Origin of the sequence: Comamonas guangdongensis (genome assembly GCF_041079535.1) — a bacterium.
In the GTDB taxonomy this organism is placed as follows: domain Bacteria; phylum Pseudomonadota; class Gammaproteobacteria; order Burkholderiales; family Burkholderiaceae_C; genus Comamonas; species Comamonas guangdongensis.
Genome location: NZ_JBFYGN010000007.1, coordinates 167,668 through 223,203 on the forward strand (window position 1 = coordinate 167,668; position 55,536 = coordinate 223,203).

The 55,536-nt window shown below is 65.4% G+C and carries 52 protein-coding genes and 3 pseudogenes (2 of these 55 cut by a window edge); 17 read left to right on the top strand and 38 right to left on the bottom strand.

Annotated elements, in window-relative coordinates; genetic code table 11:
* Positions 1-86, top strand: the 3' end of a protein-coding gene (locus tag AB6724_RS08470; RefSeq protein WP_369338135.1) for an ABC transporter ATP-binding protein. It extends 616 nt beyond the left edge of the window; only the last 86 of its 702 coding nucleotides appear in the window; the start codon falls outside the window, past its left edge; it ends in the stop codon at positions 84-86.
* Between the two features lie 41 nt (positions 87-127).
* On the opposite strand, the gene AB6724_RS08475 is transcribed toward AB6724_RS08470, so the two are convergent.
* From AB6724_RS08475 to AB6724_RS08495, 5 genes are all read right to left on the bottom strand, one after another.
* Entirely contained in the window at positions 128-598 is a 471-nt protein-coding gene (locus AB6724_RS08475) for a PaaI family thioesterase (protein ID WP_369338070.1), read from the bottom strand.
* A 21-nt stretch (positions 599-619) separates the two neighbouring features.
* Complete coding sequence (locus AB6724_RS08480; protein ID WP_369338071.1) at positions 620-1,081, bottom strand: GFA family protein; 462 nt, start codon at positions 1,079-1,081, stop codon at positions 620-622.
* A gap of 97 nt (positions 1,082-1,178) precedes the next feature.
* Positions 1,179-2,699 carry a succinyl-CoA:acetate CoA-transferase ScpC gene (gene scpC / locus AB6724_RS08485; RefSeq protein ID WP_369338072.1) on the bottom strand — a complete coding sequence of 507 codons (1,521 nt, stop codon included), beginning with the start codon at positions 2,697-2,699 and terminating at the stop codon, positions 1,179-1,181.
* A gap of 232 nt (positions 2,700-2,931) precedes the next feature.
* The gene (locus AB6724_RS08490; protein ID WP_369338073.1) at positions 2,932-4,248 is read right to left on the bottom strand and encodes a solute carrier family 23 protein; all 1,317 of its coding nucleotides are present in this window, start codon (positions 4,246-4,248) and stop codon (positions 2,932-2,934) included.
* A gap of 119 nt (positions 4,249-4,367) precedes the next feature.
* A complete protein-coding gene (locus tag AB6724_RS08495; protein ID WP_369338074.1) occupies positions 4,368-6,287 on the bottom strand; it encodes a B12-binding domain-containing radical SAM protein in 1,920 nt (639 codons plus the stop codon).
* A 142-nt stretch (positions 6,288-6,429) separates the two neighbouring features.
* Here AB6724_RS08495 and AB6724_RS08500 point away from each other — a divergent pair, with 142 nt between their 5' ends.
* Together AB6724_RS08500 and AB6724_RS08505 are read left to right on the top strand one after the other, a co-directional pair.
* Positions 6,430-8,508: an acetoacetate--CoA ligase gene (locus AB6724_RS08500; protein ID WP_369338075.1), complete on the top strand. Its 2,079-nt coding sequence runs from the start codon at positions 6,430-6,432 to the stop codon at positions 8,506-8,508.
* A 104-nt stretch (positions 8,509-8,612) separates the two neighbouring features.
* Positions 8,613-10,139: a diguanylate cyclase gene (locus AB6724_RS08505; RefSeq protein ID WP_369338076.1), complete on the top strand. Its 1,527-nt coding sequence runs from the start codon at positions 8,613-8,615 to the stop codon at positions 10,137-10,139.
* On the opposite strand, the gene AB6724_RS08510 is transcribed toward AB6724_RS08505, so the two are convergent.
* Entirely contained in the window at positions 10,136-10,885 is a 750-nt protein-coding gene (locus AB6724_RS08510) for an enoyl-CoA hydratase/isomerase family protein (protein WP_369338077.1), read from the bottom strand. The two genes, AB6724_RS08505 and AB6724_RS08510, sit on opposite strands and share 4 nt — an antisense overlap.
* Before the next feature lie 149 nt (positions 10,886-11,034).
* Here AB6724_RS08510 and minC point away from each other — a divergent pair, with 149 nt between their 5' ends.
* From minC to minE, 3 genes are read left to right on the top strand one after another with little or no spacing between them, the layout of a single operon-like run.
* On the top strand, positions 11,035-11,781 hold the full coding sequence (gene minC, locus AB6724_RS08515; protein ID WP_369338078.1) for a septum site-determining protein MinC: 747 nt from the start codon (positions 11,035-11,037) through the stop codon (positions 11,779-11,781).
* 58 nt (positions 11,782-11,839) lie between these two features.
* Positions 11,840-12,652 (top strand): septum site-determining protein MinD, encoded by an 813-nt coding sequence (minD, locus tag AB6724_RS08520; RefSeq protein ID WP_369338079.1) that lies wholly within the window; start codon positions 11,840-11,842, stop codon positions 12,650-12,652.
* Positions 12,653-12,657: 5 nt separating this feature from the next.
* Positions 12,658-12,933 carry a cell division topological specificity factor MinE gene (gene minE / locus AB6724_RS08525; protein ID WP_369338080.1) on the top strand — a complete coding sequence of 92 codons (276 nt, stop codon included), beginning with the start codon at positions 12,658-12,660 and terminating at the stop codon, positions 12,931-12,933.
* Between the two features lie 167 nt (positions 12,934-13,100).
* Here minE and gorA read toward each other — a convergent pair whose 3' ends face one another.
* The 16 genes from gorA to AB6724_RS08605 all read right to left on the bottom strand — a co-directional run bounded on the left by gorA (position 13,101) and on the right by AB6724_RS08605 (position 27,871).
* On the bottom strand, positions 13,101-14,465 hold the full coding sequence (gorA, locus tag AB6724_RS08530) for a glutathione-disulfide reductase (protein WP_369338081.1): 1,365 nt from the start codon (positions 14,463-14,465) through the stop codon (positions 13,101-13,103).
* A gap of 145 nt (positions 14,466-14,610) precedes the next feature.
* Positions 14,611-15,132, bottom strand: coding sequence for a flavin reductase family protein (locus AB6724_RS08535; protein ID WP_369338082.1), 522 nt, complete (start codon positions 15,130-15,132; stop codon positions 14,611-14,613).
* A 207-nt stretch (positions 15,133-15,339) separates the two neighbouring features.
* On the bottom strand, positions 15,340-15,972 hold the full coding sequence (locus AB6724_RS08540; RefSeq protein WP_369338083.1) for a 3'-5' exonuclease: 633 nt from the start codon (positions 15,970-15,972) through the stop codon (positions 15,340-15,342).
* A gap of 27 nt (positions 15,973-15,999) precedes the next feature.
* On the bottom strand, positions 16,000-16,455 hold the full coding sequence (hpaR, locus tag AB6724_RS08545) for a homoprotocatechuate degradation operon regulator HpaR (protein ID WP_369338084.1): 456 nt from the start codon (positions 16,453-16,455) through the stop codon (positions 16,000-16,002).
* A 101-nt stretch (positions 16,456-16,556) separates the two neighbouring features.
* The gene (locus AB6724_RS08550) at positions 16,557-17,375 is read right to left on the bottom strand and encodes an aldolase/citrate lyase family protein (protein ID WP_369338085.1); all 819 of its coding nucleotides are present in this window, start codon (positions 17,373-17,375) and stop codon (positions 16,557-16,559) included.
* Between the two features lie 29 nt (positions 17,376-17,404).
* The gene (locus AB6724_RS08555; RefSeq protein ID WP_369338086.1) at positions 17,405-18,859 is read right to left on the bottom strand and encodes an NAD-dependent succinate-semialdehyde dehydrogenase; all 1,455 of its coding nucleotides are present in this window, start codon (positions 18,857-18,859) and stop codon (positions 17,405-17,407) included.
* A gap of 14 nt (positions 18,860-18,873) precedes the next feature.
* Positions 18,874-19,707, bottom strand: a complete 834-nt coding sequence (gene hpaH / locus AB6724_RS08560; protein ID WP_369338087.1) for a 2-oxo-hept-4-ene-1,7-dioate hydratase — start codon at positions 19,705-19,707, stop codon at positions 18,874-18,876.
* A 2-nt stretch (positions 19,708-19,709) separates the two neighbouring features.
* Positions 19,710-20,144: a 5-carboxymethyl-2-hydroxymuconate isomerase gene (locus AB6724_RS08565; RefSeq protein ID WP_369338088.1), complete on the bottom strand. Its 435-nt coding sequence runs from the start codon at positions 20,142-20,144 to the stop codon at positions 19,710-19,712.
* A 25-nt stretch (positions 20,145-20,169) separates the two neighbouring features.
* Positions 20,170-21,096: a 3,4-dihydroxyphenylacetate 2,3-dioxygenase gene (gene hpaD, locus AB6724_RS08570; protein ID WP_369338089.1), complete on the bottom strand. Its 927-nt coding sequence runs from the start codon at positions 21,094-21,096 to the stop codon at positions 20,170-20,172.
* 137 nt (positions 21,097-21,233) lie between these two features.
* Complete coding sequence (locus AB6724_RS08575) at positions 21,234-22,208, bottom strand: tripartite tricarboxylate transporter substrate binding protein (RefSeq protein WP_369338090.1); 975 nt, start codon at positions 22,206-22,208, stop codon at positions 21,234-21,236.
* A gap of 77 nt (positions 22,209-22,285) precedes the next feature.
* Positions 22,286-23,743 carry a 5-carboxymethyl-2-hydroxymuconate semialdehyde dehydrogenase gene (gene hpaE / locus AB6724_RS08580; protein WP_369338091.1) on the bottom strand — a complete coding sequence of 486 codons (1,458 nt, stop codon included), beginning with the start codon at positions 23,741-23,743 and terminating at the stop codon, positions 22,286-22,288.
* Between the two features lie 27 nt (positions 23,744-23,770).
* Entirely contained in the window at positions 23,771-24,535 is a 765-nt protein-coding gene (locus tag AB6724_RS08585; protein WP_369338092.1) for a fumarylacetoacetate hydrolase family protein, read from the bottom strand.
* Positions 24,532-25,209, bottom strand: a complete 678-nt coding sequence (locus tag AB6724_RS08590) for a fumarylacetoacetate hydrolase family protein (RefSeq protein WP_369338093.1) — start codon at positions 25,207-25,209, stop codon at positions 24,532-24,534. The genes AB6724_RS08585 and AB6724_RS08590 overlap by 4 nt, the downstream gene beginning before the upstream one ends.
* 299 nt (positions 25,210-25,508) lie before the next feature.
* Positions 25,509-25,931 (bottom strand): universal stress protein, encoded by a 423-nt coding sequence (locus AB6724_RS08595; protein ID WP_369338094.1) that lies wholly within the window; start codon positions 25,929-25,931, stop codon positions 25,509-25,511.
* Positions 25,932-25,960: 29 nt separating this feature from the next.
* Positions 25,961-26,842, bottom strand: coding sequence for a metallophosphoesterase (locus AB6724_RS08600; protein WP_369338095.1), 882 nt, complete (start codon positions 26,840-26,842; stop codon positions 25,961-25,963).
* Positions 26,843-26,890: 48 nt separating this feature from the next.
* Positions 26,891-27,871 carry a LysR family transcriptional regulator gene (locus AB6724_RS08605; RefSeq protein WP_369338096.1) on the bottom strand — a complete coding sequence of 327 codons (981 nt, stop codon included), beginning with the start codon at positions 27,869-27,871 and terminating at the stop codon, positions 26,891-26,893.
* A 136-nt stretch (positions 27,872-28,007) separates the two neighbouring features.
* On the opposite strand from AB6724_RS08605, the gene AB6724_RS08610 reads away from it, so the two are divergent.
* Positions 28,008-28,430 (top strand): hypothetical protein, encoded by a 423-nt coding sequence (locus AB6724_RS08610; RefSeq protein WP_369338097.1) that lies wholly within the window; start codon positions 28,008-28,010, stop codon positions 28,428-28,430.
* Between the two features lie 172 nt (positions 28,431-28,602).
* Here AB6724_RS08610 and AB6724_RS08615 read toward each other — a convergent pair whose 3' ends face one another.
* Positions 28,603-30,459: a phosphoenolpyruvate carboxykinase (GTP) gene (locus tag AB6724_RS08615; RefSeq protein ID WP_369338098.1), complete on the bottom strand. Its 1,857-nt coding sequence runs from the start codon at positions 30,457-30,459 to the stop codon at positions 28,603-28,605.
* A gap of 828 nt (positions 30,460-31,287) precedes the next feature.
* Here AB6724_RS08615 and AB6724_RS08620 point away from each other — a divergent pair.
* Positions 31,288-31,756 (top strand): annotated as a pseudogene (locus AB6724_RS08620) (transposase); the annotation flags it as partial.
* Between the two features lie 45 nt (positions 31,757-31,801).
* On the opposite strand, the gene AB6724_RS08625 reads toward AB6724_RS08620, so the two are convergent.
* Positions 31,802-32,719, bottom strand: coding sequence for an MBL fold metallo-hydrolase (locus AB6724_RS08625; RefSeq protein WP_369338099.1), 918 nt, complete (start codon positions 32,717-32,719; stop codon positions 31,802-31,804).
* Between the two features lie 92 nt (positions 32,720-32,811).
* On the opposite strand from AB6724_RS08625, the gene AB6724_RS08630 reads away from it, so the two are divergent.
* Positions 32,812-33,342: a heavy metal-responsive transcriptional regulator gene (locus tag AB6724_RS08630; protein ID WP_369338100.1), complete on the top strand. Its 531-nt coding sequence runs from the start codon at positions 32,812-32,814 to the stop codon at positions 33,340-33,342.
* On the opposite strand, the pseudogene AB6724_RS08635 reads toward AB6724_RS08630, so the two are convergent.
* The 5 genes and pseudogenes from AB6724_RS08635 to AB6724_RS08655 form a co-directional block, all read right to left on the bottom strand.
* A pseudogene (locus AB6724_RS08635) lies at positions 33,287-33,510 on the bottom strand (IS5/IS1182 family transposase); the annotation flags it as partial. The gene AB6724_RS08630 and the pseudogene AB6724_RS08635 sit on opposite strands and share 56 nt — an antisense overlap.
* Before the next feature lie 158 nt (positions 33,511-33,668).
* Positions 33,669-33,941: pseudogene (locus AB6724_RS08640) on the bottom strand (DUF1016 N-terminal domain-containing protein); the annotation flags it as partial.
* Positions 33,938-35,143: a tyrosine-type recombinase/integrase gene (locus AB6724_RS08645; RefSeq protein ID WP_369338101.1), complete on the bottom strand. Its 1,206-nt coding sequence runs from the start codon at positions 35,141-35,143 to the stop codon at positions 33,938-33,940. The pseudogene AB6724_RS08640 and the gene AB6724_RS08645, both read right to left, overlap by 4 nt.
* A 224-nt stretch (positions 35,144-35,367) precedes the next feature.
* A complete protein-coding gene (locus AB6724_RS08650; protein ID WP_369338102.1) occupies positions 35,368-35,505 on the bottom strand; it encodes a hypothetical protein in 138 nt (45 codons plus the stop codon).
* Between the two features lie 111 nt (positions 35,506-35,616).
* Positions 35,617-36,447, bottom strand: a complete 831-nt coding sequence (locus AB6724_RS08655; RefSeq protein ID WP_369338103.1) for an AraC family transcriptional regulator — start codon at positions 36,445-36,447, stop codon at positions 35,617-35,619.
* Positions 36,448-36,568: 121 nt separating this feature from the next.
* Between AB6724_RS08655 and AB6724_RS08660 the strand changes: the two genes are divergently transcribed.
* The gene (locus AB6724_RS08660; RefSeq protein ID WP_369338104.1) at positions 36,569-37,714 is read left to right on the top strand and encodes an MFS transporter; all 1,146 of its coding nucleotides are present in this window, start codon (positions 36,569-36,571) and stop codon (positions 37,712-37,714) included.
* A gap of 179 nt (positions 37,715-37,893) precedes the next feature.
* Entirely contained in the window at positions 37,894-38,664 is a 771-nt protein-coding gene (locus AB6724_RS08665) for a slipin family protein (protein ID WP_369338105.1), read from the top strand.
* Between the two features lie 30 nt (positions 38,665-38,694).
* Here AB6724_RS08665 and AB6724_RS08670 read toward each other — a convergent pair whose 3' ends face one another.
* Positions 38,695-39,894 carry a threonine ammonia-lyase gene (locus AB6724_RS08670; protein WP_369338136.1) on the bottom strand — a complete coding sequence of 400 codons (1,200 nt, stop codon included), beginning with the start codon at positions 39,892-39,894 and terminating at the stop codon, positions 38,695-38,697.
* A 283-nt stretch (positions 39,895-40,177) separates the two neighbouring features.
* Here AB6724_RS08670 and boxC point away from each other — a divergent pair, with 283 nt between their 5' ends.
* The 3 genes from boxC to boxA are packed head-to-tail and all read left to right on the top strand — an operon-like array spanning position 40,178 to position 44,637.
* Entirely contained in the window at positions 40,178-41,836 is a 1,659-nt protein-coding gene (boxC, locus tag AB6724_RS08675; protein ID WP_369338106.1) for a 2,3-epoxybenzoyl-CoA dihydrolase, read from the top strand.
* A 26-nt stretch (positions 41,837-41,862) separates the two neighbouring features.
* Positions 41,863-43,290, top strand: coding sequence for a benzoyl-CoA 2,3-epoxidase subunit BoxB (gene boxB, locus AB6724_RS08680; protein WP_369338107.1), 1,428 nt, complete (start codon positions 41,863-41,865; stop codon positions 43,288-43,290).
* Positions 43,291-43,326: 36 nt separating this feature from the next.
* On the top strand, positions 43,327-44,637 hold the full coding sequence (gene boxA, locus AB6724_RS08685; RefSeq protein ID WP_369338108.1) for a benzoyl-CoA 2,3-epoxidase subunit BoxA: 1,311 nt from the start codon (positions 43,327-43,329) through the stop codon (positions 44,635-44,637).
* On the opposite strand, the gene AB6724_RS08690 is transcribed toward boxA, so the two are convergent.
* A complete protein-coding gene (locus tag AB6724_RS08690) occupies positions 44,600-45,397 on the bottom strand; it encodes an aspartate/glutamate racemase family protein (RefSeq protein WP_369338109.1) in 798 nt (265 codons plus the stop codon). The two genes, boxA and AB6724_RS08690, sit on opposite strands and share 38 nt — an antisense overlap.
* 150 nt (positions 45,398-45,547) lie before the next feature.
* Positions 45,548-46,429 carry an amino acid ABC transporter substrate-binding protein gene (locus AB6724_RS08695; protein WP_369338110.1) on the bottom strand — a complete coding sequence of 294 codons (882 nt, stop codon included), beginning with the start codon at positions 46,427-46,429 and terminating at the stop codon, positions 45,548-45,550.
* Positions 46,430-46,653: 224 nt separating this feature from the next.
* Here AB6724_RS08695 and AB6724_RS08700 point away from each other — a divergent pair, with 224 nt between their 5' ends.
* Positions 46,654-47,874, top strand: a complete 1,221-nt coding sequence (locus tag AB6724_RS08700) for a D-amino acid dehydrogenase (protein WP_369338111.1) — start codon at positions 46,654-46,656, stop codon at positions 47,872-47,874.
* Between the two features lie 114 nt (positions 47,875-47,988).
* Here the strand turns inward: AB6724_RS08700 and AB6724_RS08705 are convergent, their stop codons facing one another.
* Together AB6724_RS08705 and AB6724_RS08710 are read right to left on the bottom strand one after the other, a co-directional pair.
* Entirely contained in the window at positions 47,989-48,897 is a 909-nt protein-coding gene (locus AB6724_RS08705; RefSeq protein ID WP_369338112.1) for a LysR family transcriptional regulator, read from the bottom strand.
* A 20-nt stretch (positions 48,898-48,917) separates the two neighbouring features.
* Positions 48,918-49,490 carry a cob(I)yrinic acid a,c-diamide adenosyltransferase gene (locus AB6724_RS08710; protein ID WP_369338113.1) on the bottom strand — a complete coding sequence of 191 codons (573 nt, stop codon included), beginning with the start codon at positions 49,488-49,490 and terminating at the stop codon, positions 48,918-48,920.
* 185 nt (positions 49,491-49,675) lie between these two features.
* Here AB6724_RS08710 and AB6724_RS08715 point away from each other — a divergent pair, with 185 nt between their 5' ends.
* Positions 49,676-50,035 carry an EF-hand domain-containing protein gene (locus tag AB6724_RS08715; RefSeq protein WP_369338114.1) on the top strand — a complete coding sequence of 120 codons (360 nt, stop codon included), beginning with the start codon at positions 49,676-49,678 and terminating at the stop codon, positions 50,033-50,035.
* A gap of 70 nt (positions 50,036-50,105) precedes the next feature.
* On the opposite strand, the gene AB6724_RS08720 is transcribed toward AB6724_RS08715, so the two are convergent.
* Complete coding sequence (locus AB6724_RS08720) at positions 50,106-51,071, bottom strand: BMP family lipoprotein (protein WP_369338115.1); 966 nt, start codon at positions 51,069-51,071, stop codon at positions 50,106-50,108.
* A gap of 43 nt (positions 51,072-51,114) precedes the next feature.
* Entirely contained in the window at positions 51,115-52,122 is a 1,008-nt protein-coding gene (locus AB6724_RS08725; protein WP_369338116.1) for a Bug family tripartite tricarboxylate transporter substrate binding protein, read from the bottom strand.
* A gap of 556 nt (positions 52,123-52,678) precedes the next feature.
* Here AB6724_RS08725 and AB6724_RS08730 point away from each other — a divergent pair.
* Positions 52,679-54,106 carry an FAD-binding oxidoreductase gene (locus AB6724_RS08730; protein WP_369338117.1) on the top strand — a complete coding sequence of 476 codons (1,428 nt, stop codon included), beginning with the start codon at positions 52,679-52,681 and terminating at the stop codon, positions 54,104-54,106.
* An 87-nt stretch (positions 54,107-54,193) separates the two neighbouring features.
* Here the strand turns inward: AB6724_RS08730 and AB6724_RS08735 are convergent, their stop codons facing one another.
* Positions 54,194-55,021: a hypothetical protein gene (locus AB6724_RS08735; RefSeq protein ID WP_369338118.1), complete on the bottom strand. Its 828-nt coding sequence runs from the start codon at positions 55,019-55,021 to the stop codon at positions 54,194-54,196.
* 52 nt (positions 55,022-55,073) lie between these two features.
* Positions 55,074-55,536, bottom strand: partial view of a tetratricopeptide repeat protein gene (locus AB6724_RS08740; RefSeq protein ID WP_369338119.1) — the 3' portion only. The gene runs 137 nt beyond the window's last position; only the last 463 of its 600 coding nucleotides appear in the window; its start codon lies off the right edge, out of view; its stop codon occupies positions 55,074-55,076.

The window sequence follows — 55,536 nt, forward strand, 5'->3', positions numbered from 1 at the left end:
TGGAAAAAGGCCGGCTGGCCCTGCAAGCTCCATCGGCGCAGCTGCTGCAGCAGCCCGAGCAGCTATCCGCCTTGCTGGGCGTTTGAGCCAGAAGGCCGTCAGGCCCTTTGCCCATCGGCGCCAGCAGCTACGATGATTTGAGCGACTCCGCATCCAGGCGCACATTCTTCGCGGCCTCGGGCGGCAGAATCGCCATGGTCAGGCTGCAGCTGCAGGTGAGCTTGCCCTCCTCGTCGCGCAGCTCTATGCCCCAGACATGGGTGGTGCGCCCCAGATGCGTGGGACGCGCCGTGGCCGTGATCCAGCTGCCCTTGCGCCCCGCGCGCACATGGTTGGCCGAAACGCTCAGGCCCACGCAGCGATAGCCCTGGGGAATGGAACAGGCCGCGGCCATGGAGCCCAGGGTTTCGGCCAGCACCACGCTGATGCCGCCGTGCAGAATGCCGTAGGGCTGGCAGGTGCGCTCGTCCACATGGACCCGGGCGCAGACATAGTCGTCGCCGTACTCGGTGAACTCGATGCCCAGATGGGAGATTGCCGTGTTGACGCTGCCTGCGTTCAGTGCTTTGAGATCAAGCTCTCGGGTCCAGATTGCCATATCGATCCTCTGTGCGGTCAATCAATGAGAAGCCTGCGTTGAGGCAGGCACCATAGCTTCTTCATACCGGAGCAAACCATCCTCGGGCAAAGGCCACCAGGGGGCGCGTGAGGTCACATGCTGGTGACTGGCCAATGAGGTCTTGGTTGGCTCATCGAGCAAGCCGGCGCGTATGCGCAGTACACCGACCAGACTGCTGCGCTGGCTGTAAACCGGCGAACCGCATTGCGGGCAGAAGGCGCGCAGCTTGCCTGGCGAGGATTCGAAGTGACGTAGCTGATCGTGCCCCGCAATCCAGCGGATCTGCTCCTGCTTCACCGGAATATTGGTAGCCAGCGGTCCGCCCTGGGCTTTGCGGCACTGGCTGCAGTGACAGACTTGAATCCCGGCCAGTTCGCCGTGAATCACAAACCTCACCTGTCCGCACAGACAGGAGCCTGTGGTGATGGCCGTGGAGTCTTCCGAAATCTGGTGAATATGCATGGCGCGAAACGGGTTGCAGCATGAAAAAAGGACGGTCTGAAACCGACCGTCCTTGATGCTACTGGAAGCGCCGGGCGCCACGCCAGCGCCAAGCGGACTATGCAGTCGCGCGCATGTCACCGGTTTCGGTGAAACGCTCGTGCCAGCTCAGGGCCTCGCGCAGGATATGCGGCGTGTGCTGTGCGCCCTGCTGGCGCGCACGGTCAAAGTAGTCCTGCAGCTGGTCGCGATAGTCGGGGTGGGCGCATTGGTCGATGATGACCTGCGCGCGCTGCTTGGGCGACAGGCCGCGCAGGTCGGCCAGGCCCTGCTCGGTGACGATGATCTGGGTGTCGTGCTCGGTGTGGTCCACATGCGAGCACATGGGCACGATGCAGCTGATCTTGCCGTCCTTGGCCACCGAGGGGGTCACGAAGAAGGACAGATAGCCGTTGCGCGCAAAGTCGCCCGAGCCGCCGATGCCGTTCATCATGCCCGTGCCCATCACATGGGTGGAGTTGATGTTGCCGTAGATATCGGCCTCGATCATGGAGTTCATGGCGATGATGCCCAGGCGGCGCACCAGCTCGGGGTGGTTCGAGATCTCCTGCGGACGCAGGATGATGCGCTCGCGGTAGAAGTCGATGTTGTCCTCGAAGTCCTTGTAGGCAGCGCTCGACAGCGAGATCGAGGTGGCCGAGGCGCGGCTCATCTTGCCCGCGCGCAGCAGGTCCAGCATGCCGTCCTGCAGCACTTCGGTAAAGCCCAGCAGGTTCTCGAACGGGCCCGTCAGCAGGCCCGCCAGCACGGCATTGGCCACATTGCCCACGCCCGACTGTATGGGCAGCATTTCCTTGGGCAGGCGGCCCATCTTCATCTCGTGGGCGAGGAAGTCGATGATGTAACCGGCTATTCTTTCGGAGTTCTCGTCGGGCGTGGCGAAGACGTTGTCGCGGTCGCCCTTGTGGGTCTCGACCACGGCGATCACCTTGGCCGGATCCACCTTCAGATAGGGCTGGCCGATGCGGTCGTCGGCATGCGTCATATTGATGGGCATGCGGCGCGGCGGGATGGCCGTGCCGTAGTAGATGTCGTGCATGCCTTCCATCTTGGCCGGCGGCTTGGTGTTGACCTCGAGGATCACCTTGTCGGCGATCTCCAGCCAGGTCTTGTTGTTGCCCACGGCCGTGGACGGGATCAGCAGGCCGTCGGCGGTCACGCCCAGCACCTCGACCACGGCAATGCTCATATGGCCCAGGAAGCCGAACCACGCATGCTGGGCCACATGGGACAGGTGCATGTCGATGAAGTCGATCTCGCCCGCGTTCACGGCCTTGCGCGCGATGGGGTCGGTGTTGAAGGGCAGGCGCTGGCCCAGGGCATGGGCTTCGGCCATCACGCCGTCGCACTCGGCGGCCGTGGAAGCGCCGGTCCAGACATTGATCTTGTAGGGCTTGCCCTGGGCATGCTCGGCCTTGGCGCGTGCGGCAATCGCCTGAGGCAGGGCCTTGGGATAGCCGGCGCCGGTAAAGCCGCTCATGCCGACATTGACGCCGTGGGGGATCAGGGCGGCCGCCTCTTCGGCCGTCATGACGCGCGAGAGGAATTCTGGGTAACGTACGCGATCTGCGATGGACATTGGATGCTCCAAACACCAAGGCTCCAGGCCAGCGCTCGGGCCCGCCAGCGCTGGCGGTGGCGTTCTATGACCCATGGGCAGCACTGAGCTGGCACCTCAAAAAAAACCGCCCGGCTAAGGGCGGCGTATCTCCAGCAGGAAATGTTACCAGTGCGGAACATAATGCCAGGACAAACCCGCAAAGGCCCCGCGCTGTCGTCAGGGGAATGTTCCCCTGGTTACCAGTCAGCCCTCAGTGGGCTTGTACCTTAGTTTCATTGTCGCGCTCGCTGAGATTCAGCAGCGCGTACAGGATGATGGCGCCGAAGGTGGCCGTGCCTATGCCTTCGAGCTTGAACTCGCCGAAAGTCAGCGTGAAATTGCCCGTGCCCAGGATCAGGGTGATGGCCGCCACGATGAGGTTTTTGTTCTGCGAGAAATCCACCTTGTTGCCGACCCAGATCTTGGCGCCGGCCACGGCGATCAAGCCGAAGACCACGATGGAGACACCGCCCATCACGGGCAGGGGAATCGCCTGGATCAGCGCTCCGAACTTGGGCGAGAAGCCCAGCAGCAGCGCCAGGATGGCCGCGCACATGAAGACGGCCGTGGAGTAGATGCGGGTTGCGGCCATCACGCCGATGTTCTCGGCATAGGTGGTCACGCCCGTGCCGCCCACGCTACCGCTGACCATGGTGGCCACGCCATCGCCGATAAAGGCACGGCCCATGTACTTGTCCAGGTCCTTGCCCGTCATGGCCGTCACGGCCTTGATGTGGCCCAGGTTCTCGGCCACCAGCACGATGACCACGGGCACGATCAGCACCATGGCATGGGCGCTGAACACCGGCGTGTGAAAGGTGGGAACGCCAAACCAGGCGGCATTGGCCACGCCCGACAGGTCCACGGCCTTGCCCCAGCCCAGCACATTGGTGAACAGGCCGTAGAGCAGGCTGGAGACGACCAGGCCCACCAGGATCAGCAGGCGCTGCACCATGCCGCGCGTGAGCACGGCCACCAGGCCCACGCTCACAAAGGTCAGGGCCTGCATCCAGGATTCGAAGTTGTTGGCGGCCATGCTCTTGACGGGGATGGCGGCCAGGTTCAAGCCGATCACCGCCACCACGGCACCCGTGACCACGGGCGGCATGAAGCGCTCTATCCAGCGCGTGCCTATCAGCTGCACCAGCAGGCCGACCAGCATGTAGACAAAACCGCAGGCCACGATGCCGCCCAGCGCCAGCCCCACATTGGCATTGGGACCCTTGCCCGCATAGCCCGTCGCCGCGATCACCACGCTGATGAAGGCAAAGGACGAACCCAGATAGCTGGGCACCTTGCCGCCGGTGATGATGAAGAAGATCAGCGTGCCTATGCCGCTCATGAACACGGCCAGATTCGGGTCGAAGCCCATGAGAATCGGCGCCAGCACCGTGGAGCCGAACATGGCGATCACGTGCTGCACGCCCATCAGGCTGGTCTGCGGCCAGGGCAGGCGCTCATCGGGACCGATAACGCCGCCGGCCTGCAGGGTCGCGGCCGAGCGCTCCTGCCATTGAAATATTCCCATCCCGTCACTCCTGGAGTTATTAAACGGGGCAGATTATGGCAAGCCCTTGCTTTCCGTGAACGGCCAGTGGCAGCTTGCAACAGCCGGCAGCAGGGGCGCTGCTTAGGCAGCTATCAAATTCATTGCCTCTGCTGCAGCGCACGCGCAATACGGTCGCGCTTGACCGTGGGCTTGGGCACCTTGAACGGGAACCACATGCGCACATCCTCCTCCAGCCCGATACCATGCATGAAGTTGTAGATAGCCTTCTTGAGCGCCGCGCCCAGTGCGTCGTGATCGACGCCTGTGGGGTCAATGAAGGGGCGGTCGTTCTTGGCAAAGTCGCCCCCGGGCAGCGGCGGCAGCTCGATACCGTACTCCTCGGGGTTGAGACCCACGGGCGAGTGCACGGTGCAGCTGAAGCGGTGAAAGAAGCCGCTTTGAATGCAGCCGTTGAGAAACAGCTGGCGCACATACTCCAGCGCGTCCACCGTGTCCTGCACGGTCTGCGTCGGAAAGCCGTACATCAGATAGGCATGGACCAGAATGCCGGCCTCCGAGAACGCCTTGGTCACGCGTGCCACCTGGTCCACGGTCACGCCTTTTTTCATCAGCGCCAGCAGCCGGTCGGATGCCACTTCCAGACCGCCCGAAATCGCGATGCAGCCGCTGTCGGCCATCAGCTCGGCCAGCTCGGGCGTGAAGGTTTTCTCAAAGCGCACATTGCCCCACCAGGAGATGCCGGTCTGGCGCGCAATCAGCTCCTGCGACAGCGCCTTGAGTGCCTTGGGCGGCGCGGCTTCATCGACAAAGTGAAAGCCGGTCTGGCCGGTCTCGGCGACGATGGCCGCTATGCGGTCGGCCAGCACGGCGGCGCTGGCGCCCTCGTAGCGGCCGATATAGTCCAGGCTCACGTCGCAGAAGCTGCATTTCTTCCAGTAACAGCCATGGGCCACGGTGAGCTTGTTCCAGCGCCCGTCGCTCCAGAGTCGGTGCATGGGGTTGAGCATGTCCAGCAGCGACAAATAGCGATCCAGCGGCAGGCCGTCCCAGGTCGGGGTGCCGACCTCGGCAAACGCGATGTCGGACTCCATCATGTTCACGTACTGCACCTTGCCACCTTCGTCATCACTGCCGCGCACAAAAGTGCGCACCAGCCGCGATCTGCCGCGCTCGCCGCGCAGATGCTCGAGCAGCGCCAGCAGCGGGCGTTCGCCCGCATCCAGCGTCACGAAGTCGAAGTAGTCGAACACGCGCGGCTCGGCCAGCTCGCGCAGCTCGGTGTTGACAAAGCCGCCGCCCAGCACGGTGGCGATCTGCGGATGGTGCTTCTTGATGGTCTGGGCAATGCGAAACGCCGCATAGGCCGAGCCCGGAAAGGGCACGGACAGCAGCACCACCGTGGGCTGGTGGCGCTCAATGGCCTCCAGCGTCAGGCGCTCCAGCACCTCGTCCACCAGATTGGGAGCAGCCGCGAGGGCGTTGGCCAGCGGGTCAAACGTGGGCTGGCTGCCGGCCAGCGACTCGGCATAGCGCACGAACTCAAAACGCTCGTCCACGGCATCGCGCAGCACATCGGCCAGATCGTTGAGATACAGCGTGGCCAGATGCTTGGCCTTGTCGTGCAGACCCAGGGCACCGAAGGCCCAGCCCAGGGGATCGCCGCCCTCCTCGTCCTCATACACATCCAGCGTGGCAAAGCGCGGGCCTTCGGGCAGAAAGTGGCGCCCCACGATGCGGTGAGCCAGCGTGGAGTCACGCCCCTGCAAAAAGGCAATCGTGGGCGCAATCGTGGCCAGATAGCGCTCCTGCTGTTCGACAAAGGATTGCACCGCCGGCGTGTGCTGCCTGGTCGGCAGCGCTTTGATGCGCTCGGCCACGGCGCGCAGGCCCTCGGGCGAGAGCAGCTGCAGCACCAGGGCCAGGGCCAGGTCTTCCTGCATGGCGGTGATGCCGCGCGAGCGCAGAAAGCCGGTCAGATAGGCCGTGGAGGGGTAGGGAGTGTTGAGCTGCGTCATCGGCGGAATGACGGCCAGCACACGGGTGGGCAAAGCGGACATGGGGTGCGGGTCGCCGGCATGCGCCGTTGACGGTGTAAGCAGTCCCCGATTATCGGTTTGCCCGCGCATCCCTGCTGCACAGGTGACATCTGGCCGGGCCACCACCAATGACTTGCGCGGGCTGCGGCGCTAGGCTGGGCCCATGCCCTCCGCCCCCCAACACACCGCCCCCTACATTCCCCAGATCCGGCTGTATCAGGACTGGCTGCGTGAAACGCGCGGCCTGAGCTTTGCCGACTATGACGCGCTGTGGCGCTGGTCGACCAGCGATCTCGACGCCTTCTGGCAAAGCATCTGGGATTACTTCGATCTGCAATCCCCCACGCCGCACAGTGCCGTGCTGGCGCGCAACGCCATGCCCGGCGCCCAGTGGTTTCCGGGCGCGCAGCTCAATTACGCGCGCCAGGTGCTGCGCCATGCGGGGCCCGCCCATGCGGCCGGCATGCCGGCCGTCGTCAGCCGCAACGAACAGGGCCGGCAGCGCGAGCTGAGCTGGCCCGAGCTGCAGGGCCAGGTCGCGGCCCTGGCCCTGCATCTGCGCGCCCAGGGCGTGGGCCGGGGCGACCGCGTGGCCGCCTATCTGCCCAATATTCCCGAGGCCATGGTCGCGTTCCTGGCCTGCGTGAGCCTGGGCGCCATCTGGAGCATCTGCGCGCCCGACATGGGCACCCATGCGGTGCTCGACCGCTTCAAGCAGATCGCCCCCAAGGCGCTGATTGCCGTGGATGGTGTGCATTACGCGGGCCGCGACATGGACCGGCGCGAGGTGCTGCAGGAGCTGCGCCAAGGCCTGCCCAGCGTGCAGCATGTGCTGCTGGTGCCCAATCTGAATCCATCGATAAAGATAGCTGACACCGCAGATTACACAAGCGTTACAGCGAGAAATGATGCAGAGACCGCGGCCTTCGAGCCCGAATGGCTGCCCTTCGACCACCCGCTGTGGATCGTCTACTCGAGTGGCACCACGGGCCTGCCCAAGCCCATAGTCCACGGCCATGGCGGCATGGTGCTGGTGGCCTTGCAGCTCAAGGCCCTGCACAACGATATCGGCTGCAGCTACGAACCCAATAGCTGGGGCGAACGCTACCACTGGTACAGCTCCACGGGCTGGGTGATGTGGAATGCCCAGGTCTCGGGCCTGTTGGGCGGCACCACCTGCGTGATCTTCGACGGCAGCCCCGGCGGCAGCAAGGACAAGCCCGACTGGAGCACGCTGTGGCGCTTTGCGGCCGAGACCGGGGTCACCAGCTTCGGCTCGGGTGCGGCCTTCTACGCCAACTGCATGAAGGCCGGCGTGGATCTGTCCGCCTGCGGCGACCTCTCGCGCATCCGCGGCCTGGGCAGCACGGGCTCGCCGCTGTCGGCCGAAGTCCAGCAGTGGGGCACGGAACAGTTCGCCAGGCTGGGCCATCCCGATATCTGGTGGAACAACCTGTCGGGCGGCACCGACTTTGCGGGCGCCTTCATCGGCGGCAACCGCGAGCTGCCGCTGACACCCGGCATCATGCAATGCCGGCAGCTGGGCGCGGCCGTCGAGGCCTGGAACGAGCAGGGCCAGCCCGTGGTCGACGAGGTCGGCGAGCTGGTCTGCACTCAGCCCATTCCCTCCATGCCGCTGTTTCTCTGGGGCGATGCGGACGGCAAGCGCTATCTGTCCAGCTATTTCGACATGTACCCGGCCGGCCATGGCCGCCAACCCGGCGGCGGCGACGGCCCGGCCGAGATGGGGCCGGTCTGGCGCCATGGCGACTGGATACGCGTGCTGGAGGGCGGCGGCTGCATCATCTACGGCCGCAGCGACGCCACCATCAACCGCCACGGCCTGCGCATGGGCACCAGCGAGATCTACAGCGCCGTCGAGGCCCTGCCCGAGGTGCTGGACAGCATGGTGGTGGACCTCGAATACCTGGGGCGCGAAAGCTATATGCCGCTGTTCGTGGTGCTGCGCCCCGGGGCGGAGTTCGACGACGCGCTGCGTGCGCGCATCAACGCGGCCATACGCCAGGCCCTGTCGCCGCGCTTTGTGCCCGACGCCATCTTTGCCGTGGCCGAGATTCCGCGCACGCTATCGGGCAAGAAGCAGGAGCTGCCCATCAAGAAGCTGCTGCTGGGCCAGCCGCTGGCCAAGGTGGTCAACAAGGACGCCATGGCCAACCCCGGCTGCCTGGGCTGGTACGAAGGTTTCGCACGCGAGCATCTGGCTATGCAGCCCGGTCCATGAGGACCGGGCCGGCGCGCCCGCCATCTGGTGATAATCGGGCATGCTGTTGCCAAATGTGAATTTCCGAACCGATTGAGGGCTGCATGGGGCGTGGATTGCGTGCGATGCGGCAAAGCGTGCTGCTGGGCCTGTGCTGCGGCGCGGCGCTGGCCCTGGCCTGCGATGGCGCGCAGCGCATTCACCTGCGCGAGCCCGTGGCGCTCAGCGCCCAGGAACGGGCCGAGTTCCGCGCCATGGCGCCGCTGCGCATCCTGGCCATAGACGCCCCGCCCATGGTGCGCTACGACCAGGCCAGCGACAGCCATGCGGGCATAGCCGTGGACATCTGGTGCTTCATCGCTCAGGAGCTGGGGCTGAGCTATGCCATCCTTCCGGGACGCGGGCAGACCGTCGCGGAAAAAATCCTTGAGGTGCAACAGGGCCGCGCCGATGTGTTCATGCCGCTGAGCCGGCAGCCCGAGCGGGCCAGGCACGGCATCTTCACCCTGCCCTACTACCAGAGCTACTACGCCATCATCGCGCGCAAAGGGCGCGGCCTGCGCGTGCGCGGCATGAACGATCTGGCGCCCTACCGCGTCGGCGTGGTCAAGGGGGTGGCGCTGGAGCCGCGGCTGCAGGCCAGCCTGCCCGCCACCCAGCTCACCAGCTTCGACCAGACCAACAGCGACGGGATGTTCCAGGCCCTGCTCGACGAGCGGCTGGACCCGGTCGTGTTCAGCAAAAGCATCTTCGAGGAAAAGCGTCTCACCCGCGACTATTTCGACCTGGAAGTCATCCATACCTTGCGCGATGATCCGCGCGAGTACGGCTTCTATTTCAGCGCCACGCCCCGGAACCAGCGCCTCGTCGAGGCATTCAACCGCTACCTGGCCGTCATCGACGCCTCGGAATCCCTGGCTCGGCACGAGGAGGGCGAGCGCCAGCTCATAGAGCGCTATGTGGAGCAGCGCCGCCAGCGCACCCTGCTGCAGACCGCCAGCGTGGCCGCCGCGCTGCTGACGCTGGGGTTCGGCCTGGCGTTTGTGCGCTACCGGCGCCTGGCCCGGCGGCTCGCGGCCAGCAACCAGCAGATCGGACGCCAGAAGCAGGAGCTGCAGGAGAGCAACGAGCGGCTGGAGCGCCTGAGCCTGTCCGACGGGCTGACCGGCCTGGCCAACCGCCGCGCCTTCGACCAGGCGCTGCAGCGCGAGCATGCGCGCCGGCAGCGCACGGGCGCGCCCCTGAGCGTGCTGCTCATCGATGTGGACCACTTCAAGGGCGTGAACGATTACTACGGGCATTCGACGGGCGACGACTATCTGCGCGCCATCGCCCAGGTGCTGAGCCGGACGGTGGCACGCGCCTCGGACCTGGCCGCGCGCCATGGCGGCGAGGAGTTTGCCTGCCTGCTGCCCGACACCGCCGCCGCCGATGTGCAGCGGCTGGCCGAGCGCATCCGCGAGGCCACGGCCGGACTGGCCCTGCCCAATGCCCTGGCCCCCACGCCGCAGCTCACGGTAAGCATAGGAGTGGCGACGCTGAAAAGCGGGCCGGCCACGGCCCAGGAGCTGCTGGCACAGGCCGATGCCCAGCTCTACGCGGCCAAGCGCGCGGGCCGCGACCGCGTGCACGCCACCGTGCTGCGAGCCTAGCGCCCCGTGAACTGCGGCTCGCGCTTCTCGCTCCAGGCCGCACCGCCTTCCTGCAGGTCGGCCGAGGCGATCGTGGCCTGCACGGCGGCGTCTATGGCCGCAGCATCGGCCCGGCCACGCGCGATCGCGTTGAGGTGCTGCTTCATGCCCAGCAGCGCCAGCGGCGCCATGCCGGAAAGCGTGGTCTGCAGCCGCTGCAGCTCGGCCGCAATATCCTCGTCCCGGCTCAGATGCGTGAGAAAGCCGCAGTCCTGCATGGCCTTGGCGTCCAGCTTTTCTGCCGTGAGGAACAGGCGTTTGGCCGTATCCAGGCCCAGACGCGTCACATAGCGCTCCAGGCCCGAGCGGTAGAAGTGCAGGCCCAGGCGCGCGGCCGGCATGAACATCTGGCTATGCGGGCCGCCCACGCGGAAATCGCAGGCCAGCGCCATATCGGTGGCGCCACCGAACACCCCGCCCTGAATCGCGGCAATCGTCACGGCACGGCAGTTTTCGATGGCGTCCACCATCTCGCCGAAGGAGCTGCCCTCGTTCTGGCTGTTGGCGATCTCGCCAATGTCGTAGCCGCTGCAGAAATGCCGGCCCACGGCCTGCAGCGTCAGCACCAGCACGGCGGGGTCGGCATTGACCGCGTCGATCTGGCGACGCAGCGTGACCAGATCCTCGGGCAGCAGTTTGTTGGCGACTTCGGGACGGCGCAAGGTGATGCTGGCACGGGCGCCCTGGATCAAAAGCTCTGGAGACATGGACTGTATTTTCATCCAGACCCGCGCCGGGCGCCGACTCTGAGGCGCATCAAGTGTTGCGGAGCAAACACTCGGTGACCGCATCTTTTGCCGGTACACAGGTACACTTTGGCGTCCTCATCGAGCACCTTGCGTGCGCTGACCCATCCATGTCTGTTGAATCGACCGGCGCCGAGCGCCCCAGCTTTGACCTCAAGAGTGCGCAACTGCCGGTGCTGTCCGTGGTGCTGCGCGGCACCGACATGCAGGCGCTGAGGCAGGACCTGGAGCGGCGCCTGGCCGACGACCCGGACTTCTTCGACAACGACCCCGTGCTCATCGACCTCAGCCATGTGAACGAGGACGCGGCGGAGATCGACTTTCCGGCCCTGATCGAAGCCTTGCGCGCCCACCGCACCATGCCCGTGGCCGTGCGCGGCGGCAACGAGGAGCAGATGGCCACGGCCCACGCCCTGGGCCTGACCGCGGCGCCCGACGCCATGCCCGCGCGCCGCGCCGAGCCCGAGATCCACGAGGTCATCCGCGAGGTGGAGGTGGTGCACGAGATCGAGGTGCCGGCGCCGCTGGCCGATGCCCTGATCGTGGACCGCCCGCTGCGCTCGGGCCAGCGCGTCTATGCCAAGGGCACGGACATCGTGGTGCTGGACATGGTCAGCTATGGTGCCGAGGTGATCGCCGACGGCAACGTCCATGTCTATGCGCCGCTGCGCGGACGCGCCGTGGCCGGAGCCAGCGGCAATACCGGCGCAAGAATTTTTAGCACTTGTATGGAGGCACAACTGCTCTCCATTGCAGGTATCTACCGCACAATTGAGACCGATTTACCTGCAGATGTGGCCGGCAAGCCCGCCAAAGTCCGTCTGGAGGGAGAAAAGATCATTATCGAGCCGGTGTAAGAGACGCACCGGACGCCCCATCAACCTGCCCCATTTGTCTTTAAGGAATCGAGCAAACATGGCCAAAATCGTCGTCGTGACCTCCGGCAAAGGCGGAGTCGGCAAGACCACCACCAGCGCCAGCTTCGCATCGGGTCTCGCGCTGCGCGGTCACAAAACCGCAGTGATTGATTTCGATGTGGGCCTGCGCAATCTGGACCTGATCATGGGCTGCGAACGCCGCGTGGTCTATGACCTGATCAATGTCATCCAGGGCGAGGCCAACCTCAACCAGGCCCTGATCAAGGACAAGCAGTGCGAGAACCTGTTCGTGCTGGCCGCCTCCCAGACCCGTGACAAGGAAGCCCTGACCCAGGAAGGCGTGAAGAAGGTGCTCGACGACCTGTCCGCCATGGACTTCGAGTACATCATCTGCGACTCGCCCGCCGGCATTGAAAGCGGCGCGCTCTACGCCATGCACTATGCCGACGAGGCCCTGGTGGTGACCAACCCCGAAGTCTCGTCGGTGCGCGACTCGGACCGCATCCTGGGCATGCTCAGCTCCAAGACCGCCAAGGCCATGGCCGGCGAGCCGCTCAAGGAGCATTTGCTGATCACGCGCTACAACCCCAACCGCGTGCAGGACGGCCAGATGCTGTCGCTGGAAGACATCCAGGACATTCTGCGCATCGAGCTGATCGGCGTGATCCCCGAGTCCGAAACCGTGCTCCAGGCCTCCAACCAGGGCATTCCCGCCGTGCACATGCAGGGCTCGGACGTGGCCGAGGCCTATCAGGACGTGGTGGCCCGTTTCCGCGGCGAGGAAAAGCCCATGCGCTTTACCGAAGCGGTCAAGCCCGGCTTCTTCAAGCGCATCTTTGGCGGGAGGTAAGCCTGATGTCCATGTTGTCGTTTCTGCTCGGAGAGAAGAAGAAATCCGCGTCGGTGGCCAAGGAGCGCCTGCAGATCATTCTGGCGCGCGAGCGTGTGGGCGGTGAGAACTCGGGCAAGCCCGACTATCTGCCGGCCCTGCAAAAAGAGCTGATGGCCGTGATTTCCAAATACGTGGATATCAATCCCAATGACATCAAGGTCCAGCTGGAACGTCAGGAAAACCTGGAAGTGCTGGAAGTCAAGATCGAGCTGCCGGAGGCTCGTATTACCTCCCCCTGAGGCGCTTCGCGCCTTCCCCCTCTCTCGCTACGCGGGAGGGGGACGACACCTTCGCCGCGAGGCGGCTCTTGCTCGGTGTCACTGATGTACGCCAAGCTAAGCAGTTAAGAACTCATAGCGCATAGCGCTTGATAGACAAGGGAATGGGCCTGAAAAGGCCCATTTTTTTATCCTCTGACCGGCTCCCGCATGGTCACCAGTTCCTCGGCCACCGTGGGGTGTATGCCTATGGTCGCATCGAACTGCTGCTTGGTCGCGCCGCACTGCAGCGCCACGGCAAAGCCCTGCATCAGCTCGCCCGCGCCCTCGCCCACCATGTGCACGCCGCGCACGCGCTGGTCGGCCTTGGAGACGACGAGCTTGAGAAACACGTTCTCCGGCGCCGCCCCCATGCGGTTGCTCAGGGGCCGGAAGGCGGACTCGAAGATCTGCAGCTCGCCATAGCGCTCGCGCGCCGCGGCCTCGGACAGCCCTACGGTGCCCACCTGCGGATGGGAGAACACCGCCGTGGGTACCAGCTCGTAATCGGGCGCGCTCCTGCCGCCCTGGCCGAACAGGCCATGGGCGACCACCGTGCCCTCGGCCAGGGCCACGGGGGTGAGCGCCATGCGGTCGACCACATCGCCAACGGCATGAATCGAAGGCACGCTGGTGCTGAAGTTCTGGTCCACGACCACGGCACCCGCTGCATTGCAGCGCACGCCCGCGGCCTCCAGGCCCAGCCCGTCCGTGTTGGGCTTGCGGCCCGTGGCAAACATCACGCAGTCCGTCACCAGGCTGCGGCCGCTGCCGAGCTGCAGCTGCAGACCGTCGGCCTGCTTGCGTATCGCCACAACGGCCTCGTTCCACTGAAAGCCCACGCCCTGGCGCTGCATTTCCTCGGCCAGAGCCCGGCCCAGATCGGCATCGAAGCCGCGCAGCAGCTGCTGGCGGCGGTGCAGCAAGGTGGTCTGCGCGCCCAGGCCGTTGAAGATGGAGGCGAACTCCACGGCGATATAGCCGGCCCCCACGACCACCACGCGCTCGGGCAGCTCCCGCAGGTGGAAGGCCTGGTCGGAGCTGATCGCATGCTCCACGCCCGGAATATCGGGCATGCTGGGCCGGCCGCCGGTGGCGATCAGGATATGGCGGGCCGTGATGGATGCAGCGCCAACCAGCACGCTATGCGGGCCCAGGAGCGTCGCGCGGCCGTGGATGAGGGTGATGCCCGCCCCGGCCAGCATCTTCTCGTACACGCCGTTCAGCCGCTCGATCTCGCGGTCCTTGTTGGCGATCAGCGTGGCCCAGTCGAACCGCGGCGGCTCCAGCTGCCAGCCGAAGCCCTGGGCCTCCTCGGCAAGCTGGCTGAAATGCGCGGCATGGCTGAGCAGCTTCTTGGGAATGCAGCCCACATTCACGCAGGTGCCGCCCAGCGGGCCGGACTCCACCACGGCCACGCGCGCGCCCAGGCCGGCGGCCACACGGCTGGCGCGCACGCCGCCCGAACCGCCGCCTATGACCAGAAAGTCGTAATCAAAGTCTTGTTGCTGCATCGCATGCCCCGCTCTGGATTGAAGTGCCGGGCGGATGCGCTCCGCCCCACACAGACTCTAACCACAACGAGATTGCAGCAGCTCGGTTAACCCAGCGTTATCGGCCAGGTTTCAGGGGCGCGCGGCGCGAAGACGGGGCTAAGGCCTAAAGCAGGCCGCGCGCATGCATATGGCCGGCGTGATAGAGCAGCGGCGAGCGCTCCGCATGGTGTTCGCAACGCTCCACCTCGCCGACGAACAGCAGATGGTCGCCCTCTTCGTGCTGGTTGCGCTGGCGGCATTCGAACACGGCCGCGCAGCCTTCGAGCAGCGGCACGCCATGCGCGGAATCATGATGCGGCGTATGGCCGAAACGGTCGGCGCCCTTGCGCGCAAACAGCTCGGCCAGCGGCTTTTGCGAGGCCGCGAGCACATGGATCGCATAGTGCGAGCACTGGCGGAACACGGGCAGCGAGTTGGCGCCCAAGCCCAGGCTCCAGAGCACCAGCGGCGGCGTCAGCGACAGGGCGTTGAAGGAGCTGACCGTGGTGCCCACGGGGTGGCCTTGCGCGCTGCGCGCCGTGATGATGGTCACGCCCGTGGCGAACTGGCCCAGCGCATCGCGAAATTCACGCTGCGAGAAAGGCAAGGCCGAACGCAAGACAGAGGTGGGCAAGGCGGAGTTCACAAAAACCAGAGCACAAAACGGGCGCCGCAGCGGCGTGCCACGGATTCGATAACTGCGGACAAAAGCCGCCGCAGGGACTTATCGATTATCGGCGCGATCCCCGCCGAACACGGTCCGTAAGGGCTTAAGCGGCCGGAGGCAAGCAAAAACTCTCAAATCGATAGCTTCAAACACATACCAGTCATAGGTTTCAATATCAAAAAACCGTCAGCGCGCGGCCAGCAGGCTTGGCGCGGCCTGCTGGGCCAGCCAACCGTCCGCGGCGGCCCGGCTGCGGCGCTGCAGCTGCATCAGCAGCTCATGCCCGGGCCAGGGCAGCGCATGGCGGGTGCACAGCTCCTGCTGCATGCGCGCCAGCAGGGCCGCGGCCATCTCGGCATCGGCCAGCGCGCGGTGGGCGCGGCCCGTGGACGGCAGCTGCAGATAGCGCGCCAGATGACCCAGGCTGTGGCTGGGCGCCTGCGGGTAGATGCGGCGCGACAGCAGCATCGTGCAGGCAAAGAGCTGGGGCGCGCTCTCGCCCGCCAGGGCCAGCTCGGCCTGCCAGAACTTGCTGTCGAACGAGGCGTTGTGCGCCACCATGGGCGCCTGGCCCACAAAGCGCGCGGCCTCGCGCATCACCTGCGCGGCGGGCGGCGCCGTGCGCAGCATCTCGTTGCTGATGCCGGTCAGCTGCGTGATGAAGGGAGAAACCCAGGCGCCGCTGTGCATCAGGCTCTGGAAGCGATCGACAACCCGCCCCTGCTCCAGCAGCACGATGGCCACTTCGGTGGCTCTTGCGCCCTGGGCCGGGCTCATGCCCGTGGTTTCAAAGTCGATGACGGCGATCGCGGAACTCATGGCCGCATTGTGCCGTGCCGCCGCGCCTCAGTCCGCGCCCAGGTCATCCTCGCCGGGCAGGCCCAGGCTTTGCACCACATGCTCCAGCACGTAGTACAGCTGCTCGATTTCCTTGCTGCCGACCAGGCGCTCAATCTCCACATAGATCTCTTCGGAATGCGGAGCGATCTCGGCCACCATGGCATGGCCCTCCGGCGTGAGCCCGAACTCCGACCCGCGCAGATCCCCCTCGTGGCGGCCGCGCTTGATCAGCTGGCGGCCCTCCAGCGTCTTGAGCAGACGCGAGAGGCTGGGCATGCTGATGAAGGTCATCTGCGACAGCTCCATGGGGCGCAGCCGGTGGTCGGCGGCCGACATCGCACGTATCACCCGCCACTGCTGCTCCGTCAGGCCGTGGGCGCGCAACGATGGGCGAAACCGCACCATCACCGACTCTCGGGCCTTGAGCAAGGCCATGGGCAGGGAGCGTGCAAACGAGCGCATGGGTTCAGTTGCGTTGGTTGTGTCGTGCTGAGTCATAGCAAAGGTGGATAAGCTGGCCCGATTGTATGTAAGCGGCCGGCGGCCGCTGCGGCGAGACGCTCTCAGTAGGTGCTGCTGGGGGCCACGGGCCTGACGTCCTTGAAGCGGGTCGCCAGGGCGCTGGTCGCCTGCACCAGCAGTCCGGTGTCCAGGCCCACGGCCACGAAGCTGCAGCCCAGCGCCAGGTATTTGCGCGCCAGCTCCTCGTTGGGCGTGAGAATGCCCGCGGCCTTGCCCGCCTTGCGGATGCGCGCGATCGCGTCGGCGATGGCGGCCTGCACCTCGGGGTGGCCCGGATTGCCCACATGGCCCATGGAGGCCGAGAGATCGGCCGGGCCTATGAACACCCCGTCCACGCCCTCGGTGGCGGCAATCGCATCCAGATTGGCCAGGCCCTCCATGGACTCGACCTGCAGCAGCATGCAGATCTGCGCATTGGCCTCCAGGTAGTAGCTGGCACGGCGCCCCCAGGCCGAAGCGCGCGCGCCGGCCATGCCGCGAATGCCGCCCTTGCCATCGTCCTGCGGATAGCGCGAGGCACGCACGATGCAGGCCGCCTGCGCGGCCGTATCCACCATGGGCACCAGCAGGGTCTGCACGCCCAGGTCCAGATACTGCTTGATCAGCATCTCGCCGATCTCGCCATGGCCCATGGGAATGCGCGCGATCGCGTGGCTCGCGCTATAGGCGGCGATGGCCTGCAGCTGGCTCAGCAGGGTCAGCGTGTCGTTGGGACCATGCTCGCCGTCGATGAGCAGCCAGTCGAAGCCCGCGCCCGCGCAGATTTCTGCCGAGTACGGGCTGCCCAGGCCCAGCCACAGGCCGATCTGCGGCTGGCCGGCCGCAATCGCGGCCTTGAAGGGATTGACGGGTGTGTGCATTGCTGTCTCCGTTGTTCGTGCAGGGTGGGTCAATATCCCATGCAAAGATATTTGGTACTCACGTACTCTTCAATCCCTGCCGCCCCGCCCTCGCGCCCCATGCCGGACTGCTTGACTCCGCCAAACGGCGCCACCGCAGTGCTGATGATGCCGCTGTTGATGCCGACCATGCCGTATTCCAGCGCCTCGCCCACGCGCCAGACACGGCCCACGCCGCGGGCGTAGAAATAGGCGGCCAGGCCGAATTCCGTGTCGTTGGCCATGCGGATCGCTTCTGCCTCGGTCTTGAAGCGGAACACGGGCGCCACGGGGCCGAACAGCTCCTCCTGCGCCAGCCGCATGCCGCTGTGGGCATTGCCCAGAATGGTGGGCTCGTAGAAGCTGCGGCCCAGCGCGCTGCGTCGGCCGCCGGTGACGATTTCGGCGCCCTGGGCCACGGCATCCCGCACCAGCTCTTCCACCTTGTTCACGGCGGCCTCGTCGATCAGCGGGCCCTGGGTCACGCCGGGCTCGGCGCCATTGCCGACCTTGAGCGCCAGCACCGCGGCCTTGAGCTTGGCCATGAAGGCCTCGTACACGCCATCCTGCACCAGCAAGCGGTTGGCGCAGACGCAGGTCTGGCCGGTATTGCGGTATTTGGAGGCCATGGCGCCTTCCACGGCCGCATCGAGGTCCGCATCGTCGAAGACGATGAAGGGGGCATTGCCGCCCAGCTCCAGCGACATCTTCTTGAGCGTCGGCGCGCATTGCGCGGCCAGCACGCGGCCGACCTCGGTGGAGCCGGTAAAGGTCAGCTTGCGCACCGCCATGCTGGCCGTAAGCACGGAGCCAATGGTGCGCGCGGAACCGGTGATCACGCTGAACACGCCCGCGGGCACACCGGCGCGCTGCGCGAGCTCGGCCAGGGCCAGGGCCGACAGCGGCGTCTGCTGCGCGGGCTTGACGATGATGGTGCAGCCCGCGGCCAGCGCCGGCGCCACCTTGCGCGTGATCATCGCGGCCGGGAAGTTCCAGGGCGTGATCGCGGCGCACACGCCCACCGGCTCCTTGCTCACCACGATCTTTTTGTCGCTCCAGGGCGAGGGCACGGTGGCGCCGTAGACGCGGCGCGCCTCCTCGGCAAACCACTGCACATAGGAGGCCGCGTAGGCTATCTCGCCACGCGATTCGGCCAGCGGCTTGCCCTGCTCGGCCGTCATGATCTGCGCCAGGTCTTCCTGGTGCTGCAGCAGCAGCTCAAACCACTTGTGCAGCACGGCCGCGCGCTGCTCTGCGGTCCTGGTCTTCCACTCGACAAACGCGCGCTCGGCCGCATCAATGGCGGCCTGCGTTTCGGCCGCGCCCATACCGGGCACGGTGCTCAGCAGCTCGCCCGTCGCGGGGTTGTTCACCTCGATGCCGCTGCCGTCCCTGGCCGCCAGCCATTGGCCGTCGATCAGGCACAGGTTCTTGAGCAGGCCCGGGTCACGTAATTGCAAAGCCATGGGATATCTCCGGTTCAAACAAAGCGGAATTGCAGCTTGCCGAGAACGCCGTAATCGGCCTCGAACTCATCGCCTTGCTGCGCCACCACGGGCCGCGTGAACGAGCCCGCAAGCACGATCTGCCCGGGCTGCAGCGACTCGCCCCAGGGCGCCAGCTTGTTGGCCAGCCAGGCCACGCCAATCGCCGGATGGCCTTGCACGCCGGCGGCCAGCCCCGTCTCCTCGACGATGCCGTTCTGGCGCAGGATGGCGCCGCACCAGGGCAGGTCCACGCCCGCAGGCGCGGTGCGGCCCGCGCCGACCACGATGCCAGCATTGGCCGCGTTGTCGCTGATGGTGTCGAACACCTTGCGCATGGCCCTGGTGTGGCGGTCGAACTGCTCGATGCGCGCGTCGATGATCTCGATAGCGGGCGTCACATATTCGGTGGCGGCCAGCACATCCTGCAGCGTCACCTCGGCGCCACCTTCCAGCCCCGGGCCGCGCAGCGCGGACTTGAGCACGAAAGCCAGTTCCACCTCCACCCGCGGTGCTATGAAGTTCGAGGTCGGGATCTCAAGCACCTGGCCGGGCGTGGCGGTGTAGAGCATGGAGTCCAGCAGCGTGCCGTAGTCGGGCTCGTTGATCTGGCTGGCCATCTGCATGGCGCGCGAGGTCAGGCCTATCTTGTGGCCTATGACCTTGCGGCCCGCCGCAAGCTGCATGTCCACCCAGGCACGCGAGACGCGGTAGCCGTCCCCTATCGTCATGCCGGGAAAACGCTTGGAAAAATGCTCGATCTGCTGGCGCGATTTCTCGCTCGCTTCCAGCTCCAGAGCCAGTTGGTGGATGAGTTCGGCAGAAAACATATTCAGTGCTTGGCAAACAGTGGATGCAGATTGCTGTGCTTGGCGTCATAGACCTGGCCCGGCGCTTCGTCGACCTGCACGGTCAGGCCCAGATGGCGCTGCTCGAACAGTGGCTGCAGATGTGCTCTGGCGCATGCCAGCAGCGCATCGCCGGCGCTTTTCTTGACGGCCTCGGAGCGCCCGCGCCCCATGCGCAGATTGAGATAGACGAAGCCGTAGTCACCGTCGCCGCCGGCCGCCATACCGGCGGCGCCGCCATCGGCCACCGCATGGTGGGGCGCGGGGTAGGCGAACACGCGCGTGCCGCCCGTGGGAAAGACCTGGGCGCCGTCTTCGGCACGCACGGTGAGCATGGTGTCGGCCAGCTTGCGGCAGAGCCCGCCCATGTCGGCCTGGGCCTCGAGATTGCCGGTATAGAGAATGACTACATGAGGCATGGATGCACCTTTGCGTATGCGCGGCTCACAGCCTGCCGGCCATGGCGGCCTCGATGCTGGAGCGGCTGGCCTGGGCCTGGGGAATGGCACGGCCGTCCTGCGGCGTGACGGGGAACACGGCGTTGAGCTGGCCCGTGCCCGAGGCGCCGAAATAAGGGGTGACGATCTCGGCCTGGCCGTCATAGGCCGACCAGCCCAGAGCGCCCAGCAGCATGGCCGTGTCGTGCATAAAGCCTTCGCCGTGGCCCTTGGCCGCGTACTCGGGCAGCATGCCGCAGAAGGCCTGCCATTCGCCGGCCTGCCACATGCGCACCACCTCGCGGTCGAGCTGCTCAAGGAAGGGACTCCAGATCTTGAACGCGAACTCGGGTGCCAGGCCGTTCTGCGCAAAGCGGTGCGACATGGAGCCGCTGGCCAGCAGCGCCACCGTGCCGTCGTAGTGGTCCTCGATGGCGCGGCGCACGGCCCAGCCCAGGCGCGCGCTGTCGTGCAGGTAATGCGCCATGCACATCGCGGAGATGGAGACCACCTTGAAGTGCTGATCCGCATTCATATAGCGCATGGGCACCAGCGTGCCGTATTCGGGCTCCAGCGTGGTCGCATCGTGCGCCAGGGTCTCCACGCCCAGCGCATTGGCCTCGGCCGCGAGCAGCTTGCCCAGCGCGGGATTGCCGGGGAATTCGAACGGCATATGGCTGATGAAATGCGGCAGCTCGTTGCTGGTGTACAGCCCCTTGAAATGCGGGCCGCAGAGCACGTGATAGCCGGCATTGACCAGCCAGTGCGTATCGCAGACCACCAGCGTGTCCACGCCCAGCTCGCGGCAGCGGCGGCCGATTTCCCGGAGGCCATCGATAGCATCCTGGCGCGTGCCCTTGCGCGGCCCGTCGAGCTCGCTCAGATAGATCGACGGCACATGCGTGATCTTGGCGGCAAGTGCAAGTTTGCCCATAAAAATCTCCTTTTCAACCTGGCCGATGAACGGCCTCGTCCGCAAGCCGCAAAGCTGACGCGGCCCAGGCCAGCGACGCCGAGCAAGGACCGCCCGCCGCGAGGACGTCGTCCCCACAGCACCTCAGAGGGACACGTCTAGCCCATGGTGATATTCGCGCGGCGAATGATGTCCGCGTACTTGCCGATCTCGCTGTTCACAAAGCTGCCGAACTGGGCCGCCGAGCCGGGCAGGGCCACGATGCCGCTCTTGGCAAACACCTCGACCACATTGGGCATGGCCAGGGCCTTGTTGACCTCGGCATTCAGGCGCTGGACGACGGCCTCGGGCGTGCCCGCGGGTGCGAGCAGGCCCTGCCAGGAGTTGGACTCCAGCGCCGCGCCCTGCTCGGCCAGGGTGGGCACATTGGGCGCAAAGCGCGAACGCTTGAGCGTGGCCATGCCGACCGCATGCAGCTTGCCGCTTTCGATGTGGCCGCGGAATTCCGACCAGTTGCCGAACATCACGCTGACCTGGCCGCCCAGCAGATCGGTGAGCGCCGGGCCCTGGCCCTTGTAGGGCACGTGGACCATGTCCACGCCCAGCATCTGGCACAGCAGCGCGCCCGACAGATGGGCCGAAGTGCCGTTGCCGAACGAGGCATAGGTCAGCGTATCGGGCTTGGCCAGCGCCGCCTTCTTGAGATCGGCCAGGGTCTTGATGCCGCTGGACGGATGGGTGGCCAGCACATGCTCCGACAGCCCCATCAGCGCCGCCGGCCTGAGATCCTTGCTCGTGTCATAGGGCAGGCTTTTGACCAGCGTCTTGTTGGCCGTAAAGCTGTTGGCCACGCAGACCAGGGTGTAGCCGTCGGCCGGCTGCTTGGCCACGTAGTCCACACCGATCACCGTGCCCGCACCGGGCTTGTTCTCCACGATGACGCTCTGGCCCAGCTGCTTACCCAGTTCGGTGCCTATCAGGCGCGCCACCATGTCGGTGGTGCCGCCCGGCGTGAACGGCACGATGATGCGTATGGGCTTGGCGGGCCAGGCGCCGGACTGGGCCAGGCCGAGCCCGGTGGTGGATGCGAGTGCGGCGGCCGAGCCGGCCTGCAGGAAATGGCGGCGTTGCATGCATGTCTCCTTTTGTGTTGTTCTCGGTCTGCGGCGCCGATGCAGCAAGCGCCGGCGGCTGTCGAAATTTCCAGCGCTCAGACACCCCAGTGCGGGATATGGTGGGAGCCCATGGACACGGCCACGTTCTTGGGCTCGCAGAACACCTCGTAGCTCCAGGTGCCGCCTTCGCGGCCCGTGCCCGAGGCCTTGGTGCCGCCAAACGGCTGACGCAGGTCGCGCACGTTCTGGCTGTTGACGAAGCACATGCCGGCCTCTATGGCCGCGGCCACGCGGTGGGCCTTGCCGATATTCTCGGTCCACACATAGCTGGACAGGCCGTACTGGATGTCGTTGGCCAGGCGTATGACCTCGGCCTCGTCGCTGAACGGGATGATGCAGGCCACGGGGCCGAAGATCTCTTCCTGGGCGATCTGCATGCGGTTGTCCACGTCGGCAAACACCGTGGGCAGCACATAGTTGCCGTGTTTCACGCGCTCGGGCAGCACGGGCGCGTCCAGGCCGCCGCACAGCAGGTTCGCGCCCTCCTTGCGGCCCAGCTCGATGTAGTGGCGCACCTTGGCCAGATGGCCCTGGCTGATCATGGGGCCAACGATGGTTGAATCATGAAGCGGATCGCCCACGGCGATGCGCTTGGTGCGCTCCACGAAGCGGTCGACGAACTTGGCGTAAATGCCTTTTTGCACCAGGATGCGGCTGCCGGCCGTGCAGCGCTCGCCGTTGTTGCTGAAGATCATGAACACGGCCGCATCGACTGCACGCTCGAAGTCGGCATCGTCGAAGATCACGAACGGGCTCTTGCCGCCGAGTTCCATGCTGAACTTCTTCAGGCCCGCGGCCTGCACGATGCGGTTGCCCGTGGCCGTCGATCCCGTGAACGAGACGGCGCGCACGTCGCGGTGGGCCACCAGAGGCTCGCCCGCATCCTTGCCGTAGCCGTGCACGAGGTTGAGCACGCCTGCGGGGATGCCGGCCTCCAGCGCCAGCTCGCCCAGGCGCGCGGCCGTCATGGGCGAGAGCTCGCTCATCTTGAGCACGGCCGTGTTGCCGAAGGCCAGGCAGGGCGCGACCTTCCAGGTGGCCGTCATGAACGGCACGTTCCACGGCGAGATCAGCGCGCACACACCCACGGGGTGGAACAGCGTGTAGTTCAGGTGCGTGGGCGTGGGATAGGTGTGGCCGTCCACGCGCGTGCACATCTCGGCAAAGTAGTAGAAGTTGTCGGCCGCGCGCGGCACCAGCTGCTTGCCGGTCTGGGCTATGACCTGGCCGCAGTCGTTGGTCTCGGTCGCGGCGATTTCGGGCACATGCTTGGCAATCAGATCGCCGAGCTTGCGCACCAGCTTGGCACGCTCCGCCGCGGGCAGGCCGGCCCATTTGGGAAAGGCTTCCTTGGCGGCCGCCACGGCCGCATCGACTTCGGCCGCGCCGCCCGAGGCCACCTCGGCCAGCACCTCCTGGGTGGCGGGATTGAGGGTCTCGAAATAGTCCTTGCCGGCAACGGCCTTGCCATTGATCAGGTGATCGATACGCATGCTTGGTGCTCCTGAAATATCTTGGTTCTAAGCCCGTGCCAGCAGCTCGTCGCCGCCGATGAAATTGACGAGGCGGCCCACGCCCTCGATCTCGGTCACGATCTCGTCGCCGACCCTGGAATCGGCCACGCCGTCGGGCGTGCCGGTCAGGATCAGGTCGCCGGGGTTCAGCGTCATAAAGCTCGACAGATGGGCGATCAGCGCCGGTATATCGTGCACCATGTCGCGCGTGTTGCCATCTTGCTTGAGCTCGCCGTTGACCCAGCTGCGCAGGCGCAGATTCATGGGATCGGCAATATCGGCCGCGTCCACGAACCAGGGACCGATGGGCGTGGCGCCGTCGCGGTTCTTCACGCGCAGATTGGGACGGTAGAAGTTCTCGAGGTAATCTCGAATCGCATAGTCATTGGCCGTCACATAGCCGGCCACCACGCCGTAGGCATCCTGTTTTTCGACATTGCGGCAGCTCTTGCCTATGACCACGCCCAGCTCGCACTCGAAGTGCATATAGCCCACGTCGGCGGGACGGCGCGTATGGCCGCGATGGCTGTTCAAGGCGTTCGGGCCCTTGAGGAAAACCAGCGGCTCCTCGGGCGCCTTGCTGAAGGAGATTTCCTTGGCATGGTCGGCATAGTTGAGGCCCAGCGCAAAAATGGTGCCGAACTCCATGGGCGGCAGCCATTGCACAGCGGCCTCGTCCACCACGCGGCCATCGGGAAGCTGCACGCGGCCGTCGGCGCTTTCGGTCACGGCCAGGGTCTGGCCTGCAAAAACAACGCGTCCGTGCTTCATGCCAGCTTCTCCTCGACCACGCCATGGCTCAGTTCGCCCAGCCCGGGCACCCGGATCAACACCGTGTCCCCGGCCCGCGCCAGGGGCGAGGCTTCGCCGGGGCCCAGCAGCAGCACATCGCCGACGGCCAGCGTCATGAACTCGCTCACATCGGCAATCAGCTGCGCCGCGGGCCGCACCAGCGCGGCAAAGCTGCGCTCGTAGACGCGCCGACCGTTGATGGCGATGCTCAGCGTGGCCCGGTCGAGCTCGAAGCCGGCCTCGCCCTGGAGCAGCCGGCTCATGGGGCAGAAGCCGTCGCGGTCACGCTGGCGTATCGCGGGGCGGTAGTAGTTCTCGTGCGGCAGGGTCAGGTCGCTGGCCAGCACAAAGCCGGCGACATGGCTCAGGGCCTCATCGGCCGACACGCGCGTGGCGGCCTTGCCCAGCACCAGGCCTATGGTCGCGTCTATGCGCAGCTCGCCGGGCTCGGCCGGCACGGCCACCGCGGCGCCATCGGCGGCGAAGGTGTTGCGCGGCTTGATGTAGAGCACGGGCGCTTTGGGCGCGGCCTTGTAGGGGGCGCTGTCGAACTGGGGCGACAGGCGCTCCACGGTGGCACGGTCATTGAGCAACACACCGTAGACAGTGCGCAGCGGCAGGCCGTCGCTCAGAAGAATAGGCTGAATCTGCATGGTCGAGATTTAGTTAACGTGGTAATTGTTATCTCGCCGCAGCCACGCGTCAACCTGTGCAACACGGGGTTTTCACTTAATCTGTTAACTAATTTTTTCAGAGCGCTGCGCCCGTTTGCGCGCCGGCCTCCGGGCATCCGCGCATAAAAAAAGGCCGCGCTTCGCAGCACGGCCCGGGATCTCGAATACCGGAAGCAGAGGGGCTTTGTTTTTGATAGCTTTTGCCGCTCGCCTATTCTCGGTTTCACGCTGATTCTCACCAGATATGCATGCATATCCAGCGCTATCAGCTATGAAAATTAGCGAATCAGCAAGACGGGAACGGTGCAGCCGGCCAGCACCTGGGAGCTGACCGAACCCATGATCAAACGGCCCAGCGCGCCGTGGCCGTGCGTGCCCATGGCGATCAGGTCGAACTTGCCTTCCTGTGCTTCATGGATGATGGTGTCGGCGATGGGACCGACCTTGCTGATGCTGTGCGCCTGCACGCCGCGCGCCTTCAGGAATTCCTGCACGGGTTGCAGAATCTTGGTGGATTCCTCGTCGTAGTATTGCTCCACCACCTCCTTGCCCAGTGCGGCGCGCGCACGCGGGGGCAGCAGGGGCTGGACGGTGATGACGGTGTACTCATGGCCTGTGCCCAGCATCTCCTGATGCGAGGTCAGATAGGCAAGCATCTTCTGGGTGTAGGCGCTACCGTCCACGGCAAGCAAAATCTTCATAGCAAATCCTCCAGGTTGATGTTTCAAGACTACGGGCTGGTCGCGGCTTGCGCCTTGACTTGGCTCAAGTCCACGGTCGATGCGGGCAAAAAGCCCTGCTGCTCGCCCTTGCGCGCATAGCCCAGCGGATTGGCCACCACGCGGCATTGCCAGGCGCTGCCGTCGGCGCGCCTGCCGCTGGCCAGGTAGTCGCTGGCGCAGTGCAGATGACCGTGCAGCCAGAGGTCGGCATAGGGCAGCAGGTCGTCCATCACATTGCAAAAGCCCGCCGTGCCGGGCACCAGGCCGTAGCGCGGATCGGCGCTGCGCAGGCTGGGCGCAAAATGGGTCACGGCCACCGTGGGGCCGTCGTCGAACGGCCGCTCCAGCGCGGCGCGCAGCCAGTCCTGGCACAGCAGGCTTTCCTCGCGCATGGGGGCGGCCAGGAAGGGCTCGCCCTGGCGGGTGCCGCCGGTTTTCTGCAGATAGAAGTTCGCTGCGCGAAAAGCCTTTTCGCGCAGCCGGTGCAGCTGGGTCAGGTCGGTCACGCCCTCGTGCATGGCCATGGCGTCGAAGTCGCTCCACAGCGTGGTGCCGATGAAGCGCACGCCGTCCAGGACCACGGTCTCGCGGTCCAGCCACATCAGGCCCAGCTGGTCGCAGGTGCGGCGCAGGCGCAGGCGCGCCTCGTCGAAGTCCTGCATATCGTATTCATGGTTGCCGGGCACGAACAGCACGGGAGCCGGCCAGCCCGCGTACTGCGGCAGCGGCGAGAAACGCTCGAGGCCGAAATGCTCGCCGTCGACCTGGGTGCTGCTCTGGTAGGAGCCGATATCGCCGGCCAGCACCAGGACATCGGCCCCGGCCGCAGGCTCGGCCACGAACTCGGGGTGGACTTCAAGGTGCAGGTCTGACAGCAGCTGGATCTTCATGGGACTAGTTTAGATTCTGTTGGCAAGCGCCCGCCCCAATAGCCCCTGTCAGGCATGCTGCGCGACCTGGGCCGTGCCGTTGGCAAAAGTGATTTCCGCCGAGCGCGTCAGCGTCTTGAGCAGCCAGTCATAGGCCTGGGGGTGCGGGCCGCGGCGGCGCCACAGCGCGTCCACATGCACGGGCGTGACGTCAAACGGCAGCTCGCGCAGCACCAGCTGCTCCTGCATGCCCGTCACGGGCACGAAGTGGCGCGGCAAGATGGTCAGCAGGTCGGAGTTCATGACCACGCGCGCGGCCGTGAAGAACTGGTTGACCGTGAGCACCACCTCGCGCGTGTGGCCCAGCGATGCCAGGGCCTCGTCGATGAAGCCGAAGGAGCGGCCCGAGAAGCTGACCAGCATATGGCGCGCAGCGCAGTAGTTGTCCAGCGTGAGCGGCACCTGCTCCAGCGGGTGGCCTTTGCGCATCACGCACAGATATTCGCCCTCGTAGAGACGGCGGCTGTCGAAAGCCACCAGCGCCCCGGCCTGGGCCCGCGCCGTCAGGTCGGCCAGCACGGCGGGGAAATAGCCCACGGCCATGTCGGCCTCGCCGTCGTCCAGCAGCGGCCGCGGATCGCGCGTGGTCAGCGGCAAAAGCCGTATGCCTATGCCCGGAGCCTCGCGCTCCAGGATCGGGTACAGCGGCGGGATCAGCGTGGCGGCCGTGGCATCGGCCATGGCGATCACGAACGTGGCCTCGGCCGTGGCGGCGTTGAAGTCGTCGGGTGCCAGCACGCCTTCGAGCTGCTGCATGGCCTCGCGGACCGCCGGCCACAGGGCCTGGGCGCGCGGCGTGGGCTCCACGCCCTGGCCCTGGCGCACCAGCAGCTCGTCTCCCAGCACCTCGCGCAGCCGGCGCATGGCGTTGCTGACCGCAGGCTGGGTGATGGAGAGCTTGTGCGCGGCGCGCGTGAGGCTGCGTTCGGACATGACCTCGTCAAACACGCGCAGCAAGTTGAGGTCCAGCGAGCGGAAGTTCAGGGACATGGCGTCATCCAATACATCACTGCCGTGAATGCTACAGATTCAAAATATAAATTTGAATATACCTAGGGTAATCCCTATAGTTACACCTAGTCCCCGGGCATTTCGCCAAAAGCGTGGATCCAAAGGGTTAACTGCCATGAGCAACTTTATTTACAACTCCTACTGTGTCGAGCACCCCGGTGTGGTGCGTATCTATCAAGCCGATGACGAGCGCATGGCCGCCATCGCCGCCAGCCACCAGGCGCGCACCCAGTCGCGCTGGATGGTACTGGCCGTCGTGCTGGCCGCCCTGGCCGCCGGCATCTACCAGGCCACCGAGACTTGGAGCGACGGCCATATGCTGGCCGCCTGGATCGTGCTCTGGGCCATGGCTTTCGCCAGCGTGGCGCTGTTCACCACGCCGGTCCGCCGTGCCATCAACATGGTTCGCACCGGCTACCGCGCCTGGATCGGCAGCCGCCAGCAGGCCGCAGCCGACGAGCGCATCTGGAATGCCGCCTTGCAGGACGCACGCCTGATGGCCGATCTGGCCCGCGCCATGGATCGCCAGAACAGCTGATCTACTCGCCTCTTCGCAAAAAAGCCGCTGCCCACAAGGCCGCGGCTTTTTTCATGGCCACGCTGCAATCGGGCCCAGCCCTTGAAGCATCTGCGCCGGCAGCGATCAAAGCGGCGGGCCCAAAAAAAGCCCTGCGGCCTATGGCGGCAGGGCTTGGGTCTGCGGCGGGAGCTTAGGCCGCCAGACGCTGTTCCAGCTTGGCCTTGGTGTCCAGCAGGGCCTTGGGCAGGTTGTAGGCCAGCTTGTCGAAATGCTCGCCGTGCAGCTTCATCTCCTCGGCCCAGGCGGCCTTGTCGATATTGGTCACGCTGTCGAACTGGGCGGCGCTGAAGTCCAGGCCGTTCCAGTTGATCTCGGCGTACTGGGGAGCGATACCGAAGGCGGTTTCCTGACCCTGGGCCTGGCCTTCCAGACGGTCGATCATCCACTTGAGCACGCGCATGTTTTCGCCGTAGCCAGGCCAGACGAACTTGCCTTCGGCGTTCTTGCGGAACCAGTTGGTGGTGAAGATCTTGGGCAGCTTCGCGCCCTGGGCTTCGATCTTGGCGCCCAGGTCCAGCCAGTGCTGGAAATAGTCGCTCATGTTGTAGCCGGCAAACGGCAGCATGGCGAAGGGGTCGCGGCGCACCACGCCTTGCGCGCCGAAGGCGGCGGCCGTGGTTTCGGAACCCATGGTGGCAGCCATGTACACGCCTTCGGTCCAGCCACGCGCCTCGGTCACCAGCGGCACGGTGGTGGAGCGGCGGCCGCCGAAGATCATGGCGTCGATCTTCACGCCCTTGGGGTCGTCCCAGGCTTCGTCCAGCGCGGGATTGTTGGTGGCGGCCACGGTGAAGCGGGCATTGGGGTGGGCGGCCTTGGCGCCGGTTTCCTTGGCGATCTGGGGCGTCCAGTCCTTGCCTTGCCAGTCGATCAGGTGATCGGGCAGCTTGCCCTGATCCTTTTCCATGCCTTCCCACCACACGTCGCCGTCATCGGTCAGCGCCACGTTGGTGAAGATCACGTTCTTGTCCAGGCTCAACATGCAGTTCGGGTTGGTGAGCATATTGGTGCCGGGAGCCACGCCGAAGTAGCCGGCTTCGGGGTTGATGGCACGCAGCGAGCCGTCGGCCTGGGGCTTGATCCAGGCGATGTCGTCGCCGATGGTCGTGACCTTCCAGCCGTCGAAGGCCTTGGGCGGCACCAGCATGGAGAAGTTGGTCTTGCCGCAGGCGCTGGGGAAAGCCGCAGCCACGTGGTACTTCTTGCCTTCGGGGTTGGTGACGCCCAGGATCAGCATGTGCTCGGCCAGCCAGCCCTGATCCTTGCCCATGGTCGAGGCGATGCGCAGCGCAAAGCACTTCTTGCCCAGCAGGGCATTGCCGCCGTAGCCCGAGCCATAGGACCAGATCTCGCGCGTTTCGGGGTAGTGGACGATGTACTTGGTCTTGCTGCAAGGCCAGGTGGTCTGGTCCTTCTCGCCGTCCTTCAGGGGCGCGCCAATGGTGTGGACGCAGGGCACGAACTCGCCGTCGGTGCCGATCACGTCGAACACGGCACGGCCCATGCGGGTCATGAGCTTCATGTTCACGGCCACATAGGGGCTGTCGGACAGCTCGATGCCCACGTGGGCGATGGGCGAGCCCAGGGGGCCCATGGAGAAGGGCACCACATACATGGTGCGGCCCGTCATGCAGCCGTCAAACAGGGGCTGCAAAGTGGTGCGCATCTCGGCGGGAGCCATCCAGTTGTTGGTCGGGCCGGCGTCTTCCTTCTTGGCGGAGCAGATATAGGTGCGGTCTTCGACACGGGCCACGTCCGAAGGATCGGTCCAGGCCAGGTAGCTGCCGGGGCGCTTGGCCAGAGGCTTGAAGGTACCGGCGTCCACCAGTTGCTGGCATAGGGCGTCGTATTCGGCCTGCGAGCCATCGCACCAGTGGATCTTGGCGGGCTTGCACAGCGCGGCCATCTCGGCCACCCAGGCGACGAGCTTGGGGTTCTTGACGTAGTCAGGCGCCTGAATGTTCAGGCTTTGCACGGCGGCGTTCATGGAGAGTTCCTTCAATTGAAAAAAACCAGTTTTTCAAAGAAGCACCCGGCCGGATCGCCTCGGCTGCGTCTTTGAAAAAAGGCTTTTGAAAGGGTCGGCCAAGGTTTTCCTAGCGTTCTCCGGTGCCCGCAATGCGTCAGAAATGGTCAAAACTGCCGTGCGTTGCACAGCAGCGGGACATCGATTCTAGGTAGGGGGGCAAAATTTGTCAGCAACTGACATGCAATAACTATGCATTTTGTGCATCAAAATATGCGCGACGATATGCCTCCGCGAGCCGCGCGCCCATGAAAAATGTCCGCTGTCAAGTCCTTTCTAAAACTTGGCTACGGAAAAAATCTCTTTGCCGCCAACAGTTTAGGTAGTTCCTCGCCGTTTCTTGCGCCAGAGCCATTTCAGGCCAGGAGCCACATGGGAGCGTCGCCAAGATCATGCCGGGCGAACGGCAGAGAGTCAGAGGCAGTCATATAACCGCATGCAAGTCGGCTCCTACGGAGCTGCACACTACGATACTGCCCTACCGGGCCGCTGATCGGCCACACCAAGGCCGACCACCGCATGGACCGGTGCTGGCTCAAAGACGCCGAGGGCGACGCACTGCACGCGGTGCTGCGCGCGGCCGGCTTCAACATCCGCTGGCTGCTGCGCGCCATCGCCCGGCAGGGCATCGTCGAGCTTTGTTTGATCTTGAGCGCGGTGGCGCACTCTGCACCGGCAATCTCTGAGCTGACACTGATCCGTTCAGCGCTCTCGGCCGCCCACTCAGGCTCAGAGCAAGACCCTTCGCACGCTCACCTTGCCGATCGGGTCATGAAACGAATTTCGCAGGGCCGACGCCATATCGTGGTGGACACGCTCGGGCTACTGCTGGCCGTCACGGTGACCACTGCCTGCGTGCAGGATCGCGATGGCGCCGCAGACGTTGTTGCGCAAGCCTATCGAAAAGCTCCCACGATCCCACGCATCTACACCGACGGGGCTTGTGGCGCTCAATGCGCCCGAGCGCCCGAGCGATCGAGCGATCGAGCAGATTCATGGCATGCGGGTCGAGGTCGTACGCAGGCCAGGCAACCGCTCGACCGGCGCTCTGCACGATCCGCAGCAGTCGCTCTGACAGGAGCCGGTCAACGGCTTCGTCGTATTGCCCAAGCGCTGGGTCGTCGAGCGAACCCATGCCTGGAGCGAGCGCTGGCGCCGCATGGTCATGCAACATGATCACAAGACCTCAATTTCCGCTGCCTGGGTCTGGCTCGCCGAGGTACGTATCCTGTCCAGCAGGCTCGCTCTCGGTCGTTGATTTCTTCTACACCCTTTTAAGCCATCCAGTACAAAAAGGATCAGCTCATCGCACCCACGCCGGGAAGTAGCCCAATGAGTCTTGCACCGTGCTGTCGTGTGCCGGAACCACGACCAAGTCGGGTTCAGATTGCATCAGCGCACGCACCTTTTCAATACTGCTCTGCGTTTGCTGCGGGTTGCTGTCCACCAGTTTGCCCGCGACCCAGAACTTGGGCTTACCTTGCTGCAACGCCGCCACTGTCCAGGCCACATCTCCAATGAAGAAATACTGCTTGCCTGAATCTACCGTGACAAAGAGTCCCACAGACCCGGGGGTGTGGCTAGGCATCGGCACCAGTACCACCTTGCCATCCTTGAAGACATCGAGACTTTCAGGATAGCCCTTGAACGGTATCGGCTGAAACACCAAAGGCTCCCATTGAATGGTTGCCGCACTGGTTTGCGACTGCCATGTTCCTCCGGGGCCCGTACTGGGGGAGCGCACCAGCTCAAGCTCCGCAGCGGCAACGCCAACCCGCGCCTCGGGGAAGTCTTGTGCACCGCCCGCGTGGTCCCAGTGGCTGTGGCTCAGGATCACCCGTTGCAAAGGAGGGATACCCGCGTTGTCCAGTTGCGTTCGCGCTGTGACAACCGGCTTGTCGTACTTGAAGAACAGCCGCCACCAGATCGGCATGCCTTGCTGGTATTGACTGTCGATCTGGCTGCCCATGCCGGTGTCAAACAGCAGGTAGTCGTTGTGGTGTTTGACAAGGAAAGCCGAGAAATTGGAGTTCACCTGCTTGGTGATGCTGCCGCCCGGCACCAGCAGCGCCTGTGGAACCGCGACCTGCGACGTCTTGACGATCGCAAAGCCCACATCGGGAGCCGCGTCAGGCTTCGGGTCCGTTGTTTGGGCAAGCGACGCGTGGGTCACCAAAGCCGACAGAAGGAGTGTGCAGAGGTATGTACAGCGGCGAAACATTTTCGTGTCCTGAGCGAAAAGGAGCCAAGCGTAAAGTTTGGTCTATGCTCCAATGTCAAGGCTTTGTCGTCATGCCTTCCGCACACACCACCATGAATGTCAGCCAAGTCGCCAAGGCGGCCGGTGTTTCCACCGACACCGTTCGCTACTACGAGAAACAAGGGCTCATCAGTGCGCCGCCACGCCAGCCCAACGGCTATCGTTCTTACGGCGAACCCCACGTTGGTCTGGTGCGGTTTGTACGGGGCGCGCAAGCGCTGGGATTCTCATTGGCAGAAATAAAAGTCATCTTGCCGCAGATGGCGCAGGGCGCGTTTGGTCGCGGAGAGATCGAGCAGCAACTCGAAGCAAAGATGGCGCAGATCGACGCACACATGGCGCAGCTCAGGACGTTGAAAAAGGAGCTCCAAGCAACCTTGGATGCGCTGCGATGCGCACCCTCGAAGCCAGTGTCCACCGCGCAAGCGACGGCCCCCGACAGCGGCAGCGGTGCGGGCGCGGCAGTGGTGCGACGCGCATTTGCCAAGTCAAGCGAGCAACGTGATGCGCTCCGAAAGTCAGCCCAGATAGGGCATCAACCAACTCGTCGAACACCACCGAGTCGTGACGATTGTCCCCGGTGACGCAGAACATCATCGGGATGCCTTGGCCATCCGTGACGGGATGGCGTTAGCTGCCAAGCTTGCCCCTGTCCGTCGGGTTTGGGCCTGTGTGCGAGCCCCCCGGGGGCTGGGCACGCTGGCCCCGTCCATGCTGAATCGGTTGAAGTCCAGTTTGTCGGCGTTGCGCAGTTCCATTTGCCCAGCGTCAGCGGTAAGCGGGCGGCCATCCCATCTTGACCGACAGCTTTCGATAGCCGCGAAATTCCGCTTTTAGCCTGTTGATTTCCATCCAGAAGTGACCCACTAGCCCCCGGCGGGTCAGTTTTGCGTGGAAATTAACAGTTGACTCCAATTCCTCGCCCGAACCGGGCGGTCAAGTCGCTGGATAGCCGCTCGATCAACTGTTCGCCGTAACCAGCGCGCCGCTTGCCCTGTTGCTCGGCCTCCACGATGCGGCGGCCGACTTCCCAATAGCTGGCCGTCATCAGCGCATTGACGCTGCGCGCCGCCGCCTGGCGAGCGGCATCCAGCAGTTCCACGATGCCGCCGTGGATGCCGGCGTAGCCGGCAGGCAAGACGGCGGGGGATTTCCCCGTCGCCGTCAGCGTTTTCTTGGTCATGCTGTGGCCTCCGCAGGGCGAGATGCGCCGGTGATGGCCTTGCGCCGGTTCGCCACCAACTCGGCCGCTTCGCGCACCGGCTTGTCCTCAGTGTGGACGTAGCGCATGAACATCGCCACGGTCTTGTGCGCTGTCAGCGCCATGCCGACCTTGACCGGAATGCCCGAGTTGGCAATGTCGGTGGCGGAGCGGTGCCGGATGCCGTGCGTGCCCACGTGGGTCACGCCGGCACGCTTAAGAATGCGCGTCCAGCCGTTGTAATACTCGCCCGTGGTCAGGTGCTGCCCCGGATGGTTCGGGGATGGGAACACGTGCGGGCAATTGTCCTGGCGAGGCGCAGTGGACAGCAGCCGATAGGCTTCCTCGCTCAGGGGCTTGGACATGCCGCCGGTCTTGCTGTCGAGCCAGACCACGCGCCGGTTCTCCAGATCAACCCAGGCCCATTGCAGTGTGATGATCTCGGAGCGGCGGCCCGCAAACTCAAATTGCAGCCGGACTGCCAGCGGCAGGATGGCGTGATCCAGGCCTAGCCCATCGGTCTCCAGAAAATCGAGATACCGGAACAGCTTGCCCATCTCCTCGTCGCTGATGAGGTGGGTGGCCTTGCCGTTGGGGTACATCGGGACGTGGCGGCACGGATTGGTGCCGTCAGGCCGGTAGCCCCACACTCCGGCCAGGTTGAACATCTTGCGCATCACGCTGAACGTGCGGTTCGCGTCCGCTGGCTTGTGCGCCATCTTCTTCATCGCCCCGGCCACGTCCGGGCGCTTCACGTCCTGCACCTTCATGCGGCCCAGCAGCGGAATGATGTTGTTGTTGATGCACTTTTGGTAGCCGACCTGTGTGCTGGGCTTGTTGCGCTGCTTGGAGTGATCCTCCATGAACTTCTCGCACAACTCCTTGACCGTAGGGGCGGCACGGGCGGCGGCCTTGGCCGCGCCGGGATCGCCGCCCCGGCGAACCTCGGCCAGCCATTCCTGGGCCAGCGATCGGGCTTGCTCGACGGTCAATTCACCGTACAGACCCAGGGCGGGCTTGCGGCGCTCTCCTGCGTTCGTGCGGTACTGAACCATGAAGACCTTGCGGCCCGCTGGTGTAACCTTGCACAGGAAGCCGGGCACCAGCGTGTCCCGGAGTTCGACGGCTTGCGCCTGGGGTTGCGCTGCATCGACTGCGGACTTGGTGAGCTTGATTTTCGCCATGATGACTCCTCGGAAAGACCCGATTCCCAGGAGCCTTCTAGGGGCCAGCAGAGGGGAAGCCGGGTCAGGTTTCGGAAAGCACCGGCATATATTGAACTCGCCTAAGTTATTGATAAACTTGCTGTATCGGGCTTCGGCGTAGTCCAGCCAAGTTCGGTGCTGGAGTCATGGTGAAATGAAAAAACCCCGCCGGAGCGGGGTTGCTTTCGGAGAGGTGGCCAGGGCTAGGCCATGTGCACGGCAATAAAGGCCAGCAGAAACATCATCACGGCGCCGGCGACGGGAATGATGATGGGAATGAAAGGCACAGCGGCTTCGGCTGCATCCTGCGGCTCATGGTTCACGACGGGATCATCTGACATGCGATCAACACTCCTGACAACAAGCGGTGGGATGGCAAAGGGGTCGCAATCATTCTAGGCATGAGCTGCCCATGGCCGCTAGGGGAAAGCCAGAACGGCCTGTGCAACTCTTCAGTCCGCGCCTTCCGGTGACTGCGGCTCCATGCCGAGCTGTCGACGAGCCATATAGCTGCGTGGCGGCAAACCCGTCATCTGCCGAAAAAAGCCTGTGAATGTGGCGTCGGTGCTGAAGTCCAGCGCATGGGCCACCCATTGCAGCGAGGCCGGTTCGGTCAGCAATTCGATGGCCCGCATGAGCCGCCATTGCTGACGCCACTGCTGATAGCCCATGCCCGTATCGCGCTGGAAGATGCGGGTGATGGTGCGGCTGCTGGCACCGGTCTGCTGGGCGAGCATATGCAGCGGTGGCGGCACCTGTGTGCCCAGGGTTTGCAGCCATGCAGCCAGGCGCCGGTCGCTGGGCAGCGGCAACACCATGGGCTCGCTATTGGCCTGCTGCAGCTCGTCGAATGCCACCTGCAGCAACCGGGAAGCGGGGCTGTCCCGCCAGTCGGTGGCGAAGGGCAACTGTGCCAAGCGCTCAAGCACAGCCTGCAACAGCTCTGTCGCTGTCCAGACCTGGATCTGCTGCGGCAAGCTGGGAAAGCGCCGGGTGTCCAGGTACAGCGAGCGGTAGTCCGTGACACGCGTCATCTGCGTGCGATGCAGGGTGTGGGGCGGAATCCAGGCGATGCGTGTGGGCGGCAGCATGACGAGCCGATCGGCCAGCACGATGCGCATGCAGCCTTGTGCGGAATACAGCAGCTGGCCCAGCTGATGGGTATGGCGGCCCGAGTCAGGCCACTTGGGCCCCAGCCGGGCGGCCACGCCGAGAACGGGCACGTCATGAGCAGCGGCTTCGCGGTCTGCGTCGAACGCCCTGTGGGCGGCCAACAAGGCCATGGTCATGTCTCCTAAAGATTGCGCGCCAGAGCGGTGCTTGGTCGAGGCCTTGTCCGATTTTAGTAATGAATCGTCATCGTTACGTAACTACGTCATCGAGTGCCTGCCTACATTGCCTGCCATGTCATCTGTTTTCTCTGTTCGCACCGGCCTGGCCTTGCCGGCGGCGCTCCTGATGTTTCCCCAGGTCGTCGAGACCATGTACAGCCCGGCACTGCCATCGATTGCGCAAGGCTACGCCGTGACTTCGGCCCAGGCCGGGCAGACACTGTCGCTGTACTTTGCGGCCTTTGCTCTGGGCACAGTGTTGTGGGGCCGGCTATGCGATCGCTGGGGACGCCGGCCGGCAATGCTGACCGGGTTGGCGCTGTACGGTATGGCGTCCTGCATGGCGCTTTGGGCACCGGATTTTGGCTGGCTGCTGGCCGCCCGTCTATTGGCCGCCATGGGGGCAGCCGTGGGCTCGGTGGTCACGCAGACCGTGTTGCGCGACCAGTACGGCGGCGCAGAGCTGGCGCGGGTCGTTGCACTCATGGGTCTGGCACTGGCCATCAGCCCTGCACTGGGGCTGTTGGCCGGTTCGGCCCTGGTGCACTGGCGCCAGCATGAAGGCGTGTTTCTGGGCTTGGTCTGGCTGGCGCTGCTGCTGAGCGCCTGGACTGCCTGGTCTCTGCCAGAAACCCGGCCTGCGGCTCGGGAGGGCCTGACACCTGTATGGCCGGTGCTGCGCCGCATGGCGCGGGATGGGGCACTGTGGCGCACGGCAAGCATGGTGGCCTGGTACAACCTATGCCTCTATGGGTTCTACCAGTTGATGCCTTTTCATCTGACGCAGTGGGGTGCATCTTCATCCTGGCTGGCCACGGGCGGCATTCTGCTGGGCCTGGGTGCCGTGGCCGGTGCCTGGCTCAACCGGCGCTGGCTGGCTCAGGGCGCGAGCGCCACAACCCTGGTCCGCAGGGCCAACACCTTGTTGCTGGCTGCAGCACTTGGAGTCATGCTGGCCGTGCTTGGCCGCAGCGCTTGGCTGGTGGTTCCCATGGCCTTGGTGGCCCTGGCCTACGGTCTGGCCATTCCCAATCTGCTGGCACCGGCGCTGCAGCATTACGCCGACTGTCGGGGCACGGCGGCCGCACTGCTGGGCTTGAGCTATTACACCTTGCTGGGTGCGGGCCTGGCGCTGGCGACGCTGGTTCAGCAGTTGAGCGTGGTCTGCCTGGCATCGGCGCTGGCCGTGCACTGGCTGCAACCGCGCGAGCCACACTGACATATCCGTGCCAGGGTGCGGCCGAAAGCAACAGCACTGCTTTCATGTCGACCATGCGCAGATAGATGCGCACTTGCATGCATGGGAATATGCTGAGCCTACGGACGACCCGACGCCTAGCGCAGGCAGTTCAAAGCCGCAACGCGGCGCCGAAGTCCATCGCCGAAAGGATGGCCGATATGGTGAGCGTTTCTTTCTTGTTCTGGCTGATCGTCCTGCTGCTGGTGATAGGCTTGGCATCCGCCTCGATCTGGATTTTTCGCGAGTACGAACGCGGCGTGGTCTTCACGCTGGGGCGGTTCTGGAAGGTCAAGGGTCCGGGGCTGATCTTCATCATTCCCGTCGTTCAGCAGGTGGTGCGCGTGGATCTGCGCACCGTGGTGCTGGAGGTCCCGGCACAGGACGTGATCTCGCGCGACAACGTCTCGGTCAAGGTCAATGCCGTGGTCTATCTGCGCGTGGTGGATGCCGAAAAAGCGATCATCCAGGTGGTCAACTATCTGGAAGCGACCAGCCAGCTCGCGCAGACCATGCTGCGCTCCGTGCTGGGCAAGCACCAGCTCGACGAGATGCTGGCGGAGCGCGAATCGCTGAACCTGGACATCCAGCAGGCGCTGGATGCGCAAACCGACACCTGGGGCATCAAGGTCTCGAATGTGGAGATCAAGCAGGTCGATCTGACCGAGTCCATGATCCGGGCGATTGCGCGCCAGGCCGAGGCCGAGCGCGAACGCCGCGCCAAGGTGATCCATGCCGAGGGCGAGCTGCAGGCCTCGGAAAAACTGTTCCAGGCGGCGAAAGTGCTGGCGCAGGAGCCTCAGGCCATCCTGCTGCGCTATCTGGAGACGCTGACCGTGATCGGCGCGGACAAGAACACGACCGTGATCTTTCCCCTGCCCATGGATCTGGTGGCGCCGCTCATGAAGAAGCTAGGGACACTGCAGGTCTGAACCGTGCCGCCCCGGAGTGCATGGACTCCATCACACCAGGGCGGCCTCCATGCCGGCGCGGCGCAGCTGGTCCAGCACCTCGCTCACATGGGCGTGGCCGCGTGTCTGCAGCACGAATTCGATCTCCACGTTCTGCGCGGCCAGCATGGTGAAGGCGCGCTGGTGATGCACCTCCTCGATGTTCGCGCCGGCGCCGGCCACCGTGGCCGTGATCTGGGCCAGCACGCCGGGCACGTCGCGTGCGCTGACGCGCACGCGCGCCAAGCGGCCCGAGCGCACCATGCCGCGCTCGATGATGGCGGCCAGCAGCATGGGGTCGATATTGCCGCCCGACAGCACCAGTCCCACCTTCTTGTTCTTGAAGCGCTGCGGGTAGCGCAGCAGCGCGGCCAGGCCCGCCGCACCGGCGCCTTCGACCAGGGTCTTCTCGATCTCCAGCAGCATGAGCACGGCCTGCTCGATATCGCCCTCGTCCACCAGCAGCAGATCGTCCACGCAGCGCCGCACCACCTCCTGGGTGATGATGCCGGGCTGGGTCACGGCAATGCCTTCGGCAATCGTCGAAGTGCCCATGGGCAGGTCGGTATGGCGCAGCGCATTGACCATGGAGGGGAAGCGCTGGGTCTGCACGCCCACGACCTCGATTTCGGGCTTGAGGGTCTTGGCCGCCGTGGCTATGCCCGCGATCAGGCCGCCGCCGCCGATGGCGATCACCAGCGTGTCCAGATCGGGCTGGACCTGCAGCATCTCCAGCGCCAGCGTACCCTGGCCCGCGGCTATGGCTTCGTCGTCATAGGGGTGGACAAAGGTCAGCTGCTGCTCATTCGCGAGCTTGTAGGCATGGGCGCGCGCCTCGGCCAGCGTGTCGCCATGCAGCACCACCTCGGCCCCGAAGCCACGCGTGCGCTCCACCTTCACGCCGGGCGTGAAGCGCGGCATGACGATGACGGCGCGCAGGCCCAAGCGCTGCGCATGGTAGGCCACGCCCTGGGCGTGATTGCCGGCGCTCATGGCGACCACGCCATGGGCGCGCTCCTCGTCGCTGAGCATCAGCAGCTTGTTGAGCGCACCGCGCTCCTTGAAGGAGGCAGTGAACTGCAGGTTCTCGAACTTGAGATACACCTGCGCGCCCGTGATCTGCGAGAGCGTGCGCGATTCAACGCATGGAGTCTGGAGTACGGCGCCGTTCAGGCGCTCGGCGGCGGCTTGGATATCTGCATAGGTCAGCATGGTGAAGCTATTGTGCAAGCGCCGCGCCACCCCGTCCACGCGGCAAGTCCTGCCACTCATCTATTGATAGCTTAATCCGCTCTTTGTTGCTGGCTTGCAAGCCAAAAATATCGGTATGTCAGTAAGCGGGACCGCCGCAGCTGAGGCCTAAGGATTACCCTTGGTTCTGACAAAACATGCAACATAGTGCCTAAATTCACGTGCATTTTTAGAATGATTCTGCATAATTGTGCCAACACCCCTAGAGCAAGTGCACTATCTTTCATCTCCCCAGGAGGCGAGCATGCAGCAGCAACCCAGCGTCGATTACCGCACCAACCCCAGCCAGTACCGCCATTGGTCGTTTGAAGTGGACGGCTCCATCGCCCGCATGAAGCTGGACATTGCCGAGGATGGCGGCATACGCCCCGGCTACAAGCTCAAGCTCAACAGCTACGACCTGGGCGTGGATGTGGAGCTGCACGACGCGCTCAACCGCATACGCTTCGAGCATCCTCAGGTCAGGACGGTGATCGTCACCAGTGGCAAGGAACGCATCTTCTGCTCGGGTGCCAACATCTTCATGCTCGGCGTCTCCTCGCATGCATGGAAGGTGAACTTCTGCAAGTTCACCAACGAGACCCGCAACGGCATAGAGGACAGCTCCAGACACGACGGACTCAAGTTCGTGGCGGCCGTCAACGGCGCCTGCGCAGGCGGCGGCTACGAGCTGGCCCTGGCCTGCGACGAGATCGTGCTCATCGACGACCGCTCCTCCTCGGTATCCCTGCCCGAGGTGCCGCTGCTGGGCGTGCTGCCCGGCACGGGCGGCCTGACCCGCGTGACCGACAAGCGCCATGTGCGCCACGACCTGGCCGACATCTTCTGCACCAGCGTCGAAGGCGTGCGCGGCCAGCGCGCCGTGGACTGGCGTCTCGTCGATGCGGTGGCCAAGCCCGCACAGTTCAACGAGGTGGTGAACCGCCATGCCGCCAAGCTCGGCGAGCGCAGCTCGCGCCCCGGCTCCGCCAAGGGCATAGCACTCACCAAGATAGAGCGCGAGCAAAGCGCGGACGGCCTGAACTATGCGCATGTCGGCGTGCAGATCGACCGCAGCAGGCGCACGGCCAGCATCACCGTGAGAGCACCGCAGGGCCAGCAGCCCGCCAGCATCGAAGCGATCGAAAGCGCGGGTGCCAGCTGGTGGCCGCTGGCCATGGGCCGCGAACTCGACGACGCCATACTGCACCTGCGCACCAACGAACTCGACGTGGGCACCTGGGTCCTCAAGACCGAGGGCGATGCGGCCGCCGTGCTGGCTGCCGACCAGAGCCTGATCGCCCACCGGGACCACTGGCTGGTGCGCGAAACCATAGGCCTGCTGCGCCGCACGTTTGCGCGCCTTGATGTGTCCTCGCGCTCGCTGTTCGCGCTGATCGAACCCGGCTCCTGCTTTGCCGGCATGCTGGCCGAGCTGGCCTTCTGCGCCGACCGCGCCTACATGCTGGTGCTGCCCGACGAACCCGAGCGCCAGCCCGTCATCACGCTGGACGAATTCAACTTCGGCCTGCTGCCCCTGGTCAACGAGCAAAGCCGCCTGCAGCGCCGCTTCTACGAGGAAGCCGCGCCACTGGAAGCCGCGCGTGCCGCCGTGGGGCGCGCTCTGGACGGCGATGCAGCCCTGCAGCTGGGACTGGTCACCGCCGCGCTCGACGACATCGACTGGGAAGACGAGATCCGCATCGCCATCGAGGAGCGCGCCGCCATGTCGCCCGATGCGCTCACGGGCCTCGAAGCCAATCTGCGTTTTGCCGGCAAGGAGAACATGGTCACGCGCATCTTCGGGCGCCTGTCGGCCTGGCAGAACTGGATCTTCAACCGCCCCAATGCCGTGGGCGAAAAAGGCGCTCTCAAGTTGTATGGAACAGGCCAGAAGGCCGGCTTTGATTTCAACCGCGTTTGATACCCACCGCATTCAGGAGACATTCCATGAGCAGCATCGACTACAGCCAGAAGATTCCCAACAACGTGGACCTCAGCGGCGACCGCACCCTGCAGCGCGCGCTGGAGAGCTGGCAGCCCAACTTCATCAAATGGTGGGACGACGTGGGCCCCGAGGGCTCGACCAACTACGACGTCTATCTGCGCACTGCGGTGAGCGTGGATCCGCAGGGCTGGGCCCAGTTCGGCCACGTGAAGATGCGCGACTATCGCTGGGGCATTTTCCTGAATCCTGCCGAGCAGGATCGCAGCATCCATTTCGGCGACCACAAGGGTGAGAAGGCCTGGCAGGACGTGCCCGGCGAGCACCGCGCCAATCTGCGCCGCATCATCGTCACTCAGGGCGATACCGAGCCCGCCTCGGTGGAGCAGCAGCGCCACCTGGGCCTGACCGCGCCTTCGCTGTACGACCTGCGCAATCTGTTCCAGGTCAATGTCGAGGAAGGCCGCCATCTCTGGGCCATGGTCTATCTGCTGCACAAGCATTTCGGCCGCGACGGCCGTGAGGAAGCCGAGGCCTTGCTCGAGCGTCAATCGGGCGACGAGAACAACCCGCGCATCCTGGGCGCCTTCAACGAGAAGACGCCCGACTGGCTGGCCTTCTTCATGTTCACCTATTTCACCGACCGCGACGGCAAGTTCCAGCTGGCCGCGCTGGCCGAGAGCGCCTTCGATCCGCTGGCGCGCACCACCAAGTTCATGCTGACCGAAGAGGCCCACCATATGTTCGTGGGCGAATCGGGCGTCTCGCGCGTGCTGGCCCGCACCTGCCAGGTCATGAACGAACTCAGGACCGATGACGTCAACCGGCTGCGCGCGGCCGGCGTGATTGATCTGCCCACCATCCAGCGCTATCTGAACTTCCACTACAGCGTGACCATAGACCTGTTTGGCGCCGACCAGTCCAGCAATGCCGCCACCTTCTACAGCTCGGGCCTCAAGGGCCGCTACGAGGAAGGCAAGCGCAGCGACGACCACGCGCTGCACGACCAGCAGTACAAGGTGCTGGAAGTGGTGGACGGCAAGCTGCAGGAAAAGGAGGTGCCCATGCTCAACGCCCTGAACGAGGTGCTGCGCGACGACTACATCAAGGACAGCAATGCCGGCGTGGGCCGCTGGAACAAGGTCATGGAAAAGGCCGGCATCGACTTCCGCCTCACGGTGCCGCACAAGGCCTTCAACCGCCAGATCGGTGCGCTGGCCGGCGTGCGCATCAGCCCCGACGGTCGTCCCGTGAGCGAGCAGGAATGGGAGCTGCGCAAGAAGGAGTGGCTGCCCAGCGACGAGGACCGCGCCTTCGTGGCCTCGCTCATGGGCCAGTGCCTGGAGCCGGGCAAGTTTGCGGGCTGGATCGCACCGCCGGTCATGGGCATCAATCGCCAGCCCGTGGACTTTGAATACGTGCGCTTCAACTGATCGGGCCTGATGGCCGCGGACCGCGGGGAGAACACCATGAGCACCGTCACCATGATTGAAAACGGCATCCTCAACCAGCATCTGATCGATCCGGAAATCTGCATTCGCTGCAACACCTGCGAAGCCACCTGCCCGGTCGATGCCATCACGCATGACGACACCAACTATGTGGTCATGGCCGACAAGTGCCAGGGCTGCATGGACTGCATCTCCCCCTGCCCCACGGGCGCCATCGACAACTGGCGCAAGGTGCCGGCCCAGCAGGCCTATACGCTGGAGCAGCAATACGGCTGGGAAAGCCTGCCCGAGGAGCTGCCGGCCGAGCGCCTGGCCGCTGCGCAGCAGGAGCCCGCGGACCTGACCCAGGCCCAGGCCGTGATTGCGGCGGCCGCCTTGGCGAGTAGCGCGAGCGCCGCCAGCGCCAGCAGCGCAACCGCCGAGCCGGCCTTCAGGGCAGCCGCCTACGGGGCCACCGTGCCGCCCTGGTCCGCAGCGCACGCCTATACCAATCTCTACGGCCCCAAGAGCCCGGTCACGGCCAGCGTGACCGGCAATCTCAACTGCACGGAGGCAGGCTTCGACAGCGAGACCCACCACATCGTGCTGGACTTCGGCGCCATGCCCTTCCCCGTGCTCGAAGGCCAGTCGATTGCCGTGATTCCGCCGGGCCTGGACGCCAACGGCAAGCCCCATGTGGCGCGCCAGTACTCGGTGGCCAGCGCGCGCAACGGCGAACGCCCCGGCTACAACAACGTGGCGCTGACGGTCAAGCGCGTCACCCAGGACCACGAGGGCCGGCCCGTGCGCGGCGTGGCCAGCAACTATCTGTGCGATCTGCAGGTCGGCGACCAGGTGCAGGTCATAGGACCTTTCGGCAACTCCTTCCTCATGCCCAACCACCCGCGCTCGCACATCGTCATGATCTGCACCGGCACGGGCAGCGCCCCCATGCGCGCCATGACCGAATGGCGCCGGCGCCTGCGCAAGAGCGGCAAGTTCGACGGCGGCAAGCTCATGCTGTTCTTCGGCGCGCGCACGCCCCAGGAACTGCCCTACTTCGGCCCGCTGCAAAGCCTGCCCAAGGACTTCATGGACAACAACCTGGCCTTCTCGCGCGTGGCGGGCCAGCCCCGGCGCTATGTGCAGGACGCCATCCGCGAACGCGCCGTGGACCTGGCCCGGCTGCTGGGCGACGACAACACCTACATCTACGTCTGCGGCCTCAAGAGCATGGAGGAAGGCGTGCTGCTGGCCCTGCGCGATGTGGCCCAGCAGGCCGGCCTGGGCTGGGACGAGCTAGGCTCAAAGCTCAAGCGCGAAGGGCGCCTGCATCTGGAGACCTATTGAAGCCATAGGCGTCGCGTGCCAGCGCCTGGGCGAGTATCCATGCCGGATCGACCAGCTCGGCGCCGCGCGCCTGCGGCGCCAGCGGCAGCGCCAGCGGGATCTCGGTGCAACCCATGATGACCGGCACCCGACCATGGCGCTGCAGCAGCGGCTCCAGCACCTCGCCAAAGCACCGTGCGGCCAGAGCCGTATCGCCCTGCTTGACGCCCTCGTAGATGCCCTGCATGAGCCGCGCACGGCCGCCCTCCTCGGGCAGCAGCGCAGCTATGCCACACCCGGCCAGGGCCGCATCGTAGAGGCCGCTGTCATAGGTGCCCGCCGTGGCCAGCACTATGGCCTGGCGTGCGCCGCCGGCCTGCAGGTGCAGCGCGGTCTGGCGCGCGATATGCAGCACATGCAGCTGCGGAAAAAACGCCTGCAGCTGGCCATGCCAGGCATGGGCGGTGTTGCAGGCCAGAGCCACGCTGCGCACGCCCAGCGCCGCCATGCGGCCCACGCCCTGCAGCAGATGCTGGGCCGGCCCCGTGGGCGACTGCGGGTCCCGGCGCAGGGCCAGGCTGCGGTCGGGCATGGGCAGCTGCACCAGCCAGTGCTCGGGATAAGCCTGGTCATGTACAGGCTGTCCCTGCTCCCGCAGCTGCTCCGTACAGGCCTGCACGAACAGGCGCACGAAATCGGCCCCCGCCGCAGGCCCCATGCCGCCGAGAATGCCCACGGCGTGCGGGGGCTGCCGCTGCGTGGACAGTTCCATCTCCGTCATTTCGCTATCTCTATCATTCAAAGCACTGCGCATGAAACCGGCACGCCCCAAGCGAGGGACACCGAGCAAGGGCCGCCCCGCAGCGAGGGTGTCGTCCCCCTCCCGCGAAGCGAAAGAGGGGGAAGGCGCGTGAGCGCCCCAGGGGGTGTTTCAGAATGAAGGCTTGTCGCTGAGCTCCTGCAGATTGCGCTGCAGCTGCTCGCTCATGGGCAGGCCCAGGGCCACATTTCTCGGAGCGATGGGCTGCATGAACCATTTGTCATAGAGCTTGGCAAACGCACCCGACTTCATCAGGTCGCCGATCACGCCGTCGACCAGCTGCTTGAACTGCGGATCGTCCTTGCGCAGCATGCAGGCATAGGGCTCGACCTGCAGAGAATCGGCCACGACCTCGAAGTCCTTGGGATTCTTGGCCGTGGGAATCAGTCCATAGAGCAGGATGTCGTCCATGCCGAAGGCCGCAGCGCGGTCGTTCTCGACCAGCAGAAAGCCGTCGGCATGGTCCTTGGCCATGACTATGTTCATGCCCCAGCCCTTTTCGGCATTGGCCTTGCGCAGCACCTGCAGATTGGTCGTGCCCGTGGTGATGGACACGGTCTTGTCCTTGAGGTCGGCGTAGTTCTTGATGCCCGAACTCTTCTTCACCAGCAGCCGCGTGCCCGTATAGAAATGGTTGATCGCGAAAGCCACTTCCTTGCCGCGCACGCTGTTGTTGGTGGTCGATCCGCACTCGAGATCGACGGTGCCGTTGCTCAGCAGCGGCATGCGGTTCTGCGAGGTCACGGCCTGCCACTGCACCTTGAGATCGGGCCGGTTCAAGCTCTTCTTCACGGCCTCGGCCACGGCCTGGGAGATCTCCACCGTCATGCCGACAGGCTTGCCGTTGTCCAGGTAGCTGAAGGGCACGGAGGACTCGCGGTAAGCCAGGGTGATGCGGCCGCTTTCGCGCACCTTGGCCAGCGTGTCGGCCTGTGCACCGGCCAGACAGCCCAGCCCCAGGGCCAGGTACAGCAGTCGGGTGTGAAGTTGCATGCTTGGTCTCCTCGTCGTTGGTAGATGTGCGGCCAGTGTAGGAATGAAGGCCGCATTTGCGGAATGACAATATCGAGCCCATCCATGCTTGCAATTTATGGGCCAGCCCTCGCCCACCCTGCGGCGGCCGCCGGCCATAACCCCCATGCATACCCCATGTGCCAAATGCCATGGCTGAGCCAGCCGCGCCGCGCCTACAGTGCGGCTGCATGGAGAAACGATCAATGCATGTCTGCATCGTGGGCGCCGGCATCGTCGGCCTGGCAACGGCCTATGCGCTGCAGCGGGCCGGACACCGCATCACCGTGCTGGAGCGCGCGCCGGAGCCGGCCGCAGGCGCGAGCGGCGGCAATGGTGCACAGCTCAGCTATTCCTATGTGCAGCCGCTGGCCGATCCGGGCATCTGGAAGATGCTGCCCGGGCTGCTGCTGGAAAAGGACTCGCCGCTGAGCTTCCGCCTGCGTGCCGACCCCGCCCAATGGGCCTGGGGACTGCGCTTTCTGGGCGCCTGCAGCACGCAGGCCTCGGGGCGCGGCACCCGGGCCCTGCTGGCCCTGGCCGCGGAAAGCCGGCAGGCCTTCGAGACCATGCAGGCGGCCGAAGCGCTGGCCTGCGACCTGCACACGCCGGGCAAGCTGGTGCTGTTTGCCACGCAGCAGGGCCTGGATGCGGCGGCGCGCCAGGTGGCGCTGCAGGCCGGCCTGGGCGGCGCGCCGCAGCAGGTGGTCGATGCCGCCCAAGCGGTGCGTATCGAGCCCGCACTGGCCGGCTATGCAAAGCGCATCGCCGGCGCCGTGCACACGCCCAGCGAAAGCGCGGCCGACTGCCGGGCGCTGTGCGCGCAGCTGGCCACGCTGCTGGCCGCGCGCGGCGCCGAACTGCGCTACGGCACGGAGCTGCAGGGCTTCGAGCGCCGCGGTGACGCCGTCGCGGGCCTGCACACCGCTGCGGGAGTGCTGCACGCCGACCACTATGTGCTGGCCAGCGGTTGGGAAAGCGCGGTCCACGCGCGCCAGCTGGGCCTGCGCATTCCCGTCTATCCGCTCAAGGGCTATAGCATCACCGTGGACGCTGCAGCCGCGCCCCATGCGGCGCCGCGCGTCAGCGTGACCGACACCACGCGCAAGGTGGTCTTCGCGCGCCTGGGCCAGCGCCTGCGCGTGGCCGGCATGGTGGAGATCGTGGGGCAGGATCTGCGCATAGACCCGCGTCGCATCGAGAGCCTGCGCCGCTCCACGCAGGAGGTCTTTGCCAGCCTGCCGCTGGACGGTGCGCTGCAGCCCTGGAGCGGCATGCGCCCCGCCACGCCCACGGGTCTGCCCATCACGGGCCGCCAGCGCGGCGGCCCGCGCAATCTGTGGCTGCAGACGGGCCACGGCGCGCTGGGACTGACGCTGGCCTTCGGGTCGGCGCAGCGGCTCGCTGCGCAGATGCAGCAGGTCTGAGAGCGCTTGAAACTGGCTCGCCCCAACCCGGAGACGCCGAGCAAGAGCCGCCTCGCCGCGAGGGCGTCGTCCCCCTCCCGCAAAGAGCGAGAGAGGGGGAGGCTGCATAGCAGCTCAGGGGGTGCTTAAAAGCTCCCGCAAGGCCTTGCGCATCTCCTCGGTCATGGCTCGCGCCAGCACCGAACCGGGGCGCTGGGGCATGCTCAGCGCATTCACGCCCACGGTGATGCGCGGCCGCAGCGGCACCACATAAACCTTGTTCCGGTCGGCCGCCAGGGCCGTGCAGCCGTCCATGATGGCCACGCCCAGGCCGTATTCGGCCATGGACAGCGCCGCATGGTAGGTCTGCACCGTGACCATGGGCGACAGGCCCACGCCATGCTCGCGGCAGGCCTGGCTCAGGCGCATGCCCAGAGGATCCTGGGCATCGAGCGCGACCACGGGCAGCTCGGCCAGGTCCTTGAGTTCCATGCCGTCCTGGCGCACGCGCGAGGGCGGCAGCAAGCCCTTGGGCAGCACGCAGAACATGTCCACCTCGGCCAGCAGCTCATGCTCGAGCGCGGGCTGGCCTACAGAGCTGATGACAAAGCCCACGTCCGCCTCCTGCAGCAGCAGGGCCGACACCACCTGGGGCGTGTGCAGCGCCTGCACATGGACCTGGACCTGCGGATGGCGGCGTCTGAAGCCCGCCATGGCGCGCGGCAGCACTTCGCGGCTGAGAGCGAACACGGTCAGCACGTTCAGCCGGTCCACCGCCTGGCCATGGCGCAGATTGGCGGCCAGGCGCTGCACCTCGTCGAGCTGCTCGAACAGCTTCTCGATATGCGGGAACAGTGCCAGCGCCTCATTGGTCGGCGTGAGCCGACCGCGTGCACGCTGGAACAGCGCAAACCCCAGCTGCAGCTCCGCATGCTGCAGGGTGCGGCTGACCGCGGGCTGGGTGATGTTGATGAGCCGCGCGGCAGCGCTGACACTGCCGGTCTGCATCACGGCGTTGAAGACCTCGATATGGCGCAGGCGCATGCGCAGTCCTCAGAAACGGTTCATTCCTCGCCGGACTGGGCGCGCGCCAGGCGCTCGCTCTTCCAGTACACATCGTCGCCACCGTCGATGCGGTTGAGCACGCGCGCCAGCACGAACAGCAGATCGGACAATCGATTCAGATACTGGCGCGGCGCGGCGCGCATGGACTCGGACTGCTCCAGGGCCACCACCTGGCGTTCGGCGCGGCGCGCCACGGTGCGGCAGACATGGGCCTGGGCGGCAGCGCGCGTGCCCGCCGGCAGTATGAATTCCAGCAGGCGCGGCAGCTGGGCGTTGTAGCGTGCCAAGGCCTGGTCCAGCTGCAGCAGAGCATCGTCCTTGAGCAGCTCGTAGCCGGGCATGGACAGCTCGCCGCCGAGGTTGAACAGCTGGTGCTGGATATCGACCAGCAGCTCGCGCACATCCTGCGGCAGGGTTTCGCACAGCAGCAGCCCGATATGAGAGTTGAGCTCGTCCACATCGCCCATGGCGTGCGGACGGCCGCTGTTCTTGGAGACGCGGGTGTTGTCACCCAGGCCGGTGCTTCCATCGTCGCCGGTACGTGTGGCGATCTGCGTGAGGCGGTTTCCCATGATGTATTCCTTGCGTATGGCTCTGCTCCCCGATTGTGATGGACGCGCACGCCCCGGGCGAAGAGAGCCGTTACAACGCGCAGGCAAATGTAGTCTCGGGCAACAGCCGGCAAAAGTGCTGGCCCTGGCCGGCTGCCTGCGCTGGAATACGGGCCTGTGTTTCACTAGCGAAGGAATGAACAGGTATGAAGAAGACAATGCTCAACTGCAATATCTCGTCTTTCGAGGTGCTCAGCGTGGTGCTGTTCTCTGCCCTCACCTTTGGATCGACCGGAGCGGTCCTGGCCCAAAGCATGGCGCATCAGAACCGGGAGCGCATGCAACTGGCCACAGCCGCAACCGTCGCCAACGTACAGCCCGCCTCCAATGCGGCCAACAGCGCCCGGGCCGCGTTCCAGCGCGCCGACACCAACCGCGACGGCCAGCTCAGCGCCGAAGAGGCACGGCATCTGCCGGCGGTTTCACAGCGCTTCGAAGAGATGGATACGGACAGGAACGGCCAGCTTTCACTGGCCGAATTTGACAAGGGCATACAGAAATATTGAGCTCTCTGAAGCGCGATGCGCCTGGGCAGCCCGCCGCGAATCGGCTCTTGCCCGGCGCCCTAGGTGCGCATCAAGCCGGGGCGACCTCGGTGACCGGCAAGGGAAACTCCGGCCCCGTGTAGACGGAACGTATTTCCACCTCCCCGCGCAGCAGCCGCTGCGCCCATTCATCGACCGCCACCCTGGCCTGCGCATCCACGCGCGGGCCCAGATCCAGACGGACCAGGGACGGCTCCTCCAGACCGAAAGCTCGATACCCGCCCAGCGGCAGCACGCCCTGGGCTTGGTCCTGGATGGCGCGGAAAATGGCTTCGCCGGAATCGCAGATGGCCGAGGCAATGAAGACTTCGGGATCACGCTGCACCCAGGGCAGCACATTGCCGATCTGCGCCACGCCATGACGCCGGCAGGCCTCGATCACGCCGGGCCGGCCGCCATCGATCATGGCAAACAGCACATCCACTCCGGTCTGCTGCGCCATGTCCTCCACACAGGCCCGAGCCCATTGCGGGCGGTGCTGATGGCCGCAGAACTGGGTCACGAACTCTCCGGCAAAGCCCGCAGCCGCCAGGCCGTGGGCAAAGGCGGCCCGGCCGCGCAGGCCCGGCGGCACCTTCTCACCCGAGAAATGTCCGGCCGCGCCGGAGCGGCTGAAGCTGGCGGCCAGCACGCCGGCCAGAAAGGCCGACTGCTCCTGCAGCACCTCATAGCGCGCGACATTGGCCGCGACCAGGCCGCCCTGCGTGATGGCGAAGGCCTGCTGCGGATGGCGCTCGGCCAGAATGCCCACGGGACCGTCGCCCTGGCCGCCGTGCGCCACGATCAGGTCGTAGGCGCCTGCGCTGAACGCCTGCATTGCATCGGCGCGGTCCTGGGCCGACTGCCCGGCCACCCAGTGCACATCCACGGCATGGCCGGCTGCCTGCGCGCGGCGCGCGCCCAGCAGGCCGGATTCGTTGAAGCTGCCCTGCCCCTCGGGGCCGAACAGGACGACGGCATAACGTGCCTGCCGGGGCGAAATACGGAGATTGCTCATTCCTTGACTCGATGACTGCTCAGCTGTTGTCGGCTTCAATGCATTACAGGGTGGCGCCGGTGCGCTTGGCCACGGCGGCCCAGGTGCTGGCCTGGGAGGTGACCAGGCGCGTGAAGCCGGCGGCATCCATGTCCTGCGTCACAAAGCCCTGGGCCTCCAGGGTCTGGGCCACCTCGGGCCGACGGCAGACCTGGCGCACGGCTTCGGTAAGCCTTTGCGCGTGCTCGCGGGCAATGCCCGCGGGCGCCGAAATGCCCACATAGTTTTCGGAAACCAGTTGCCCAAACCCCAGCTCGGCCACGCTGGGCGTCTGCGGGGACTGGGGCACGCGGCGCGCCGAAGTCACGGCCAGCAGCTTGACCCGGCCCTGCTTCTGCAATGCGATGTTCTGGGGCAACGCATCGATGGCGATCTTGATCTGGCCGCCCAGCAGATCGGCCCGCATGGGGCCCGCACCGCGGTAGGGCACATGCTCCATGCGCAGGCCCAGCTCCTGCGCGAACTGCTCGCCCACCAGATGGCCCACCGATGCGGCGCCGCCGCTGCCGAAGGGCACGGGGCGGGCACTGGCGCGGATCCAGGCCGCCAGTTCGCGGATGTTGTTGGCCGGCACCGAAGGATGCAGTGCGAACACCGTGGGCACGGCGCCGATATAGGCCAGGTGTTCGAAACTGGCCAGGGGGTCGTAGCTGCGCTTTTCAAGCAGGGAGGGCGCAATCGACAGCGCTGCGGAATTCGAGACCAGCAGCGTGTAGCCGTCGTTGGGGCTTTGTGCCACCAGCTGCGCGCCTATGGACGAGCCCGCGCCGGGCTTGTTGTCGATGACGACGGACTGACCCAGCTGCTCGCTCAGCAACGGTGCGACCAGGCGCGCCACGATGTCGCTAGAGCCGCCCGGAGGAAACGTCACCACCAGCCGTATGGGCTTGGCCGGCCAGGCCGTGCCCGCCGGCACCACGGCCTGCGCACACATGGACGCGGCTCCCAGCAGCGGCATGACGGCCGCGCCGCCCCCCATGCGTAGCAGCGCCCTGCGGCTGACGTCGACCATCCGGAATGTCCTTTCTTGAATACGAACGCAGCGGCACGCCCTGTGCGTGCTGGGAAGCTGTTTTTAGAACGTGTTCACGATCTCTACGCAGCCGCGTTGGAGCGCAATCGGGATGAGTTCGAAGCGATGGCTCGCCGCTTGCACCGGGGTGCAAGCAAGGGTCAGCGCGAAGAAATCGCCCGATTTCGCCCCAACCCTTCGGGACAGTGGCTTTGCGGGCGGTCTGCGGCGTTGCAAATCCTCGCAATAGCATGGCTATTGCTGCGGTGTTGCGCCTTGCATCCCATCCCGCAAAGCCGCTGTCGCGGCGCGAGGAGATCGTGAACACGTTCTTACTGCCGTTGCAGGGCAATGTAAGAGCACGGCCGACAAAAGCTAAACGGTCTTTTTTCATTTGCTATCTGCGAAGAAATCTATGGCCGGCGCGGCCTCGCGCCCGATCGGGTGCGCGTACGCACGCGGCGCACGCGAGCGCGCGCATCGCCGATGGGCACCGCCTGCGCGGCCGCTGCCGCAGGTGCCGGTGGTATTCTTTGAAGTTCCCTGGAGAGACCCGATGAACGCCCCTGTTGCCACCTCCCTGCTGCATCCCGAATTCGTGCAGCGCCCCGTTCCCGAAGCCTTGGTCCAAGCCCTGGCGACGCGCTTTGGCAGCCAGTGCTCCACGGCCCTGGCCGTGCGCGAGCAGCACGGCCGCGACGAGGGTGCGATAGCCGCGCCGCCGCCCTCCGCCGTGGTGTTTGCCGAGAGCACGCAGGACGTGCAGGATGCCGTGCGGCTGTGCGCGCAGCATGGCGTGCCGGTGATCGCCTATGGCGCGGGCTCCTCGCTGGAAGGCCATCTGCTGGCCGTGGAAGGCGGCATCAGCATCGACGTGAGCCGCATGAACCGCATCCTCTCGGTGAACACCGAGGACCTCACGGTGACCGTGCAGCCCGGTATCACGCGCAAACAGCTCAACGACGCGATCAAGGACACGGGCTTCTTCTTCCCCATCGATCCCGGTGCCGATGCCTCGATAGGCGGCATGACCTCCACGCGCGCCAGCGGCACCAACGCCGTGCGCTACGGCACCATGCGCGAGAACGTGCTGTCCCTGGAAGTGGTGACGGCCAACGGCGAGGTGATACGCACCGGCAACCGCGCGAAAAAGAGCGCGGCCGGCTACGACCTCACGCGCCTGATGGTGGGCAGCGAAGGGACTCTGGGCATCTTCACCGAGATCACGGTGCGCCTGTATCCGTTGCCCGAGGCCGTGTCGGCCGCGGTCTGTTCCTTCCCCAGCATCGAGGCCGCCGTGCACACCGTGATCCAGACCATCCAGGTCGGCGTGCCCATCGCGCGCGTGGAACTCATCGACGTGAACTCGGTGCGCATGGTCAATGCCTATAGCAAGCTCAGCTTGCGCGAGGAACCCATGCTGCTGATGGAGTTCCACGGCTCGCCCACGGGCGTCAAGGAACAGGCCGAGATGGTGCAGGAGATTGCGGGCGAATTCGGCGGCAATGCCTTCGAGTGGGCCGAACGTCCCGAAGACCGGACACGGCTGTTCACGGCCCGCCACAACGCCTATTTCGCCGCCGTCTCCAGCCGCCCCGGCTGCCGCTGCATCACCACCGATGCCTGCGTGCCCATCAGCCGCCTGGCCGACGCCCTGCTGGACTGCGTGACCGAGGCCGATGCCAGCGGCATCCCCTACTTTCTCGTCGGCCATGTGGGCGACGGCAACTTCCACTTCGGCTACCTGATCAACCCCGACAGCGAGGACGAGCGCACGCGCGCCGAACAGCTCAACCAGCAGCTGGTGCAGCGCGCCATCGCGCTGGGCGGCACCTGCACGGGCGAGCATGGCGTGGGCATCCACAAGCAGGGCTTTTTGCGCGAGGAAGCCGGCGACGGTGCCGTGCAGATGATGCGTGCCATCAAGCAGGCGCTGGACCCGCAAAACATCCTCAATCCCGGCAAGATCTTCACGCTGCAGTAAGCGCCGCCGGCTGCGCCCGTCCGGCCGGTGCCGGCCATGAAAAAAGGGCCTGAAGCTTCAGGCCCTTGGCATTCCGGTTCAGCGCAATTACTGGCCGACCTTCAGCTGGCCGCCGCGGCCCAGGCCGCCCTTGACCTCCTGCGCCTTGTAGTTGCGCAGCGAGATCACCATGTTGTTGTAGGAGTCCATGAATGCGGCCACCGTGGCCTTGCCTTCGGGCGAGCGCGAGAAGCCGCCCAGACCCGCGACGGCACCGCCGCCGAAGGCGCCCATGGCGGCACCGAAGTTGGTGGCCGTGGCATTGCCCTCGGAGATGGAGATCTGCACGCCGGAACGGATGTCGAACATGCTCAGCGTCACCACCGAGGCCTTGCTCTGCATGGCGCCGCCGATCAGCGTGCCCACATTGCCGAACAGGCCGCCCACGCCCGCAGCCAGCTGGCCCGTGGCGTCGTTGTCGATGATGATGGAAGGCTCCATGTAGTAGTCGGCGGCCACGCGCTGGCCCTTTTGCTGCTTGGAGCCGGCGCGGAACTCGCCGGAATTGCGCTGCTTGTCGGTGATCGCCGCCATCTTGCTTTCCGTGCGGTTGTTGCCGATGGAGGTGATCACAAAGCAGTTGGACTGCTGCACGGCCAGGCGGATCAGGGGCTCGATGGTGGTGATCTTGGTGGCAGCGCCAAAGCTTGCGTACCACTCCTTGCCGCGGCCGTCATCGACCGCCAGGGTGCCCAGGGGCGCGTCGCAGCGCTCCAGCGTGGGGTTGGCATTCACGCTGGTGGCGCCGCCGGCGGCTCCGGTGGCCGCCGTGGGGGCCGTGCCCGTGGAGATAGTGCCGCCACCAGGCGTCACGCAGCCCGCCAGCGACAGGGCCGCGGCCAGGGCAGCCAGACGCAAAGTTGTCTTCTTGGACATGGGATTCTTTCTGATCATGAATTTAAAAAAATGCTGACGTGCCGAGCACGCGTCAACGCAGGTACCAGCCCGACGAATTCCAGACGTAGTAGTAAGGAGTGTTCGCATACCAATAACCCCAGGACTTGCGCTCGTCCTCCAGGGCCTGATAACGCGCTTGGGCATTCTGTTTCGCGGCCTGGGCCTGAGGCAGCAGGCGTTTGGCCTCCTGGTTGCCCTTGGCCGCTGCGCGGGACAGCCAGGCTTCGGCCTCGGCGGGATCGGCTCCCATTTCTTCGAAGCCCAGCAGATACAGGCGGCCCAGCGCAAACTGCGCGGTGCCATTGCCGGCATCGCCGGCCTTGCGCATCCATTCGATGGCCTGGTAGCTGTTGCGCTCCACACCATCGCCGCGCATATAGCGCAGCCCCAGGTCATAGGCGGCGCGCGGGTCGGCCGCGGCGCGGGCCGTGAGCTCGGCCAGGCGGCGCTCGGCCTCGGGATTGACGGGCTCGCCCCGGAAGGTGGCCGTGTTG

Bases quoted from the DNA above. Each gene is read 5' to 3' on its own strand.
- AB6724_RS08605 (WP_369338096.1), bottom strand. From the start codon at position 27,871: ATGTCCCTGAACTTCCGCTCGCTGGACCTCAACTTGCTGCGCGTGTTT.
- hpaD (WP_369338089.1), bottom strand. From the start codon at position 21,096: ATGGGCAAACTTGCACTTGCCGCCAAGATCACGCATGTGCCGTCGATC.
- AB6724_RS08650 (WP_369338102.1), bottom strand. From the start codon at position 35,505: ATGTCAGATGATCCCGTCGTGAACCATGAGCCGCAGGATGCAGCCGAA.
- AB6724_RS08715 (WP_369338114.1), top strand. From the start codon at position 49,676: ATGAAGAAGACAATGCTCAACTGCAATATCTCGTCTTTCGAGGTGCTC.
- boxC (WP_369338106.1), top strand. From the start codon at position 40,178: ATGCAGCAGCAACCCAGCGTCGATTACCGCACCAACCCCAGCCAGTAC.
- scpC (WP_369338072.1), bottom strand. From the start codon at position 2,699: ATGTCCATCGCAGATCGCGTACGTTACCCAGAATTCCTCTCGCGCGTC.
- AB6724_RS08690 (WP_369338109.1), bottom strand. From the start codon at position 45,397: ATGACGGAGATGGAACTGTCCACGCAGCGGCAGCCCCCGCACGCCGTG.
- AB6724_RS08655 (WP_369338103.1), bottom strand. From the start codon at position 36,447: ATGGCCTTGTTGGCCGCCCACAGGGCGTTCGACGCAGACCGCGAAGCC.
- AB6724_RS08575 (WP_369338090.1), bottom strand. From the start codon at position 22,208: ATGCAACGCCGCCATTTCCTGCAGGCCGGCTCGGCCGCCGCACTCGCA.
- AB6724_RS08725 (WP_369338116.1), bottom strand. From the start codon at position 52,122: ATGGTCGACGTCAGCCGCAGGGCGCTGCTACGCATGGGGGGCGGCGCG.
- boxB (WP_369338107.1), top strand. From the start codon at position 41,863: ATGAGCAGCATCGACTACAGCCAGAAGATTCCCAACAACGTGGACCTC.
- AB6724_RS08500 (WP_369338075.1), top strand. From the start codon at position 6,430: ATGCCCTCCGCCCCCCAACACACCGCCCCCTACATTCCCCAGATCCGG.
- AB6724_RS08645 (WP_369338101.1), bottom strand. From the start codon at position 35,143: ATGGCGAAAATCAAGCTCACCAAGTCCGCAGTCGATGCAGCGCAACCC.
- AB6724_RS08660 (WP_369338104.1), top strand. From the start codon at position 36,569: ATGTCATCTGTTTTCTCTGTTCGCACCGGCCTGGCCTTGCCGGCGGCG.
- AB6724_RS08665 (WP_369338105.1), top strand. From the start codon at position 37,894: ATGGTGAGCGTTTCTTTCTTGTTCTGGCTGATCGTCCTGCTGCTGGTG.
- AB6724_RS08505 (WP_369338076.1), top strand. From the start codon at position 8,613: ATGCGGCAAAGCGTGCTGCTGGGCCTGTGCTGCGGCGCGGCGCTGGCC.
- AB6724_RS08585 (WP_369338092.1), bottom strand. From the start codon at position 24,535: ATGAAGCACGGACGCGTTGTTTTTGCAGGCCAGACCCTGGCCGTGACC.
- hpaE (WP_369338091.1), bottom strand. From the start codon at position 23,743: ATGCGTATCGATCACCTGATCAATGGCAAGGCCGTTGCCGGCAAGGAC.
- boxA (WP_369338108.1), top strand. From the start codon at position 43,327: ATGAGCACCGTCACCATGATTGAAAACGGCATCCTCAACCAGCATCTG.
- minC (WP_369338078.1), top strand. From the start codon at position 11,035: ATGTCTGTTGAATCGACCGGCGCCGAGCGCCCCAGCTTTGACCTCAAG.
- AB6724_RS08730 (WP_369338117.1), top strand. From the start codon at position 52,679: ATGAACGCCCCTGTTGCCACCTCCCTGCTGCATCCCGAATTCGTGCAG.
- AB6724_RS08610 (WP_369338097.1), top strand. From the start codon at position 28,008: ATGAGCAACTTTATTTACAACTCCTACTGTGTCGAGCACCCCGGTGTG.
- minD (WP_369338079.1), top strand. From the start codon at position 11,840: ATGGCCAAAATCGTCGTCGTGACCTCCGGCAAAGGCGGAGTCGGCAAG.
- AB6724_RS08720 (WP_369338115.1), bottom strand. From the start codon at position 51,071: ATGAGCAATCTCCGTATTTCGCCCCGGCAGGCACGTTATGCCGTCGTC.
- AB6724_RS08510 (WP_369338077.1), bottom strand. From the start codon at position 10,885: ATGTCTCCAGAGCTTTTGATCCAGGGCGCCCGTGCCAGCATCACCTTG.
- hpaH (WP_369338087.1), bottom strand. From the start codon at position 19,707: ATGTTTTCTGCCGAACTCATCCACCAACTGGCTCTGGAGCTGGAAGCG.
- AB6724_RS08595 (WP_369338094.1), bottom strand. From the start codon at position 25,931: ATGAAGATTTTGCTTGCCGTGGACGGTAGCGCCTACACCCAGAAGATG.
- AB6724_RS08700 (WP_369338111.1), top strand. From the start codon at position 46,654: ATGCATGTCTGCATCGTGGGCGCCGGCATCGTCGGCCTGGCAACGGCC.
- minE (WP_369338080.1), top strand. From the start codon at position 12,658: ATGTCCATGTTGTCGTTTCTGCTCGGAGAGAAGAAGAAATCCGCGTCG.
- AB6724_RS08670 (WP_369338136.1), bottom strand. From the start codon at position 39,894: ATGCTGACCTATGCAGATATCCAAGCCGCCGCCGAGCGCCTGAACGGC.
- AB6724_RS08565 (WP_369338088.1), bottom strand. From the start codon at position 20,144: ATGCCTCATGTAGTCATTCTCTATACCGGCAATCTCGAGGCCCAGGCC.
- AB6724_RS08590 (WP_369338093.1), bottom strand. From the start codon at position 25,209: ATGCAGATTCAGCCTATTCTTCTGAGCGACGGCCTGCCGCTGCGCACT.
- gorA (WP_369338081.1), bottom strand. From the start codon at position 14,465: ATGCAGCAACAAGACTTTGATTACGACTTTCTGGTCATAGGCGGCGGT.
- AB6724_RS08625 (WP_369338099.1), bottom strand. From the start codon at position 32,719: ATGTTTCGCCGCTGTACATACCTCTGCACACTCCTTCTGTCGGCTTTG.
- AB6724_RS08490 (WP_369338073.1), bottom strand. From the start codon at position 4,248: ATGGGAATATTTCAATGGCAGGAGCGCTCGGCCGCGACCCTGCAGGCC.
- AB6724_RS08555 (WP_369338086.1), bottom strand. From the start codon at position 18,859: ATGGCTTTGCAATTACGTGACCCGGGCCTGCTCAAGAACCTGTGCCTG.
- AB6724_RS08600 (WP_369338095.1), bottom strand. From the start codon at position 26,842: ATGAAGATCCAGCTGCTGTCAGACCTGCACCTTGAAGTCCACCCCGAG.
- AB6724_RS08540 (WP_369338083.1), bottom strand. From the start codon at position 15,972: ATGAGTTCCGCGATCGCCGTCATCGACTTTGAAACCACGGGCATGAGC.
- AB6724_RS08630 (WP_369338100.1), top strand. From the start codon at position 32,812: ATGAATGTCAGCCAAGTCGCCAAGGCGGCCGGTGTTTCCACCGACACC.
- AB6724_RS08615 (WP_369338098.1), bottom strand. From the start codon at position 30,459: ATGAACGCCGCCGTGCAAAGCCTGAACATTCAGGCGCCTGACTACGTC.
- AB6724_RS08550 (WP_369338085.1), bottom strand. From the start codon at position 17,375: ATGCACACACCCGTCAATCCCTTCAAGGCCGCGATTGCGGCCGGCCAG.
- hpaR (WP_369338084.1), bottom strand. From the start codon at position 16,455: ATGCGCTCGTTTGCACGCTCCCTGCCCATGGCCTTGCTCAAGGCCCGA.
- AB6724_RS08695 (WP_369338110.1), bottom strand. From the start codon at position 46,429: ATGCAACTTCACACCCGACTGCTGTACCTGGCCCTGGGGCTGGGCTGT.
- AB6724_RS08475 (WP_369338070.1), bottom strand. From the start codon at position 598: ATGGCAATCTGGACCCGAGAGCTTGATCTCAAAGCACTGAACGCAGGC.
- AB6724_RS08705 (WP_369338112.1), bottom strand. From the start codon at position 48,897: ATGCGCCTGCGCCATATCGAGGTCTTCAACGCCGTGATGCAGACCGGC.
- AB6724_RS08495 (WP_369338074.1), bottom strand. From the start codon at position 6,287: ATGTCCGCTTTGCCCACCCGTGTGCTGGCCGTCATTCCGCCGATGACG.
- AB6724_RS08710 (WP_369338113.1), bottom strand. From the start codon at position 49,490: ATGGGAAACCGCCTCACGCAGATCGCCACACGTACCGGCGACGATGGA.
- AB6724_RS08735 (WP_369338118.1), bottom strand. From the start codon at position 55,021: ATGTCCAAGAAGACAACTTTGCGTCTGGCTGCCCTGGCCGCGGCCCTG.
- AB6724_RS08480 (WP_369338071.1), bottom strand. From the start codon at position 1,081: ATGCATATTCACCAGATTTCGGAAGACTCCACGGCCATCACCACAGGC.